This window comes from Nitrosomonas sp. Nm58 (assembly GCF_900107335.1).
GTDB lineage: Bacteria > Pseudomonadota > Gammaproteobacteria > Burkholderiales > Nitrosomonadaceae > Nitrosomonas.
Genome location: NZ_FNPQ01000011.1, coordinates 1 through 57,671, shown reverse-complemented (window position 1 = coordinate 57,671; position 57,671 = coordinate 1). Strand labels below are relative to the sequence as shown.

The window sequence follows — 57,671 nt, the reverse complement described above, 5'->3', positions numbered from 1 at the left end:
TTCTTCCTCTCGCCCTTCGACAGACTCAGGGCGAACGGTACGAGAATGAGTCAGGTATTCACTTTATCGCATATGGCCATTCCCGCCATTCTCTGAGCATCGGGAAATACAGTCCTAACCGGATAGGTCGTTGTTCTCTCTGCTGCATCAAGTTCGCATAGCGTTCCAGTTGCGGGCGATAGCGCAGCTGTTCTCGATCGAGGAAGGCTTCGATATCGCTGCCCAGGTGGGTACCTGTTTTGTAATCGATAATCCAGCGTATGCCTGTTGCGTCGACAAAAGTTCGGTCCATGACGATATGATCGAGTCCTTCTTTGCGCATGCCGCTCAATGCCCATTCGCAATGGGCGTCGGCATGCTGTCCGCTTAGAATCCAACGGCCTCTTTCATCCTCCCACAGGGTCTTGAGTGCGGTGGATAGTTGCATCAACGCATGATCGAAATGAGTCTGCGCGACCCCATTTTGCATCAGCAAAACCCGGCCAGCCTGTTCAAAACGGAACAAATCCTGGTGGCCAAAACATTCGATGCCGGTTTTACCGATATGCTGCAACAAGCGATGTAGGACTGTGCCGACCTGCCGGGCGGTTTCGCCCGCCCAGTCAAATTCGATCGACTCTTCCGTAATCTGGCGCGAGGCTGCAATGGTCACCTTGACAGCTTCAGGCGGTGGAGGGGAAGCCCAGTCCGCCGCCAGACGAAATCGTTTAGCCGGAAGTAGGGGTAGCAACTGAGTAGTCAGTTCTTTCGAGGCATTTTCTGCCGATTCTTTATCGCTAACTTGAGCATTCAGCAAAGCCTGAAAATGCGCTTTTACTACTGGCCATAGCCGCGCCAGCAGGGAATTTTCAGGCGGGGGCTTAATTTCCATGATCTCTGCATCCGAGTGGTTCACATGGCCGAACAGATGCAGGCGATGTTTAGCGCGTGTGGCCGCAACGTATAGCAAGCGGCCATTTTCCCGATAGCTTTTTGATTTATCCAATTGCCGCAGAGAGGTCATAATCGGATTGGTGTCATCACCCATTGCACTGATCGGTGCAAGCAGTAATGCGGGGTAACCCGATTTGAGTTGATGTTTCATCCAATATAGTAACTTGGTTTCATCATGCTTGCCCGTCCGGCCAAGGCCCGGCAAGATCACTGTATCGAATTCCAGTCCTTTCGCCTTATGGATGGTCATGAGCTGCAGCGAGCCATCCGCCATCACGTCCGGCAAAGCGTAGAGTCGAGCAACACGTTCATCGAGTATCTGAATATCCGGAAGTTGACCGGCTTCGGTCAATTCTTCCAGCAACTGGAAGTAAACCTCCGCGTCGTCCAGATCCGTTTCATCCGTCACACAGGCTGGTCCGCCCAGGGCGATCCACGTGCCTTCCACATTCCTGCGCAAGGAACGTGCTGCCTGCTGAATGATCGCGCTTTCAACGATGGGCAGTACGCGGGCAAGCCGCTGCTGGCCATCCTCACTGAGTTGCGCAAGCTGAGTTGAATCCCGCAGCAAATCAATGATCGTTTTTTGAAAATCGCCACCCGCCAAGGCGTACAGATCCTGAAGTGTCAATCCACACCAGGGTGCACGCAGTAACGCCAGCCAGGCGATACGATCGCCATGGTGCAGCAAGGCGCGGGTCAGGGCAAGCAAATCCTGGATTATGGATCGGTGCGTGAGTCGTTCGATTTCGACTGCCTGAAAACGCAGCCCGGCCTGCTTCAGTTGCGCGATGATCTGCACGAGGTGGGAGCGGTTCCGAACCAGGATGGCGGTCGTGCTACTCGAATGGGCCATTTTAGCCTGCTGCACAATCGATGCGATTTGTTGCGCCTCGGCTTGATCATCTCGTTGCAGCGAAGGATAAAGGGTGACCGCTTCAGGGTGAGTGGCTGCATGAAAATCGACGGACGGTGCATAGGACACGGCGCTTGAGGCTATCTCGTCCTTTGCGGGCAAAATGGCAGGGAAATGCTGATTGATCCAGTCGATGATTCCCTGCTGGGAACGAAAATTGACCGATAAGCGCAGAAATTCAAGTGGAATCTGGCCAAATACTCCATGATCGCGGATCTCAAGGAATAATCCTACTTCAGCTTGCCGGAAGCGGTAAATGGATTGCATAGGATCGCCCACCAGAAAAAGCGTGCGGCCATCATCCGGTTGCCAGCCCGCGGTCAATCGCGCCAGCAGCTCGGCCTGATTGAACGAGGTATCTTGAAATTCATCGACCAGCAAGTGCTGGATACGGTAGTCCAATGCCAATGCCAGATCGGTGGGCGCATCAGGTTCTCCAAGCGCCTGAATCGCAGCCAGTGTCAGCGCTGGAAAGTCGACCTGCCCCATTTGAAGAAATGTGACTTCCAGATACCCCGCCGCTACTGTGAGCAGTTTGAATAATGCTTGCAGCGTCTCCCATTCATCCTCTCTGTATTGATGCGGGGGTAATGTCCGGATCAAGGCCAGTTGCTGGACAAATTCATTTTCAGTCACCAATGCTTGCAGCAAGTCCTCCATTCGCTGCTTCATCTCGCGATAGTGCGCCTTTTCTTCTGGATGACTTCCCTGAGAAGCAGGAGGAAACCCTTCATTTTTGCTCACTCTCTTTCGCAACTCGCCCTTGCTGGTCAACAACAAGGTGGCGAGTCCTTCCCATTGCGGCCGGTCGGTGATTTGCCAGCCTGGTAAATCCTGCAGGGTTTGGCAATGCGCAATGACAGAATCGCCCGTTTCAGGCTGGTTTGCGGCAAACTTTGCCAAAGCGACGATCTCCGCGCGATTAACGGCAGGAGCCTGATCAACGAGCGTTCGTAACGCATCGGTCACCCATTCAGTCAATCCGGCTTCCAGTTTGTCACGCATGAGCACTTCATGATGGGGCCCCGCCAGATAAGCGAGCCATTGATCACGCCGCGCGAGCATGCTCGCGATCAACTGCTGGAGCTTGTCCAGCCGGTTATCCAGATGCGCGATCAAATGCGCAATGGCATCCGACCATTCACCCTCCGACTCGACTACCTCGATCGTTTGCCGGGCCGCTTCCTGATAGAGATCGGATGCTTCCTCCGCGATCGATGGCAGCACACCGAACTCAGAAAGAATGGGCATTTGGCTGACCAGTCCAGCGCACAAGGAATCGATCGTCTGAATGCGCAAGCGGGCAGGATTCTCGAGCAATTGCCAGCCTTTGGCCTGATCGTGCGCCAGCACACGCTGGGCTAGCTGCCAGGTTTGGCGTGCGTATTCTTCTTGCGGAGGGGAAGTATTCTGAGCAGTTGTCAATGCCTGCAGAATCCGTTGGCGCATTTCGCTTGCGGCCTTACGGGTAAAAGTGATCGCTACGATTTCCTCGGGTGAATCGACTCTCGCCAGGAGTATCAGAAACCGCTGGGTCAGCAGGCCAGTTTTGCCTGATCCAGCAGGCGCCTGAACGATAAAAGACTGCTGTGGATCGAGCGCTCGCAGCCGCTCGGCCTGGTCGGCGACTTCCGGTCGTATCGTCATGATTCATTCCCCTTATCCCCTGCCTCGGCATCGGCTTCATCCAGCAAGGTCAATTCATTGATGCGGCACAGCGGTTGCAGCGTGCAGTAAGTACACGTGGCAGGATATTGCTTAGGATCGACCGCCGCTTCGCCACGGCAGAAGCTGTCACCAAGCCTTTCCAAGATCGCTCGCCAATGCGCCAGCACTTGCGGCCAGTCGCCTATCTCACGAGTCTGCGGCAGCTTTTCATGGGATTTCACTCCAGGCAAAATCCCCTCCTCTATCGTGACGCCACTGAATGCCATCTGACCCGCTCGCACCTGGGCAAAGGCCATGCCGGCAAGATTCTCGGTGGAAATCAGGCTGTAGAGCGGCAATTGCGGCTCATCGGGACGGTCTCCAAACCATTGGCTGGCTTTGGCTTCACCTGTTTTGTAATCAATGATCAATCGACACCCGTCTGCGATTTCATCGATGCGATCGACTTTGAGCTGAATGTTGAGCGTGCCCACAACCCATTCATATTTTTTTTCTTTCTCAATGACCCGGAAAGGCAAACGATTTTTTTCCAGATCCAGCCATGACAGCACTTGGCGATGCAACCTATCAGCCTCCATGGCCCGGAAGCGTCGGGTAAATGTTTGCGGATAATGCGGCGCTATTTCAGTGATAGCTGCATTGATTTGATCCAGCACCAGTGTGCTGAGTTGGGTATCTGGCAATGCGACCAATTGTTCGTGCGAGTCTAGCCTATCCCAGACTTTTTCCATGATGCGATGCAGAAGATTACCTCGCGCCATGGCATTCAAGCCGATCTGGATTCCCCCCAGCGGCCCGGCACCCAGACGTAACTCCGCAAATGCCCGGAAGGGACATGCCGCCTGCAACTTGAAAATGCGACTGCCGCCGCTGGTCGTCGTCTGCGCCAGCGATGGCGCTGGATCATGAAGCCACTCACTCAACTGGGCGCTACGATGCACAGTATCACGCCATGAAACGATCTTACTCACTAACAGCGACTCCACTGCCAGAGAGGGGAAATCCTTGATCATAGGGCTAGGACGCAAAGCTTCCTCGCCATTCCGCTGCGGATAACTGACAATCACCTCATCGGCGCTCGTTATGATGCGCTGGGTAAGCCTGCGCGTCACAGACAATTCACGTTGTTCGCTTGAATGCGGCAACTCATTTTTGCGCTGTAATGGCAGGGGAATGAAAGGATTAGGCTGGGGCGATGGCGGCCATACCCCATCATGCAGCCCCATGATCCATAGATGATCGAACTGCATACCATGCGCTTCGAGCGGGCCGAGCACCTGAACCGGTGCAACGCCTGTTTGCGGTTGAAAAATGCGCTCTCCGGTCATCTGCCCAAGCTGACTTAATGCAGCAGACCATGATATCTCTCCCGTTACCCAATCCAGCGTAGCCAATTCCGCCAATAAGGCATGCCACGCTTCAACTGTCTGATATTCATCACTCGATAAGCGGTATCCTTCCAGCCAGCCGACCGTCTTGAGTAGTTGGGCGAAATGTTGCACCCATTGCCCTGGATGATCCTTGCGTGGGCAGGTTTGCAGCCACGTTCTCAGCATATCAAATTTCTTTTCCAGTACGGCGCAGGCATAGCTGCGATTTGTTTTTGACGCATGATAATGCAAGGTATCAAGGGATACCCTGGGCTCACCCGTTTCGCGCAACCGCACATCCAGCAAGGCGCGTGCGCTCGACTCCTGCTCCCAGCCCGCAATAAAGGGCGAGTGAAGCAACAGGCTCACGTCCTGGAGGCTGATCGTAGGCTTGAACAATTCAAGCAGCTTTAATGTCACCGTGATCAGCGGAAAGGCACCCAATGACTTACCGAGAGACACGTTGTAAGGGCGCTCCTGATTCGAATGCCCGGGATGAAAAATTTGCGGAATCAGGATTTCATCCAATGCATGCGTAACGACTTCACGGTGAGAAGACAGCTCTGGCACTACAATCCCTATTTGCGCCTCAGGATGATGCTCCAGCTTCTGCCGCACCCAGCGCGCCATCAAGATCGCCTCCTGACGGTTGTCGGCGCTCGTAATCCGGGCAATTTGACTGTTTTTTGGCTTTAATTGCAGCCACTGCACTTTGCAACCCAATCGATCCAGCGTTTCCAGCAAAACAGATTGCTGAGGCGTGAGCTCATCAAAGCCGGTTAACACCAACTCATTGGGTGCCTGCAATGCTTCCCGCGCAAAGCAATGTCTGAGCTGATCCGGTAGGCAGGCGATCGATAACCAGCCTTTTTGCCGGCAAATACGCTGAAAGAATGACTGCCATTTCCAGAATAATCGGCTGTCATCGTTGTACTGAAAAATCGACTCATTTTGCGGTAAGCACCATTCCTGCAGCAACTGCCAGGCTTTCTGCACCTGGAACGCAGTCCTGCTCATCGGCTGGAATGACAAATCCGAAGCGATCATCTCCTGCCAAATAGCACGCTCCTGATAAGGCGTAAGCAGTCGTCCAAATTCAGAAAATGCACCTGATATCAGGGCTTCCTCCCATAACCGTTGCAGCCAGCTATTCCACGGCAAAATATCCGGTGTCAGCCAGGGTTTCGCATCCCCAGCAACTGCCGCCTGGTCAAAATGTTGATGAAGCACGTGGGCCAGGCGCTGATTTCCGGTAATTACCGTGATGCCTTGGTTTAATTTAGCGAGAATATCCCCGCTATCAGCCAGCAGTGGACCAAGCCGGTAAGCTTTCATGAATTCCAGATTGCCCTCACAAGCAAAAACTTACCATTATGCATTGACTGTTCATATCATGTTGAAATAGGTAGAATTGCGAACCAGAAGTACCTTTATTTAGTTTAAAAGAGAAGAATATCAGGAGAACGAATGAATAAAAAATTGATCGGCAGTATGTTTCTTGCAGTTACATTGTTATGGTCCGCTCAGGCGCTATCTGAGGAAGCAGGATCAGTAGAGCCTTCACAAGAGGCTCCCGCTTCAGAAGCTTCCTCTCCCGAAGCAAAAGAGCCCTCTCCAGAAGCTTCCTCTCCAGAAGCAAAAGAGCCCTCTCAAGAAGCCTCCTCTCCGGAAGCAGCCGAATCATTACCAAGCGGCCAGGGTTGGCGACTTGTTCGCACTGTGGAAATAGCGAAGACCGGTAAATTTGTGCAGATGGTACTGGTAGATTTCAAAAGAGAAATGGATCAAACGGTCTATAGCGCTGCAATTCAACGACTCTGTGGTAAAGAAACGGAGTTCTGCCGCATAAGATTCTGGACTCAGGAACGATTCATCCCCGAGAAAGTGACCCTCACACACGAGCAGCTCAAAGCTCAGAAAGCTGAATTCATATTAAATAAGTCAGCTAGTATCCGCAAAACAACCTGGTCTTGCGATGCTAATCCCGATAAAACGCATTGTGTGAAATACTAATCACCAGATACTCCCCACATTCTTGTTCTACACAAATGTGGGGTAAATATCACTCCATCAGGATAAGCAGCGGAATTAAACGGCCATCAGATATGCAACGCTCGCTTATCCACAGCCAAAGCCGCTTCATGTAATACCTCCGATAACGAAGGATGCGCATGGATGATCCGCGCAAGATCCTCGCTGCTGGCAGCAAATTCCATTGCAACAACAGCTTCCGCAATCATTTCGGAAACATAGGGGCCAATCATATGCACGCCCAGGATACGATCCGTATCAGCGTCGGCGAGCACTTTCACAAAGCCGCTGGTTTCTCCCAAGGCACGTGCGCGCCCATTGGCCATGAAGGGGAATTGTCCTGCGCGATAAGCAATACCGGCTGCTTTAAGTTCCTGCTCGGTTTTTCCTACCCAGGCTATTTCCGGCGAGGTATAAATCACCCAAGGGATGATATTCAGATTAACTTTGACAGACTCATTGGCATGACCTTGCTTTTCGGATGCAATCATTTCTGCGACAGCCACCCCTTCTTCAGAAGCTTTGTGCGCCAGCATCGGACCTCGCACCACATCGCCGACGGCATATACTTTAGGCAGGTTGGTGCGACAGTATTCATCGACTTCAATATAACCACGTTCATTTGTGCTTAAATCCATCTCGTCTGCACCCAGACCTGCTGTATTGGGTATTCTGCCCACGGCAACGATCAGTTTATCGACCTCCAGTTTTTGGGATTCCGCTTTAGCATCAGCATAATCAACCACTACCTGCTCCTTTTCAACCTGGATCGACTTGATCTCGACACCGGTCTGGATCACTAATCCTGACTCACGCGTAAAGATTTTTTGCGCTTCCTTTGCAATCTGCTCATCAGCGGCCATCAGAAAATTTGACTGCGCCTCCAGTATGGTTACTTCTGAACCAAGCCGACGCCATACGCTACCCATCTCCAGACCAATGACTCCTGCGCCAATCACCCCCAGACGTTTAGGCACCTCCGTGATAGCTAATGCTCCGCTATTATCCAATATGCGATCATTGTCAACGCTGATGAACGGCAATTGACGGGGCGTTGATCCGGTCGCAATGATGACGTATTCAGCCTGAATTTCTTCGATCTCGTCACCATTCTTTACCTGAATTTTCCAGATACTATTTTCTTCTTCATGCTTAAACAGTGTTCCTCTGCCATGCAAAGAGGTGACCTTGTTTTTCTTGAATAGCATGGCAATCCCGCCCGTGAAAGCCTTCACAATTTTATTTTTGCGCGTAATCATCACGGGCACATCCATGGATAGACCTTCCAGCTTGATGCCATGATCGATAAATTTATGCGCAGCACGTGCATAATTCTCAGAAGATTCCAGTAACGCCTTAGATGGAATACAGCCCACATTGAGACAAGTGCCTCCCAGACTCGCTACGCCTTGATCATTCTTCCATTCATCAATACATACTGTATTAAGACCTAACTGAGCACAACGAATAGCTGCCACATAGCCGCCCGGACCTGCACCAATAACAGCCACATCGAAAGATTTAGTCATGAATCACCTTATAAAAATGAGTGGTTACAAACGAAGGAGAATTCGTCACTAGCCCGAATATTTTATAAATTCACGTGATGATCACGCAGGATTTTGATTAATAGGGAAGTTTTGTAAGAGAGTGGTGTAGTAATTCATACACCCGACTGAACAAAATCTTTCCTATTAATTAAAGGACAAGTGAGGACACGTGTCAATTTATAAAATATTCGGGCTAAAATAGATCCTTTCAGCAACAACGCCTTCCAAACAAGTAATCTATCAGGGATAGTATTTCAGGTTGATTCAATTAAAATGACAGTTCCTGATTGCCTACCCCGATTTCACTGATTTCCCTGACAGCCTGAACGAAATATGCAGCTTCGTGTAGCTTTATCATTGATTGCGCATGGCGCCGTCCACGCATATGCGCTAGCCGCGCAAGACTCACAGCGGGAATCTCCCATTGCAATGTTTCCAGCAATTGGTCGGCAGATTGGAAATCATTGCATACCAATACCATGTCACAACCTGCTTGTAATGCTGCCCGGGCACGCTCAGTGATGTTGCCATAGCCAGCGGTACCTTGCATGCTCAAATCATCACTAAAGATACAACCATCAAATCCCAATTCATTTCGTAAAATATTTTTCAGCCAGAAGCTGGAGAATCCGGCAGGATACCCATCCATTTTAGGATAAATCACATGTGCCGCCATAATGCCTGCCAAGCCAAAATTGATCATCTGACGAAATGGAATCAGATCATCCATCTCGATATCGGCATAAGTGCGATCATCCATGGCTATTTCAAAATGCGTATCTGCCTGAATATGCCCATGCCCGGGAAAATGCTTGCCTACTGCAGCCATTCCGCCTGATTTCAAGCCCAGCATTAAACTATGCGCTAGTTCTGCAATCGCCTGGGGGGTGCGATGGAAAGCACGGTCACCAATCACACTACTTTGCCCATAATCGATATCAAGCACGGGAGTAAAGCTCAAATCAACACCGCAAGTGGACAACTCCGCCGCCAATACATAACCGGTTTGCTTGGCCAGATGGCGTGCCTGGTGAGGATGCCTGTCCCATATCTTACCTAATTCGCGCATCGCCGGTAATGGCGTAAAATCTTTACGAAAACGTTGCACCCTGCCACCTTCATGATCCACGGCAACGAGTAAAGGTGGATTTCTGAGTGCGTGGATCTCAGCAGTCAATGCTGTCAACTGTTCACACGACTCATAATTGCGGGTAAACAAGATGACGCCTCCTGTAAGGGGATGGCGTAACCTTGCTTTATCTTCGACTGATAACTGGGTACTCACGATATCGAGCATTACCGGACCCAGCGACATCACGCCTTCTCCAGAATCACAAAAGCACTGGCTAGATTGAGTTCATCGCTAAGGGAAAGATGGTGGCTAATAATTCCCTCACGCCTGATCAACTCGGCTAAATCAGGATGAAACTGGAAATACGGTTTACCGAGAGAAGTATGAGCAACAGTGATATTGTTTAACGTTACAGGAGAGCGTAGGCCAGTACCCATTGCTTTGGAAAGAGCCTCTTTGGCCGCAAAGCGCTTAGCTAAAAATATAGCTGGTTTAGCATCCTTGATGTAATCAGACCATTCGTGCTCTGCTAACAATCTACGCGCGAAACGTTCGCCATATTTTTCAAGTGACTGCGCAATACGGGAAAGATCGACGATATCTGTGCCGATTCCATAAATCATTGACTCGCTTCCAGCATGAGTTGCTTCATCTCTCTAACCGCTTGCGCTAATCCAACGAATAATGCATGTGACACAATAGCATGTCCGATATTGAGTTCAGAAAGACCTTGTATCGCTGCAATGGGCCGGGTATTTTGGTAATGCAGTCCATGACCAGCGTTAACTTTTAATCCTTGACTGATACCACAGGTAACGGCTGTGCAAATTTTTTCCAGCTCGCATTGTTGCGCATTGTCATCTTTGGCATCTGCATAATGGCCTGTATGAATCTCAATGACTGGTGCGCCTGCTCTGGCTGCCGCATCTATTTGCCGGCGTTCGGCATCAATGAACAACGATACGCGGATACCGGCGTCTGCCAACTTGCTACAAGCCTGTTTTACTTGTTCGAAATGCCGCACCACGTCCAGTCCTCCTTCCGTAGTCAATTCCTCACGACGCTCTGGAACGAGACATACATCATGAGGTTTGATGCGACACGCAAAGGCAATCATCTCTTCAGTCACTGCGCTTTCCAGATTCATCCGGGTTTGAAGTCGCTCGCGCAAAATTTCCACATCCCGGTCCTGGATATGCCTGCGATCCTCACGCAAGTGGAGCGTGATGGCATCTGCGCCAGCAGACTCAGCAATTAATGCTGCTTCAACTGGATCCGGATAAGTCGTTCCCCGTGCCTGGCGCAGTGTCGCGACATGATCAATATTGACACCCAAAGCAATCATGATGGTTATCTACCTTTAAGCAAAATCAAAGAAACTCTTCATCCACTTTAACCCGAATATTTCATAAATTCGCGTGATCATCACGCAGGATTTTGATTAATAGGGAAGTTTTAAGAAAAAGGGGTGTAGTGACTCATACACCCGACTGAGCAAAATCTTTCCTATTAATCAAAAGACAAGTGAGGGCACGTGCCAATTTATGAAATATTCGGGTTAAGCCGGACTCATGAGTGCATTGTTCTATTATTAAACATTTAGATTCTTCAATCTCATTCATATCCCAAGTTCTTTAAAGTACTGACATCATCTGCCCAGCCACTTTTCACCTTGACCCAGACTTCGAGATATACTTTGCTACCAAACAATTTTTCCATATCTTTACGCGCTTGGGTAGCAACTATTTTAATTTTTTCGCCATTTTTACCTATCACGATAGCTTTCTGACTTGCCTTCTCGACTAGAATACAGGCAAAAATTCGCCGTAGATTTCCTTCTACTGTAAATTGGTCTATGAGTACACTGGTTGAGTAAGGAATCTCCTCGCCCATCAAACGAAATAATTTCTCACGGATCATCTCAGCAGCAAGAAAACGCTCACTTCGATCACTAATCTCATCTTTGTCAAACAAAGGCGGGCTTTCTGGCAAATAAGGCCGGACCACATCGATTAATTCAGTCAGTTGTACTTCCTTCGCCGCGCTGACGGGAACGATGCCAGCAAAGCTAAATTTTTTAGCCATACTCTCCATGAATGGGAGTAGTTGGGTTTTATTCTCTAATTGATCAATTTTGTTAATTACAAGAATAACGGGTCTGTCAATAGGCACCAGCTCTAGTATCTTCTCATCACGTTCATCAAAACGTATCGCTTCGATCACGAACAGCACGATATCGACTTCCCGCATGCTTTGAATGACTGTCCGGTTCATCATATGATTAAGCTGGTTACTATAGCGAGTTTGAAAACCTGGTGTATCAACGAAAATAAATTGAGATTGCTCATCCGTCAAAATACCATTGATACGATGCCGTGTTGTCTGCGCCTTTTTAGAGGTAATACTGATTTTTTGTTGGATCAAATGGTTAAGTAAAGTAGATTTACCGACATTAGGGCGTCCAACAATGGCAACATAACCCGTTCTGAAATGAGGGGAATCCATAAAATGGGATATTTCTGCTCTTATTTAGTGTTATTTTGATATAGCTTGGAATCGTACATTATTATCCCTTCAAAATATTAAGTTTATAAATACACAGGTAATTTAAAGGTATAAGTACGAATAAAATGAATCAAACTAGCGAAGGGCCAAAAAAGAAGTGATGGGTGTTCCCAGTAATCAAGGAATTTTGATGAATTAGCTATGCATGACTAATTCATATGCCTGCTTTGCAGCTTCCTGCTCAGCCCTGCGGCGACTGGTTCCCTCACCTATCGTTCGAATATTAAGCTTTGGAATGACGCATTCTACTCTAAATTTCTGCCGATGCGCTTCCCCGCTCGTAGTGATGATAGTATATTCCGGCAGGGCAACCCTGCGACCCTGCAAATATTCCTGCAGCATCGTCTTAGGATCCTTACCTAAGGTTTCGAGATCCAAATTTTGTAATAATGGTTTATAAAGATTGTTAACAAAATTTTCAACTTCAAGGAATCCACCTTCCAGGTAAATAGCACCTATCACTGCTTCCAGTGCATTAGCAAGAATAGAGGGGCGGTGATGTCCTCCGCTTTTTCGTTCTCCCTCGCCTAGCCTGATTAAATCACCTAAACTCAGTGCCGATGCAAGCTCAAATAATGCGTGTTGATTAACAAGATTAGCACGGAGTCTTGATAAATTTCCTTCCGGTAGGTGCGGGAGCTGTTTGAACAGTAACGCAGACACAGCACAATTCAATGCACTGTCCCCAAGAAACTCAAGGCGCTCGTTATGCGGGGAACCAAAGCTTCGATGTGTCAACGCCTCCTGCAACAATTCCGGCTGCTTAAAAACATAGCCAATTTTGTGAAAGAAATCGTTAGGACCTGTAATTGAAAAGCTTTGTAAGTGACGTGTATCCAAGCCAGATGAGCTCATTGATTACTTGCAGCAGTAAAATCAATATCTAAAGAAACATTAGCAAATAAAGGCTTTTTAACCGAATAGCTTACGCTAAGAACGGTTTGCTCGCCTACTTTACTAATTTCAATATCGCGACTATTCACAGTTGCAATATTATCGATAGTTACGCGTTTGTCGAAAGATTGGCGTATTTCCCTGGGATGAGCATTCTGCAAGCTTGGGTCACTGGCTATGGCAACTAATGCACGCTTGATTGCAGCATATTCTATATACGATGGAATTAATTTCATTCCCAGAATAGCGATCATAACGACAACTGCTGACCAAATTAACAACCCAGAAAGACCGATACCTTGCTGTTTTTTTCTCATCACATGACGCATATTTTCTCTATCCCAAATCCCATTCCTGAATTCATTATTCTATCGACAACCCGATTCGACCCAAGTCACTAAAATTCCACCAAATCATAAAAGCTTTTCCAACAATATTTTCCTCTGGAACAAACCCCCAATAACGACTATCGCTACTGCCATCACGGTTATCACCCAACATAAAATAATTTCCATCAGGTACTTTACAAGTAAATCCTGTCCTGTCGAATACACAATTCTCTCTGAAAGGAAAATAATGCACACTCGATAACATTATATTAGGTATCTCTTGATTGATAAGAATGTTGTAACTTTTCTCTCCTACAAATTCCTTGAAGCGCTGGGTATAAATATAAGCAAGCCCTGATTCAATATATTTATAATCTCCATCTAATTTCATTTCTATTGGTACACCATTAATGCTCAGTTTCTTATTACGGTAAGCAACGATATCTCCAGGCAAACCAATCACTCGTTTAATATAATCTATCGAAGGATCTTCCGGATAACGGAATACCATGACCTCCCCTCGTTTGGGTTGATTCATATCAATTATCTTATGATTGATAACTGGCAACCGGATTCCATAGGTATATTTGTTTACCAGTATAAAATCTCCTACCAGTAATGTGGGTATCATCGATCCTGAAGGGATCTTGAATGGTTCTACCAAAAAAGAACGAAGACAGAAAACGATCAAGATGATAGGAAAAAAACTTTTGGGATACTCCACCCACCATGGTTCTGCAATATCGTTCTCGCGCTTATGTTTCAAAAAAAGAAAATCGAGCAGCCAGATACTGCCGGTCACGATCAATAAGATGAGTAACACTAAAGGAAAATTCATTTCATTTTCCTTAATGATAAATCAAGCTTATAACATAATAGAAAGGGCAAATATTCATGGTTATCACTCAGTTAATTTGATCTTATAGCAACCTATTATTTGCCAACCTGCAGAATGGCCAGAAATGCTGCCTGGGGAATCTCTACATTACCGACTCGTTTCATACGTTTTTTCCCCGCTTTCTGCTTCTCAAGCAACTTACGTTTGCGCGTTATATCCCCACCATAGCATTTGGCCAAAACATTCTTACGTAATGCTTTAACATTTTCTCTTGCCACGACATGCGCACCAATTGCTGCTTGCACTGCGATATCAAACATTTGACGCGGAATAAGCTCGCGCATCTTTTGCGCTAATTCACGACCTCTTTGCTGGCTACTGGCACGATGCACGATTAACGACAACGCATCCACTTTTTCGCTATTAATCAGTATATCGAGTCTAACCAGATCGGATGCGCGGAACTCTTTGAATTCATAATCCAGCGAAGCATACCCACGACTCACCGATTTTAGCTTATCAAAAAAATCCATGACCACTTCATTTAGCGGCATTTCATAAACCAGCATGACTTGCCTGCCCATATATTGCATATTTCTTTGGGTACCACGCTTTCCGGTACACAGGGACATAACCGTTCCTACATATTCTTCTGGAACTAATATCGTGGTGGTAATAATGGGTTCTCGAATCTCTTCAATTTTGGAGAGCTCGGGCATTTTTGATGGATTCTCAATTTCAGCAACCGTACCATCACGCAGCGCAACCTGATAAACCACTGTTGGCGCGGTGGTGATAAGATCCATATCATATTCCCGCTCCAGCCTCTCCTGAACAATGTCCAAATGGAGCAAACCTAGAAAGCCGCAACGGAAACCAAACCCGAGTGCTTGCGATGTTTCTGGCTCAAACTGCAACGATGCATCATTAAGCTGCAACTTTTCTAAGGCAGCACGTAATGCATCATATTGATTGGACTCGACCGGATAAAGCCCGGCAAATACCTGCGACTTGATTTCTTTAAACCCGACCAAAGGTTCAGCTGCAGGATTATCAGCCAATGTGACAGTATCGCCTACCTTGGCTGACTTCAATTCCTTGATGCCAGAGATAACGAAGCCTACTTCGCCCGCGCTCAGTAAATCACGATTTTCGGCTTTAGGCAAAAATACACCGACTTGTTCACATAAATGCGTGGCTCGACTGGCCATCAACATGATCTTATTTCCGGCTTTCAAGGTACCATCTACTACTCGCACCAATATCACTACACCGACATAATTATCAAACCACGAGTCGATGATGAGTGCTTTTAATGGTGCGCCAACATCTCCTTTAGGTACGGGGATACGCTTAACGACTGCCTCGAGCACATCCTGTATGCCTTCACCCGTTTTAGCGCTAACACGCAAGGCATCCTCAGCATCTATTCCGATGATATCTTCTATTTCTGCAATCACTCGATCCGGGTCAGCAGCAGGCAAATCAATCTTATTCAATACCGGTATCACCTCGACACCCTGCTCGATAGCGGTATAGCAGTTAGCCACTGTCTGAGCTTCTACTCCCTGGGAAGCATCCACCACCAATAAAGCACCTTCACAGGCAGCTAAGGACCGCGACACTTCATAAGAGAAATCGACATGGCCAGGTGTATCAATCAAGTTCAGCAGAAAAGTCTGACCATTACGTGCCTGGTATCTCAATGCAACAGTCTGAGCTTTGATCGTGATGCCACGTTCACGCTCCAAGTCCATAGAGTCAAGCACTTGCTCTTCCATCTCTCGATCAGATAAGCCACCACAAAACTGTATGATACGATCAGCTAATGTGGATTTACCATGATCGATATGCGCGATAATAGAAAAATTGCGAATGTGTAGCATTCGGTTGGAGTTTTAAATATCAGGAATCTTTTTGTTAGTGTGTAATAACGGTCTGATTTACTTTCGAATAAAAAAATGTCGACCTTGGTTAGCCGACAGCATTCTATCGAACTTTAGCAAAATACGCATCTAACGCAGCATCATCGAGATAATAATGGCAGATTTCGTCTTGTTTTCCCGTTGCCGATACCAATACGGGAATTCGCTCATTATACTGACTAACCAGCTCAGGATCACTGTCAATATCAATCACTTCAAATTCAAACTGGATTTGCTTCTGTAATTTCTGCAATGATGCAATCATTTCCTGGCACAGATGACAATCTCTTCGGCCATACACAATCAGCTTTTTCATAGAATCAGGCATCATATGTATTTTTAATTATCGAGCTTCATTGTAATGAAAGTAGTCATATCGCCCCTTTTTATCAACAATGCAATATTCCGTCCTTTCTCAACCTTGTTAAGTAGTTGATTAAATTGTTTAATCGTTTTGACATCCCGGTTATTGAATCCGAGAATAATATCACCTTCACGTATGCCGGCACGGCTCGCAACACCAGCTTGCGCTTCTTCGACCAACAATCCGTTCTCTACACCGAGCTGTTTCTTCTGTCTGTCAGAGAGCTCGCTCAGGGCCAATCCAAGACGGTTAGAAGTATCAGGTGTTTTGCTTTGTTTTCGACCGTGCTCACTTTCATCTGATGGCATTTCCCCAACGGAAACAGTGAGATTCTTGGTGGCACCATTACGCCAGACCTGCACCGATACTTTGGATTTGGGTTTAGTATTCCCCACGATACGCGGCAAATCGCTGGAAATAGCGATATCCTTACCGTCAAATTTCAAAATGACATCTCTCACCTCGACTCCTGCTTTGTCTGCCGGGCCATCTTTTTCTACAGAAACAACCAGTGCGCCACGTGATTGAGATAAGCCAAAGGATTCAGCCAGTTCCTCGGTCATCTCCTGAATCATGACACCAAGTTTCCCGCGTGAAACCTTCCCATGTGCCTTAAGTTGATCAGCAATCTCCGTTGCCACATTGATTGGAATAGCGAAAGACAATCCCATAAAGCCACCTGTCCGGCTATAAATCTGCGAATTGATACCGACCACTTCTCCCTTCATGTTAAAAAGGGGGCCACCGGAATTTCCAGGATTGATCGCCACATCTGTCTGGATGAAAGGAACATAGCTTTCCTGAGCAAGCGAGCGACCTTTGGCACTTACTATCCCTGCTGTCACGCTATTTTCGAAACCAAAGGGAGAGCCAATTGCAATAACCCACTCCCCTACCTTAAGTTTATCCGGATCACCTTGGGTCACCACCGGCAGGTCTTTTGCATCGATCCTGATGAGGGCCACGTCAGTTTTATGATCCGTACCAATGACCTGTGCATTAAACTCTCTTTTATCATTCAGTTTTACTGTAATCTCATTGGCAGATTCAACCACATGCGCATTAGTCAGGATATAGCCATCCTTACTAATAATGAAACCAGAGCCTAGTGATCTGGATTCATACTTCCTAGGACCTGAAAATGGTTGCATATACCTGCGAAAAAACTCAAAAAAAGGAGAATCTTCAGGAAGATTAGGAATTTCTGGAAAAATCTGACTCCCAGCAATCTGCTGTGTTTGTACTGTACTTATATTTACAACCGCTTCTCCATATTGCTCAACTAAGCCGGTAAAATCAGGCAGTTCCTTTGAATGAATGGAACTGATTGAAGAAATTATTAAGAGGCACAGTAAAACAAATTTTTGCATATTTTTTCTTGATAAAAGAATTAGTAAAATACTGGAAATATAATAATCAAATAGAAATGTGGCTAAATCTTACAAAGAATGATAGCAGCTATTTACTTGATCAAAAATCCTTGTTGATGCCGATCTAGCAAACCATGACACTTCAACCTTAGAAGCTCATCAAGAACAATTCACTCGAAATTTATGAAGTCCTACCTAGATTTTTCTTCCTTTTCTTCAACCTGATATTCGCCCGTTACCGGCACATGCATCATCGTATTAGGTAGAAACCCTCTATGAGTCAATGAATAATCACCAACATGCTGAGGAACAAATGGAAGTGTAAGGGCTGAGGAAGGTAGAAAAACATTAGGATGATCAACTTGAACAATGGTGTTACTATTCACCTTTTCAGCAATAAGCACTTCCTGCTGAATGCCCGTTGCTTGCATTATTAACCATCCACTTACCAAGGCAGCAAAGGAAGCAGCAGCTGAAAGAGCAATTAATTTCCGTTTATGCAATTGTGATACACGTGGCGTAAATAAGATCGGTTCGCTTATCAATCGATCACTGACTCGTCTTGCCACATCAATTGAAAGTGATGTAGTAGATTGCCGTAGCGCCTCACTGATCATATGATATGTTTCCCAATCACTTAATAAATCATTTTTCTTCTTCAATTCTGTGATTATCTCATCGGCATTCACCGTATCAAGTTCACCATCCATCAGCTCTGATATTTTACTTTTCATATAACCACCCCTTCATTACCATTACCACCTTTTGTCTTTTCCTGTTCCCAATAAAGGCCGCAGTTTCTCAGCTATGGCCTCTCGTGCACGAAATATGCGAGAACGAACTGTACCTATGGGGCAATTCATAATGCTCGCAATCTCTTCATAACTTAAACCTTCAATTTCCCTTAGAACAATCGCAGTCCTTAATTCTTCAGGTAACGCGTCTAATGTTTGATTAACCGTTTGAGCAATTTGTTTACTCATCAGTTCACTTTCAGGAGTACTTACTTCCCGTAATTTACCTGCCTCTTCAAAATTCTCTGCATCTTCATTATCAAACTCATTAACGGTCGTGGGTACCTTTCTTCCTTGGGATACAAGAAAGTTTTTTGCTGTATTGATGCCGATACGATATAACCAAGTATAAAAGGCACTCTCACCACGAAATGACGGTAAAGCGCGATAAGCCTTAATAAAAGTTTCTTGAGAAATATCTTCAACCTCCGCAGCATCACGAATAAACTGTGATAATAGACGTGCCAATTTTCTCTGATATTTGATCACTAGCAAATCAAAAGCACGCTTATCACCATGCTGCACACGTTCAACCAATTGTTGATCGATTTCACGATCACCCATGCCATCAGTTCCCCGAAATTAAAAAATAGATAACTTTTGATGCAGCCACTCAAATTTTAAATTGAGCAGTCAGCAAAGTATACCTGTTTATGCCCGTTCGGAGATCCGTTGTGAGCTATTACAAATCGGATTAGAGACAATAAATCATTCAGATTAGTTCACTATTTTTACTCAATAAGAGTTTCAACGAAACTTTAGTTATTGAGTTATGATTGATAGACAATCTTGACAACTTTAGTTTACAAATAAATTAAGACTATTCGATGCAACAATATCATTTTGATACGCTGATTATCGGCAGTGGCCTAGCTGGGCTTACGCTTGCACTCAATCTAGCACAAACTCAGAAAGTAGCTATTGTCACTAAACGAACATTACATGATAGCTCCAGTACCTGGGCTCAAGGGGGAATTGCCGCAGTGCTTTCAATGGAGGACTCTTCTGATTCTCATATCCGCGACACATTGGTTGCCGGCGCCGGATTATGTGATGAAACAATTACAGGCTACGTAGTTGAAAATGGACCTCAGGCTGTCAGATGGCTGATTTCTCAGGGAGTCAACTTTACACGCGATAACAATAATGAAACAGGGTATCACCTTACACAAGAAGGTGGGCATAGTGTGCGTCGAGTTATTCACACCAATGACGCCACTGGTAAAGCTGTGCAACTTACGCTAAGTAAGCAAATTTGTACACATCCCAATATTGTCATCCTCGAGCATCATATCGCAGTTGATCTGATCACAAGCTCTAAATTACCTCATCATCCCGGCAAACAGAATGCTCGATGCTATGGCGCTTATGTATTGGATATTAAAGCAGATAAAATTCACACCATTGCTGCCCACAGCACGGTATTAGCGACAGGAGGGGCTGGTAAAGTCTATCTTTATACAACTAATCCCGATACTGCCACGGGTGACGGTATCGCCATGGGATGGCGTGCAGGTTGCAGGATCGCCAACATGGAATTTATTCAATTTCACCCTACCTGCCTTTATCACCCGCATGCTAAATCTTTCCTAATTAGTGAAGCCGTTAGAGGTGAAGGGGGATTATTAAAACTTCCCAATGGCGAGCGCTTTATGCCTAGACATGATGTGCGCGCGGAACTTGCGCCACGAGATATTGTCGCACGTGCTATTGATTTTGAAATGAAAAAAAGAGGTCTTGACTGTGTTTATCTGGATATTTCTCATAAATCGCCCGGTTTCCTCAAGCAGCACTTCCCCACTATTTATGCTCGATGCCACGAATTAGGGATTGATATCACCCGCCAACCCATCCCAGTCGTTCCCGCTGCACATTACACATGCGGCGGTATTGTTACTGATCGAAATGGCAAAACTGATCTAGACAACTTATATGCCATTGGCGAGACCGCTCATACTGGATTACATGGTGCCAACCGATTAGCCAGCAATTCTTTACTAGAGTGTTTGGTATTCGGCCAAGCTGCAGCCAAGGATATCCTCAATCAATCACCAGTACCTCCTATATCACTACCAAAATGGGATGAAAGCCGTGTAACAGACGCAGACGAGGAAATCGTGATTTCGCATAACTGGGATGAATTACGCCGCTTCATGTGGAGTTACGTAGGAATCGTACGAACCAATAAACGCTTGCAGCGTGCTCAAAACCGCATAAATCTGCTACATGAGGAAATCAACGAGTACTATACTAATTTCCGCGTAACAGGTGATTTGTTAGAGCTACGCAACCTGGTTACGACTGCTGATTTAATTGTGCAAAGTGCAAAGTTACGCCATGAAAGCCGTGGATTGCACTATAGCCTTGATTATCCAGACACTTCACCACAAGCCCAGAATACTATCTTGAAACGAAAAGAATTCGAATTGATTTCCTAGAATACGGCAGTAATATAGGCGCGACAAATCCAGCATTTGTCGCTTGTTTCACATACATCAGAAAGCTCTCTCATCCTCAATATAATAAGTTGTAATTTAGAAAAACCGCTTAAAGTCTTTATTTTTATAAAAAAAACATGGCTGGGTGATAGAAAACAAAAAGGACAGATGTAATGAGAATTGCGATAGATTATGTCACATCAAATACAGATGATAAATCGGATACTATCCGCCAAACAGAACTACGCCATAATCCCAGGTCATTTTTAAAATTAATTTTGCTTGGCTTCTCAATAATAGGCTTACCATTGATCGCCGCGCTAATCTATAGTGCGACACGTATTGATCAGCTTGCCGAACAAAGCCGCAAAACTGTTTATCAAGCAACACAAATTACACATGGCAGCAGTATACTCATTGATGAAATCATTGACATGGAGCGAAGTGTACAGCACGCACATATCTTGGAAGATTTATCCTTACTCAAAGGTTATTTTCAGGCACACGTCAATTTTGAGAAAACAGCGATAAAGCTGCTTGAAGTTTCTCCCCATCTCAAACAACAGCTTTTATTGGAAAAATTACGATTATTTGAGACAACGATTTTTCGCGAAATACTGGCTTCATATGACACACCTCAGAATTTGCGAGATTTGCTCGATCAATTTGCCTCTCTGCTTATCCTTGCTCAGGATTTTTCTACAGAAAATTATCAGTTAATTGGGCAGAACGTAAACGAAATGAGTGAAATGGCCGCACATGCCCGTACTTTGGTAGAATGGGAATTAGTCATTCTGATTCCATTTGTTATCTCGCTGGCACTTACTTTCTCGGTGTTCATGGCTCGTCCACTTCGCCAGCTTGATGAAGCAATTTATAATATGGGACAGGGTAAGTTATCCAGCGCGGTACGAATCAATGGGCCGGAAAATTTAAAATACTTAGGCTCTCGCCTGGACTGGATGCGCCGCCGCTTGCTTAAATTAGAAGAACAGAAAATTCTGTTCTTGCGGCATGTCTCTCATGAACTTAAAACACCCCTCACCGCCATTCGTGAAGGTGCTAATCTCCTTGCAGAAGGAATAACCGGTAATCTTAATAAGAAACAGCAACAAATAGCGGATATTCTCCATACTAGCAGTATTCAATTGCAGAAACGCATTGAAGATTTATTGAGCTTTAGTGCACTTCAAGCAGACAAAACTGCACTCATTAAACAGCGCACAAATCTAGCTCACATCATCACCAATATATTGAAAGATCAGAATCTTTCCATTATGAGCAGAAAAATAAAGATTGAGTTGACTTCCCCAGATCTGCTACTTGAATGCGACAAGCAGAAAATTGGCATTATTATTGATAACCTTTTATCAAATGCCATAAAATTCTCCCCACAGGGAGGCAGCATCAAAATCTCTACGATACAAATCGGTCAAATCATCCAACTCGACATCATTGACAATGGCATTGGTATTGATATCACCGACGAGGATAAAATATTTGAACCCTTTTATCAGGGGCGCAGTATACCTAATAGCCATATCAGAGGAACTGGGCTTGGATTATCCATTGCCCGAGAATATGCGCTCGCACACGGTGGAGATATTGAACTCATTAAACATATTGGACAAGGAGCCCATCTCCGTCTGATTTTGCCTATCCATGACCCTGAAGCACAACCATGAGTGTCACTTTCAAGTCCATATTACTTTTCATATTTTCTGCTACATTAATCGGATGCACAGTAACGCCTGCTCAACAATCAGCAGTCATTTTTACCGAACAAACTCTTCAGCAAGATAAATCTGACCAATACAACAGCCTCGATAAATTGATGTTGTATCATGATCTGCTACAGGAAAAGAATACTTTCCAATTAGCTTGGGAATACAATTATGCTAAAAATCACTTCAAAAATAATACCGATCCCGAAAGCCGTCTTAAATATATCTTACTTATTAGCTTACCCAATACGGTTTTCACAGATACCCACACTGCTCTTGATTTATTGAATAACTGGCCACAGGATATAACGCTACCGCCTAATTTGGCTAGTTTCAAGAAATTATTAGTTTTACTGCTTACAGAACAACAAATTGCAAAAACTCATACAAAAAATTTATTGCAAAGATTAAAAGTATCGGAAGAACATGCTCAAACTCTGCAAAATAGAATAGACGCAATAAAAAGTATGGAAAAAAACCCAATTAAAAATATGGAAAAGAACCCAATCCGAAGAATAACACCTTGAGTAAAAATATATGGTACAGCCTAAAAAAATCTTACTTGTCGATGACGACTCAGATCTTCTTGAATTACTCTCAATACGTTTAACCGCTGCGGGATTTGAAACTATCGTAGCAACCAGTGCTGAAACAGCGCTGAATTGCTTGGACATCATACGCCCCCATCTTGTCATTAGTGACATGCAAATGAGTGGGATGGACGGTATGACATTATTTGAACATATTCATCACGCTATTCCAACGCTACCGGTCATCATCCTGACAGCATATGGCACTATCCCGGATGCTGTCGCCGCAGTTCAGCGTGGTATTTTTGGTTACCTCACTAAACCTTATGATCCCAAAACCTTACTCGATCAAATTAATCGGGCATTCAGACTTACGTGCAACAACGGAAATAGCGAATCCAGTGAAGTATCACAAGTCGCATGGCGCAAAAACATCATTACCCAAAATGCTGAAATGGAAGATATTCTCACTAAAGTAGAACGGGTTGCAGAAGGAAACGCCAGTGTTCTACTTTCAGGGGAAAGTGGCGTTGGCAAAGAATTATTTGCACGCGCTATTCATCAAGCATCCAAACGTTGTTGCCAGCCCTTTGTAACCATCAATTGCGCAGCCATTCCTGAACAATTACTGGAATCCGAGCTATTTGGGCATGTCAAAGGCGCTTTTACAGGCGCTATCCGAGACCATAAAGGTTTGTTTCAATTAGCTGAAGGTGGCACGTTGTTTCTTGATGAGATTGGTGACATGCCTTTGCTACTGCAAGTAAAGTTACTGCATGCACTACAAGAGAGGGTAATCAGACCCGTCGGATCTACACAAGCAGTCCCAATTGATGTCCGGATCATTTCAGCTACCCACCGTAATCTCAAAGAGGAGATCATTGCAGGAAATTTTCGGGAGGATCTGTATTATCGGCTCTATGTAGTTGGTTTAACTATTCCCTCACTCGCTCAACGCCGTGAAGATATTCCCTTACTGGCAAATCATTTTCTTCGCGCATTTGCTGAGAAATACGAAAAAGAAATCAATGGGTTCTCTCCGGAGACAATCAATCTTCTGCTAAGTGCCTCCTGGCCAGGTAATATCCGGCAATTGATGAATGTAATAGAACAAAGCGTCGTCCTGAGTGCGAATCCTCTCATTTCATATCAACTGGTTTATGATGCGATGCATAAGGAAGAAACACAGCTCGTATCGTTCGAAGAAGCACGCAAACAGTTTGAAAGAGATTACCTGGTACGTCTGCTGAAAATGACTTCGGGTAATGTCACGCAAGCTGCCAGGTTAGCCAAGCGCAATCGGACAGAATTCTATAAACTTCTTCAAAGACATCAACTTGATTTTACCCTTTATAAACAACAAGAAAAAAACAAAGAATTGTGTTAAGAACCTTCTGCCAAGGTATAACAAAATCAACAGAGAAAATCAGGTCGGCGACCTTGTAATTTAGTAGCCAGTGTATAGGCAATCTCAAGGTCATCAGAACCCTCTGCCAGCAGGATGTTTTTTATTGCCTGATTTATAAACCATCACCTCGCGTAATATGGGCGGCGCTTCCTTCTCGGTTAACTACCAGAACACGCAAATGATAAATAGGTGTTGACTGTTCCAGAGTCAAATTAAACAGATCTCCAGAATCTGATACGCTCTGCTTTACCTCGGCTATTCGTATGGCCGGTGCGCCTGATCGGGTAAGTCATTGCGTAAAAAATAATGGGATCAATCGTGACGGTAATATCATTATCTACCCCAAGGTGATCCTCTGCTACCACTCCGCACGAGCTGACAATCAGCGCAATGCCGAAAAATTATCTCACTCAAACACTTTGTGTAGTATGCGAGCTGGATTGTGATAGCGTCTTCATTTCACCAGCGCAGGAAATTTGGCAACGATCTCGATTTCGTCATTCCCTCGCTTAACTCTGAGCGGTAACCAGGTACCCGGTGCCTGATGCTTGATCACAGCGATGATATCACCCAGTTCCTTTACCGACAGTCCAGCAATTTCCATAATAATATCGCCTTCACGCATATTGGCTGCTTCAGCTATGCTGCCTTCTTCAACCTGCAAAATACGTGCCCCCCCATCTTCCAAGGCAATCTCGTAGCGGATGCCCAATCGCTGGCGCAAAGGTGTTGTTTCTGCAGCAAAGGGGGCAATGCCAAAAACCGCACTTGCATAACCTGCAACCAGCTGATCACACGATTTGCTCTCATCCCATGGTAACAGTGAGGTAATTCTCGTGACACCCAGATCTTTCAATTGATGGGGCACACCAAAACCACGCAAAATATGCCCTGATCCCATGATACCAACAACTAGTGGGCTTTTTCCTCGACTATGCATGCCGAGCGCTGCAAGAATCTCTTGAGCCATTGCCCGATCCCATAATTGCTGGCCAACGACAAATCGTAAGAAATCGGGATCATAACGACTATCTCCTTCCTTTTTCTTGCCCTTGCGGTCATGTGACTCGTATATCGGCAACAGGAAATCGAGATATTCAGGGCTAGGAGGCGCCGGACGCGTCACCCCCTCGCGTTCATTCTCCGGAACGCCATCAAAACCTTTCTCGGATACCTGTTTCCTTAGGCGTGTATCGATATTAAGCGCTCGCATCGGGATACGATTCATGCGTGCAAAATGAAATAATGGTAGATAAAGACTCGCATCAGTTCTCCATACCGTATCCCACTCTGAAGCTTTTAGAAAGGCAGACTCAGACAGTTCGCCTGCGACCCACTGGTCGAGTACTTTCTGGATGCGGCGTGGAAACATTTCAAAACCAATCACCATATCGGGACGAGCAGCATAAAGCGCCGCCAGCATTTGCAACTGCCAACGGTGATGCTCCTGATTAACGTGTGTTTCACCCAGTAAAATGACTGATTGATCTGCTGCATGCGTCATGATCTCGGGCAAGGTAGTTGCGCCCTTGCCAGGGATAATCCAATTCGCTGCCGACACACATTCCCGCGCAGAGTTACCGATCCGGACTTCAGGTTTATGGGCCGGGATAACTTGTGCTAGCAAATTGTCGGGATATACCCCCCATGCTAATAACATTATGCTTACTAATCCGCTTCGGACACTCACTTTCAAATTAGTCATTTTTATTGATTATTCTTGAGAATATTAATGGTTTAGATTGCCACGCAGAAATACCTTCGGAAAGACAAATCCGGTTCCTAATTGATTCCAGACACCTACCCTACCCATTTACGCGCATTTCTGAACATCCTCATCCATGGAGAATCTTCTAGCCAGGTATCCACATGCCAGGAATGCTGTACAGTACGAAAAACCCGTTCCGGATGGGGCATCAGAATGGTAAACCGGCCATCCATCGAGGTCAGCCCGGTTATCCCTTGTGGCGACCCATTAGGGTTGAATGGATACCGCTCAGTTGGCGCACCTCGGTGATCAACAAAGCGTAATGCGACATAAGATAACGCCGACTCCAGTTGCTGATCACTACTGAATGCTGTATATCCTTCTCCATGGGCTACCGTGATAGGCAAGCGGCTTCCCGCCATGTCATCGAAAAAGAGTGAGGGACTGCATGGTATCTCAACCATAACAAAGCGTGCTTCGAATTGCTCGGAGAGATTACGCTCGAAATGCGGCCAGTGACCAGTACCGGGAATGATTTCATGCAAATTGCTCATCATCTGGCAACCATTGCATACACCCAACGCGAACGTATCCCTACGCTCAAAAAAAGACTGAAACTCATGATGAGCACGTGCGTTAAACAGGATAGATTTGGCCCACCCTTCACCGGCCCCCAGCACATCCCCGTAAGAAAAGCCACCACATGCAGCAAACCCCTTATAGTCACCTAAGGAAACGCGTCCAGCCATAATATCGCTCATATGCACATCAATGGCATCAAACCCGGCGCGATCAAAGGCAGCCGCCATTTCAACATGGCCATTTACACCTTGCTCGCGCAGAATAGCCATCTTGGGTCGGATGCCAGTGTGAATAAAGGGCGCAGCAATATCTTCATCGATAGCAAAAGTCAGCGCAGCACTCAGACCAGGGTCTGAGGTATCGAGAATACGATCGAATTCTTGTTGCGCACATGCTGGATTATCACGCAATTTTTGCATCTGGTATGTGGTTTCCGACCAAGCGCGCTGCAAATTAACCCGTTTCTCCTGAAAAACGATTTTATTGTTACGTAAGAAACGGATCTCATCTTGCTCATTAAGGTTTCCCAGAACAAAACTATCTTGACCTAATCCGGCTTGGGACAATGTACGTAGCACTGCCTCATGATGTTGTACTTCGGTCTGAATCACTATCCCCAATTCTTCACTGAACAAAACCGCCATCAGGCGTTCGAGAAATCTCCCATGCAGTACTTCCGGCTTGATTTCATAACCATCGACATCATTGGCCAGCGGATCAAAACACAACTGATCCAGATTGACCGTCACGCCTACATGTCCCGCGAAAGCCATCTCGCATAAGGTCACAAATAATCCACCATCTGAACGATCATGGTAAGCGACAATCTGATCCGCATCATTCAATTCCTGTATGGCTGAAAACAAACGCTTAAGCTTATCTATTTCAGCCGCACTCGATAGATCGGGTGCAATATTCCCTAACTGCCCATAAACTTGTGCCAATGCTGAGCCACCCAGGCGATTTCTCCCCCCTCCCAGATCAATCAGAATAAGTTCGGTTTCTCCACAATCAGTACGCAATTGCGGGGTGAGTGTCTTGCGTACATCGCTCACTCTTGCAAAGGCAGAAATAATCAACGATAGCGGCGCAATCACTTCTTTCTGTTCCTTGTCTTTATCTCCATTTGACTCCTGCCATGCAGTTTTCATGGACATGGAATCTTTGCCAACCGGGATGCTGATCCCGAGTTGAGGGCACAATTCCATCGCGACGGCGTGAACGGCGTCATAGAGTGCCGCATCCTCACCGGCATGTCCGGCTGCGGCCATCCAGTTGGCAGAGAGCTTGATCTCGCTAAGATGACCTATCGCAGCAGCAGCGATATTGGTAATGGCTTCCCCCACTGCCATGCGCGCTGACGCTGCCGGATCGATCAGTGCCAGGGGCGCGCGTTCACCAAGCGCAAATGCCTCGCCGAGATAGGTTTGATAACCCATGGTTGTCACTGCGACATCTGCCACCGGTATCTGCCAGGGCCCCACCATTTGATCACGCGCAGTCATTCCACCCACACTCCGATCTCCGATGGCGATCAGAAAAGTTTTATCTGCAACAGCAGGCAATCTCAGAACCCGATAGGCCGCTTCCTGCAAAGACAATCCTATCAGATCAAGAGGAACAAGCGTCTTGGAGATATGCGCTACCTTCCGCGTCATTTTGGGCGGCTTACCCAGTAATACCGAAAGCGGCATATCTATCGGTTTAGCGCTCGGTTTTTCATCAGAAACGATAAGCTGCTGCTGAACAATCGTTTCACCCACTACGGCATAGGGGCATCGCTCCCGCTCACAAATCCCCTGAAACAACGCCAAGGATTCACGCCGGATAGCGAGTACATACCGCTCCTGGGCTTCGTTACACCAGATCTGCATCGGTGACATCCCCGATTCTTCCGAAGGAATCGCACGCAAATCAAACCGTCCCCCGCACCCTGCGCCATGAACAAGCTCCGGCAATGCGTTAGACAGCCCTCCTGCACCGACATCGTGGATTGAAAGAATGAGATTGGGTTGCCCGCTCCGCTCCAGCTGCCAGCAACGATCGATCACTTCCTGCGCACGGCGCTGCATTTCTGCATTACCGCGTTGTACCGAATCGAAATCCAGCTCTTCCGTGTTAGTCCCAGTATCCATGCTGGAAGCTGCCCCACCACCCAACCCGATCAGCATGCCCGGTCCGCCCAGTTGAATCAGCAAGGCATCTGTCGAGAAACTCTGCTTCGCAGTATGCCGGTGGGAAATCTGACCGACCCCTCCTGCCAGCATGATAGGCTTGTGATAGCCGCGTATTTCCCCCGCAACGTGCGCTTCAAATGTTCGGAAATAACCTGCAAGATTAGGTCGGCCAAATTCATTATTAAACGCAGCCCCACCGATCGGTCCCACCAGCATGATTTCCAGGGCTGAAGCAATACGGGCCGGCTTGCCATAGCACTCTTGCTCATAGCCATGCCATGCCTCCCAAGGCTGAATAAAATCTGGAATACGTAGATTGGAAACAGAAAACCCGGCTAATCCTGCCTTGGGCTTGGCGCCCCGACCGGTCGCCCCTTCATCACGAATTTCTCCTCCTACTCCTGTTGCGGCGCCAGGGAAAGGAGAAATGGCCGTGGGATGATTATGAGTTTCCACTTTTATGAGCAAATGGGTAGGCTCCATTGCATAGCCATAAGCATGATGCTTCCCGGGATAAAATCGATTGATCGTTGCCCCTTCGATAATAGCGGCATTATCCGCATACGCCACAATCGTACCCTGTGGACACTGTTGATGGGTATGACGTATCATCGAAAATAGCGATTGATTCTTTGGCTCGCTATCGATAATCCAGTCCGCGTTAAAAATCTTATGTCGACAATGCTCTGAATTCGCTTGAGCAAACATCATCAACTCGACATCAGTAGGATTACGCTTAATTTCAAGAAAATAATTTATGAGATAGTCAATTTCATCAGGAGACAAGGCTAATCCCATCTCTTGATTAGCTTTGTTTAAAGCTTCAATCCCACCTTTCAGGATATCCACTTCTTTGAGAGCTGCTGGCTCAAAGTGGCGAAACAAAATCGTTGCTTCAGACAATGAATGAAAAACCGCTTCAGTCATGCGATCATGGATAACCGCTTCGATTGCACGCTTATTCTCATGAGAAAGGGCCGTTTCATGCTGAATATAAAATGCAATACCCCGCTCTACTCTTTCAGTTATATCAAGTCCGCAATGATGAGCAATGTCCGTTGCTTTGGATGACCAAGGTGAAATGGTGCCGGGGCGCGGTAACACCAGTAAAAGCTCACCCTTTGGCACATGTGATTGACGAGCTGGCTCAATGTTGAGTAACTTCTGCAGAATGTTTAATTCATCCTGATCCAAATCGCGGCTGGTTTCACAAAAATACCAGTATTCGGCGTCAATAGCCGAAAATTGCGGTACGATGGCTTTGATCAGATCAGATAATTTTTGTAACCGAAATTGGGATAGTGCCTTATGGCCTCGAAATTGGAGCATCAAAAAAATAGTCCGTTGAATTGAGAATAATAATTTTACACGAGAAGGCGCACAATCAGATGAATAACCCGACCCCTGTCTATTCCACCCCTGAAATTCGTGAAATCGAGCAGCTCGCTGCCGCCCTGCCTAATTCTCCTAGTTTAATGGAAAAAGCCGGCTTAGCTGCTGCGTATATCGTCAAGGATAGATTACTGGTTAACGATAAAAACAAAGTGCTGGTGCTAGCCGGGCCAGGTAATAACGGGGGAGATGCCTTTGTCGCAGCACGCCATCTGCATGCATGGGGTTTTCAGGTTACTACGGTTTTCACTGGAGCATCCTCCCATTTATCTCAGGACGCTGGCCGGGCGTTAGAAAACTGGCTGCGTGCAGGAGGCAAATTGCATAGTGAAATCCCGTCTTCGGGGCTATGGCATGTCGTCATCGATGGCCTATTTGGCATTGGCCTAAACCCTGCAAAACATCCATTGGGTGAAAAATACCAGCATCTGATCAAAGCCGTCAATAACATGAATTTACCGGTGCTTGCGCTCGATATTCCAAGTGGTCTTAGCGCAGATAGCGGAGTTGCCCCTAATGCTGCCGTCAAAGCAACGATCACGGTTACTTTTATCGGTCTGAAGCCAGGTCTTCTGACACATGAGGGCTGCGAATATTCTGGGGAAATCATTCTGTGCAATCTGGATCTTGATGCAATTTCCATGCCCCCCCCCCGATCATGGTTGCTCGACGAAACCATGATAAAAAGATTATTGCCTGCCCCTCGCCCAATTAACAGCCACAAAGGAGTTTTTGGCAGTGTTGGCATTATTGGTGGATCATCGGGCATGGTAGGAGCAGCGCTATTAGCAGGGTCAGCTGCACTTAAATTAGGAGCCGGACGCGTCTACCTTGGCCTGATTGTCGATCAACCGATCAGTATTGATCCCACTCAACCAGAACTCATGCTGCGATCGGTTGATGATCTCTTCGAACTGAATCACTTAAATTGCCTGATCGTGGGTCCAGGATTGGGAAAGGAAATCGCTGCCTGTCTTTACCTGGAGAAGGCCTTACATACCTCCTTACCGCTGGTATTGGATGCAGATGCACTCAATCTCATTGCCTGCTATCCTGAACTTGCCAGCACGTTACGCATGCGCAAAGCTCCGTCTATCCTCACGCCTCATGCTGCTGAAACGGCGCGGCTGCTCAATACTGATATTGCTACTGTTCAGAGCCATCGTATGCAAGCAGCAGAGAATTTAGTCAAGGATTTTAACTGCTCACTTGTACTAAAAGGAGCAGGCAGCATTTGCATGCTGCCAAACGGTCATTGTTACTTCAATACCAGCGGCAATCCAGGTTTGAGCAGTGCAGGAACGGGCGATGTGCTGTCCGGTATGATAGGGGCCTTACTCGCACAGGGAGTATCTTCAGAGAATGCACTGTTACTGGCAGTTTATCTGCATGGTGCAGCAGCAGATAATTTACTTGAAACGCTGCATGGCCCGATAGGAATGACAGCATCAGAAATTATTCATTCAGCCCGTCATTTGCTCAACCAGTGGATCTATGGTCATGACGCCCAGCTCAGATATTCCCACACTCATAGCATTTATTGATTATTCCTTCCCAGCGTCAACTGAGAAACTGGAATCTCATTGCTTTCAGTTAGAAAGCATTACTGACGGCGCCAGGTTGTACCCTGCGCGCCATCTTCCAGAATAATGCCTACGTCCAAAAGCTGTTTACGAATATTGTCAGCCTGAACAAAATTTCGCTTTCTTCGCGCTTCCAAACGCTGCTGAATCATTCGTTCGATATCTTCTTGCGAAAACAGGCTTTTTTCCGTTGAAAAATCATATTGTAGATATTTTTGTGGATTTTGCTGCAACAACCCCAATATCCCGCCCAATGTTTTAAGCAGTGTTGCATGCTGGAAACTACTTGTTCTATTAATCTCCCCTGCGAGATCAAACAGGACAGCGATGACTTCAGGAGTATTGAAATCGTCATTCATCGCAGCCATAAAACGTTTAGCATAAGGATCATCCCAGCTTATTTCAGTAGTGACTGGCACGTCATACTCTTTTAACGCGATATAAAGCCGATCAAGTGCATTCTTGGCATCGTTCAGATGTTCATCTGAGTAATTCAACGGACTACGATAATGTGCACGCAAAATAAAAAAACGCACGACTTCTGGTTGATAGCGTGTCAGAACTTCCCGTACTGTGAAAAAATTTCCCAATGATTTCGACATCTTCTCGTTATCAACACGCACAAAGCCATTATGCATCCAATAATTAACATAAGGATGATCATGTGCGCCCTCGCTTTGTGCTATTTCATTCTCGTGATGAGGAAATTGCAGATCCTGGCCACCACCATGAATGTCAAAATGCTCACCCAGATAATGCTCACTCATCGCTGAACATTCAATATGCCAACCCGGGCGCCCCTTTCCCCATGGGGAATCCCAGCAGGGCTCATCTGGTTTAGTCGCTTTCCATAGAACAAAATCCAATGGATCTTTTTTATTGAGATCGATCTCCACCCGCTCGCCCGCACGCAGATCTTCGAGTGATTTCCCAGAAAGCTTTCCGTAATCAGGGAATTGGTGGACAGCATAAAATACATCCCCATTATCTGCGGCGTATGCAAATCCCTTTTGAATAAGGATACGAATCATGGTGATCATACTTTCAACACATTGTGTTGCACGCGGTTCGTGCGTAGGTTGCGCAACACCCAGCATTGCCGCATCTACATGCATGGCCTCGATAAAACGTTTGGTCAGGGTATCGATTGATTCACCATTTTCATGAGCACGCTTAATGATTTTGTCATCAATATCCGTGATATTACGCACATAAGTCACTTTAAAGCCAACCATTTTTAGCCAGCGCACAACCGTATCAAAGACTACCATAACACGCGCATGGCCCAGATGACAGAAATCATACACGGTCATACCGCACACATACATTTTGACTTCACCAGGTATTAAAGGAATAAAATTCTGTTTTTTTCGAGTCAGGGTGTTATAAATTTTAAGCATCACAGCGAATGAATAATTGTGAGAGAAACGATCTTCTTGGTAAAATTCGCGAATCACAGAATTTTATATTTAATAAAAAGATAAAACTCCATCTTACCTCATAGCAAAACCGTGGGATTGTAACATAAGGAAGAGATTACTTTCTGACGCGGCGCATGCACTTACTGAACAGGAATTACCATGACCCGATTTCTCTCCGTCTTCTTACTGATGATCAGCACTACTCTTTTTGCTGCTCAGCCAGAAATCAGAATCAATACCAGTCTTGGCTCGATCACTTTGGAACTCTATGCTGATAAAGCACCTAAAACAGTAGAGAATTTCTTAAGTTACGTAAATGAAGGTTTTTATAATGGAACCATATTTCATCGTGTTATCGCAAACTTCATGATCCAAGGAGGAGGATTCGATCAGTCGCTCATCCAGAAACCAACTAAACAGCCTATCGAGAATGAGGCTGCTAATGGCCTAAGAAATGAGATTGGTACAATCGCCATGGCAAGAACCGGTGATCCACACTCTGCAACAGCACAATTCTTTATCAACGTTGCGAATAATTCATTTCTCAATCACACTGCCCAGACTATACAGGGCTATGGCTATACGGTGTTTGGCAAAGTAACCAAAGGCATGGATGTCGTCAATAAAATAGCAGCAACACCCACTGGACCGAAGGGAATTTTTGCTAGCGACGTTCCCAAAAATATGATAGTAATTGAATCAATCGAGCTTCTCGCAACCCCATCTGATCATTAACTTAGGAATAAATATGATAAAGCTGCATACAAATTATGGCATCATCGCGATAGAGCTGGATAATGACAAAGCGCCTGTGACTGCACAAAATTTTCTAAATTATGTTAATAGCGGGCATTATAACAACACTTTGTTTCATCGCGTCATAGACGGATTTATGATCCAAGGCGGTGGCTACGAGCCCGGCATGAGGCAGAAAAAGACACTGGCTCCTATCAAGAATGAAGCTGCCAATGGTCTCAAGAATGATACCTATACCATTGCCATGGCAAGAACATCCGATGTTGACTCAGCGACTTCACAGTTTTTTATTAATGTTAGCGATAATAATTTTCTCAACTATACAGCGCCTACCTCTCAGGGGTTTGGCTACTGCGTTTTTGGTAAGGTAGTAGAAGGAAAAGACGTAGTTGATAAGATTAAGAAGGTAAAAACTGGAGACCATGCTGGGCACCAGAATGTTCCGTTAGAAGATGTAGTGATCACAAAAACTGAGATCTGCTAAAGTAATCAAATTACGACGATAATCCCCGTGCCAGATCTGCTTTAATGTCTTGCGGGGATTCTAGACCTACTGCGATACGCAGTAAACCATCACTAATCCCTGCAGCATCACGCGCTTCTTGACTGATTCGACCATGAGTCGTAGTAGCTGGATGAGTAATCGTGCTCTTTGCATCCCCAAGATTTGCTGTGATTGAAATTAATCTTGTACCATCTATCACACGCCAAGCCACTTCTTTTCCACCTTTTACTTCAAAAGTGACGATACCTCCACCGGTTCTTTGTTGGCGCTTAGCAAGCTCATACTGCGGATGCGATGTTAAACCCGGATAAAAAACACGCGAAACACCCGGCTGCACTTCCAGCCAACGTGCGATCTCCATGGCATGCGCAGAGTGGGCATCCATCCTGATTTTAAGGGTCTCCAGTCCTTTCAGGATAACCCAGGCATTGAATGCACTCAATGTAGGGCCTGCTGTCCGCAAAAAACCGAAAATACCTCCGTCCATCAGTAAATCACGTTTACCCAATACTGCCCCACCGAGCACTCGCCCTTGTCCATCTAAATACTTGGTTGCAGAGTGGATCACTAGATCAGCGCCTAATTCTAAAGGTTTCTGCAATATAGGCGTGCAAAAGCAATTATCTACCACCAACCATGCATTTACTCCCTTTGCAATTGCTGCTAGAGCTGGAATATCAGAAATCTCAGTCAGTGGATTAGAAGGCGTTTCTAAAAATAGAAGTTTTGTATTAGTCCTGACTGCTGAATGCCATTCATTAATATCCGTAGCAGATACAAAAGTCGTTTCAATATTGAACCGATTGAGAATATTCGTAAAGAGACTAACCGTTGTACCGAATAAACTACGCGAGGCAATAATATGATCTCCCGCTGAGAGTAATCCCAGCACACAGGCAAGTATAGCTGACATCCCCGAAGAAGTTGCCACACACGCTTCCGCGCCCTCCAGCACGGCAAGTCGCTCTTGCATGGCCGTGACCGTGGGATTTGTAAAACGAGAGTAAATATTTCCAGGGTCCTTACCTGAAAACCGTACAGCTGCCTGGGCGGCACTCTCAAAGACAAAGCTTGAGGTAAGATACATTGCCTCAGAATGTTCATTGAATTGACTGCGATGAATACCCGTATGAAGCGCTAACGTTTCTGGCTCTAAATCATCCGACATATTGACTTTCCTCTAAATTAAGTCTGCTTACCTGTTACAGAAAACTGATGCAGTATTCTCCTTGATCAAACTGGTCTTGTCTTCTATTGATCTGCCAATACCAAACCCAAATCAAGTTGTGTGCTATGTCTACTAGATCGCGATATTTTTATACCCGAATTACGCTGCGTTTCAATTCTGGCTAGATATTCCTGAGTGACATCCTTGGTTATATAATTCCCATCAAAGCAGGAAGTTTCAAAATTCTTTACTTGTAAGTCAACCGATGATATTGCATTCTTGAGAGATTCGAGATCCTGGTAAACAAGACCATCTGCTCCGATCTCATGACAAATCTCGTCATCACCCCGATCAGTTGCAATCAACTCCTGACGAGTTGGCATATCAATCCCATAAACATTAGGAAAGCGAACGGGGGGTGCTGCAGATGCAAAATATATCTTATGTGCGCCTGCTTCTTGCGCCATTTGCACGATTTCTCGGCTGGTCGTTCCTCTAACGATCGAATCATCTACCAGCAATACATTCTTACCACGAAATTCTACACTGATTGCATTGAGCTTCTGTCGTACCGATCTGCGCCGATGCTGCTGACCTGGCATAATAAAAGTTCTACCAATGTAACGATTCTTAACAAATCCTTCACGAAAATTAATACCGAGATGATTAGCCAATTGTAAAGCACTTGGGCGACTTGACTCTGGAATAGGAATCACAACGTCAATATCAAGATGCTGCATCGTTTTATTTATTTTATCAGCTAGACTACTCCCCATATTGAGCCGAGTTTCATATACGGAGATACCATCCATAATTGAATCTGGACGTGCCAGATAAACATACTCAAAAATACATGGATTGAGACTAGGGCTGATTGAACACTGCTTGCTATAAAAACTGCCTTTCTCATCGATAAAAATTGCTTCACCTGGCGCAACATCACGAATCAATTTGAATCCCAGTGTATCAAGTGCCACACTTTCCGATGCCACCATATACTCAGTTCCATGATCTGTTTCTACCGCTCCAAAAACTAAAGGACGAATTCCATAAGGATCCCGAAAAGCTAGTAGACCATAACCTGCAATCATTGCTATCACTGAATAGGCACCCTGACAACGGCGATGTACTCCAGAAACTGCAGTAAAAATTGTTGCAGGATCCAACTGATAACTCGTTGTGCACTCCTGCAATTCATGCGCCAACACATTCAATAATACTTCTGAATCAGAATGAGTATTGACATGACGCCGATCAGACTGAAATAACTCTTTGTTAAGCTCATCAGCATTAGTCAAATTGCCGTTATGCCCCAATACAATCCCAAATGGAGAATTGACATAGAATGGCTGGGCTTCGGCTGGCGATTCTGCGGAACCAGCCGTAGGATAGCGCACATGACCTATCCCCATATTACCCAGCAGAGCGCGCATATTACGGGTGCGGAAAACATCCCTTACCATGCCCAACCCTTTATGCATATGGAAAGTATTTTCCTGAGCGGTAACAATGCCAGCCGCATCCTGTCCACGATGCTGCAACATTAACAATCCATCATAAAGCAACTGGCTGGCTGGCGATTGAGCAACTACACCGAGAATCCCACACATAATTACCCCCGGAATAAGCTTAGGTTACAGAGAAAATAAGTAAACTCTTGCATAATAAGTCTGGAAGGCTCAAATAGATACTATTTTATTTCTATACGACTAGTGGATTTAGCTAATCAATCTCAGAAATACGTCTTGATCATCGACTAAAACTAATATGCTCTTTGAGATCCTGTGGCAACCAGGGAATAGCTTGTGTCGCCATCATTTCTAGTGGTTCCCTCAATAAGGCCTGCTGCCAGAAAGATTGTTGCGGCAAACTGGTAAAACCAGCAGTCAATATCATAAATAGAACAATTAACAATCCACGTGAAAAACCAAATACAGCACCTAGAGCCCTATCAATAAGACCGAGGCCAACGCTTCTGACCAATTTAGACAACAGCATTGACCCCACCATAACTACTACTAAAGCCACAAAAAAAGTCATCACAAACACAATCAACATACGTAATGACTCATCTTCAATGGTTTGCGGTAATAACGACTCAAAATTTACCGCATAGTGACTTGCCACAAAGAAAGCAATGATCCAACCAAGCAGCGATACTACTTCACGTACGACACCACGGGTGATACTAAGAAGGACAGAAACAAAAATTATACCTAGAACAATATAATCAAAAATAGTCATTACCGTCACTTAGAAATAAGATGAGTATGAATAGGCTCAAATTACCTACTTGTCACAACACCACTCAATCCTATTTTCTTTAGTTGCTCATACCCTTCTTCCGCTGCCTTCCGTGTTGGAAAAGGACCAACACGCACGCGGACCATTTCATTATTGCCTACTTTTATGGTCTCAATGTAAGCATTAACGCCGCTAGCTGCAAGATTTTGTTGTTGTTGCTTTGCTTTAGTCGCATCAGCAAATGCGCCCAACTGGATTACAAACGCTCCCTCAGCTTTTGGAGAACTCATTTTTGCAGAATCGCCTTTCGGAGAATCAGTTCTAGTAACTTGAGTTGTAGGTTTGGTATATTGGGGTTTGGAAGAAGGTATGGGGATACGTGAAGTATTATACAATTCAGCCGATTCCTCATCTGTCTGGGAAAACTCTGGCGTACTGAATGGCAATGGCTCTTCTGATCTCGTATTTGCATTGATATCATGATCAAGTGATTCGCCAGGCATCATCCAAGGAGAGGATTCACTCGCCAAATCCTCAGACGGAATAAGAATATCAACTTCTTGCTGCTCCTGTTTAGGTTCACTGTCAAGAATCATTGGTAAAAATACAACCGATAAGATGACTAATGTAACAGCCCCCACTACACGTCTTCGCGCACGTTTCCTCAGCAGCGCTTCTTCTTCACTAATATTTCTGACCATTTGAGTTACCTTTTGATCATTTATAACTTAGCTCCTCTATAATACCGCTAATACAGCACTTACTGTATAAAACGAACCAAAGACGCATATTCTATCATTTTCAGTAGCATGCTCACGAGCAAATACATAAGCTGTCATGGCATTTGGAAAAGCACGGATCTTATCCTCATTTGTTATTCCGATTTTTTTTAATGCCTGAATGATTTCATCAGATGAAGCGCCACGAGCTATATCAGTACTTGCTACCAACCATGTGTCCACATACTTTTTCAAAGCCTGCACAACAGAAGCAATATCCTTGTCCTTCAACATTCCAATAACCCCATAAGTATACTGATGAAAGCCTAAAGCGCCAAGATTATCAGCCAGTACCCGTGCAGCCGCAGGATTATGCGCTACATCTAGAATCGTTGCTGGTTTTCCTGGTAAAACCTGAAATCTACCTGGCAAGGATATTTCCAGCAGACCTCGCCGCACATCACTTGCAGTAACTGGCAGTTTGTCTCTGAGCACACTCAATGCAGTTAAACAGATACTGGCATTTTTTAATTGATAAATTCCACGTAAGGCAGGGTGGGGCAAGGAAGAATAGCCACCTACTGGCCCCTTATAATCCCACTGAATCTTGTCAACTTTATAATTAAAATCATCACCAATACAAAAAAATTTTGCATCTATTGCATTTATCTGTTTACGTACGACTTCCGGAAGATTTGGCTCACCACAGATAGCAATTTTATTTTTCCTAAAAATACCTATCTTTTCAATTCCGATTTCTTCCCGTGTACTACCGAGATAATCCATATGATCTAAATCAATATTAGTCAGGATGGCACAGTCTGCATCAAACACATTGACAGCATCTAGACGCCCGCCTAATCCTACCTCTAAAATCGCGACATCCACTTTGGACTGAGTGAACAAATGCATTGCCGCCAAAGTCCCAAATTCAAAATAGGTCAAAGAGGTATCACAACGAAGCCTTGCTGATTCTATGACATCAAAAGCGTAACAAAGCTCCTCGTCTGAGACTGCTTTTTGTTCAATACGAACGCGCTCGTTATATTTCAGCAGATGAGGAGAGGTATAACATCCCACGCGATATCCAGCACAACTGAGAATTGATTCAAGCATGGCACAGGTTGAACCTTTTCCATTGGTACCTCCGACCGCAATAAGTGGAAATGTGGGAATAAGACCCACAGTGTCTTTCACCTGCCTTACCCGAACCAACCCCATATCAATGACTTTGGGATGAAGATGTTCAAGGTACAACAACCAATCAGTTAACGAAGTGAGTTTTGCGGTTTTTTCCGCCATCGAGATATCTCAACGAGGCTAAAGATTCTTGAATAGCTATAGGGTTATGCTATCCACCAATCAGATCTAGCATTAATATAATTACGTATCAAATTTATCTCTAATCAAGAGAGGGCGTTACCGTTTGCTGAGATACGGGAACCGGTGTACGCATTAACAATGTACATAAATTAACTAACTTCTCACGCATTCCTCTACGATCGACAATTAAATCCACTGCACCATGCTCTAGCAAAAATTCAGCTCTCTGAAAACCATTGGGAAGTGTCTGACGCACCGTTTGTTCAATTACACGCGGTCCTGCAAAACCAATTAACGCCCCCGGCTCGGCAATAACGATATCTCCAATAAAAGCAAAGCTCGCTGATACACCACCCATGGTCGGATCAGTCAATATCGAAATAAAAGGTAATTTCTCTTTACTCAGCCGGGTAAGCGCCGCCGATGTTTTTGCCATCTGCATCAGGGAGAACAGTCCTTCCTGCATGCGCGCACCTCCACTCGCTGCAAAGCACACAAAAGGCAAATGTTGCTCGATACACACTTGTACAGCACGGACAAAGCGTTCACCCACGACAGATCCCATGGACCCTCCCATGAAACCAAACTCGAAAGCTGCCACAACCACTGGTATCGCCTTGATATTACCCTGCATGACTACCAGGGCATCATCTTCATTCGTACTCTGATTGGCTTGTGTCAATCGATCGGTATAACGCTTACTGTCTTTAAATTTGAGTGGATCTTGAGGCGCTACTTCCGCTCCGATTTCTTTACGCCCTTCCGGATCCAGTAATATATCAATTCGTTTTCTGGCAGAAATACGATTATGATAAGCGCACTTAGGACAAACATCTAAGTTTTTAACCAGATCGGTGCAATACAATACTGCCTCACAAGAAGCGCATTTACTCCATAATCCTCCTGGCACTGCCTTCTTTTCACCATTTTCTTTACGCTTGATTTTAGGGGGAATAATGCGTTGGAACCAACTCATAGCTTTCTAACACTCATCATTTGAGATACTCGTATTGTTAATTTCATTAAGCGCAGCACGCAGAGATCTCACTAAGTTACTAACATTATCCAACAAAGCAGAGCGAGTGGAATTTTCGATTTCTTCAATAATGCGACTTCCCACAACCACTGCATCAGCCAGCTCCGCCACTGTCTTTGCTGCGGCTCTATCCCGGATCCCGAAACCCACTCCAATAGGAATAGAGATGCATGCACGCACCTCTGCCAGTTTATCGCGCACATCACCTAAATCAAGATGTGAGGCTCCTGTGACACCTTTCAATGACACATAGTAAACAAAACCTTTTGCCAATTTCGCTACTTTCTCTACTCGAGCTTTAGGTGTGGTCGGCGACAATAAAAAAATAGGATCAATCTCTTGATCTTTAAGTTGCTGCACCCATTCCTCACATTCCTCCGGCGGATAATCAACAATTAAAATACCATCCACCCCGGCTTCCTTTGCCGCCACTGCAAAATTGCCACGTCCCATCGCCTCGACTGGATTAGCATAACCCATTAATACCACAGGAGTTGCCGTATTTGTTTTTCTAAATTCAGCTACCATCGCCAACACATCTTTTAAACCAACATGATGCTGCAACGCCCTTTCGGATGAACGCTGAATAGTCGGACCATCTGCCATAGGATCAGAAAATGGTACTCCTAGCTCAATAATATCAGCCCCTGCTTGCACCAGATCATGCATCAGCATAACTGTCATTACCGGTTCTGGATCACCCGCAGTAATAAATGGAATCAGCGCTTTTTTATTTTGGGCTTTGAATGCAGAGAAAGTCGATGCAATACGATTCATCTTCAAATAAGTATTATCTAGTGGACGCAAAATTAGGATTGCTTTTGGATTCAGGAATAATTGTCATTGATGAATCTTTCTTAAAGAAAATTCAATTTAGAATACTATCCCGGACTGTTGTGCTACGGTAACCATATCCTTATCCCCCCGCCCCGACAGATTAACCAGCAGCAATTTGTCTTTGCCGAGAGAAGGAGCAAATTTAGCCGCATAAGCTAGAGCGTGGCTGGATTCAAGCGCCGGAATGATTCCTTCAAAACGACACAAGGCATGAAAGGCTGACAGAGCTTCATCATCCGTTATTGCCACATATTCGGCCCGACCACAATCTTTGAGCCACGAATGCTCAGGCCCCACACCAGGATAGTCCAGTCCGGCAGAAATAGAGTGCGTTTCGATAATCTGACCATTATCATCCTGAATCAGGTAAGTACGGTTACCATGCAAGACTCCCGGCCTGCCTGTCACCAAGGTGGCAGCATGTTGATGAGTATTGATTCCCTTACCCGCAGCTTCTACACCAATCATGCGAACATTGTTATCCGCTATGTAAGGATAAAATAAACCAATAGCATTTGACCCACCTCCTACACAGGCAATCAATGCATCGGGCTGGCGTCCATACTCCTCTTCCATTTGCACTCTGGCTTCCCGTCCAATAACGGCTTGAAAATCCCGTACCATCATTGGATAGGGATGCGGACCGGCAACCGTTCCAATAATGTAATAGGTATTTTCAACGTTAGTCACCCAATCTCGCATCGCTTCATTTAGTGCATCCTTAAGTGTACGAGAACCAGATTCAACTGGTATCACCGTAGCACCAAGCAACTTCATTCGATAAACATTAGTTGCCTGACGCTTCACATCTTCCGAACCCATATAAACGACGCATTCCATGCCATAGCGCGCAGCAACGGTCGCACTGGCAACACCGTGCTGGCCCGCACCCGTTTCAGCAATCACTCGCGTTTTGCCCATGCGTTTTGCCAGTAATGCTTGTCCCACGGTATTGTTTATCTTATGAGCCCCTGTGTGATTCAGATCTTCTCGCTTGAGCAAGATCTGAGCGCCACCAAGATGCGCTGACCAGCGCTTGGCATGATAAATTGGACTAGGTCGCCCGACGTAATGCTTGAGCTCTTGATTAAATTCTGCCTGGAAATCGGCATCATCCCGAAAGTGCCGATACTGAGCAAGTAATTCATCAAGTGCTGCAATCAGTGTTTCTGCTACAAATGTTCCACCATATGGGCCAAAATGCCCTTGCTTGTCAGGAAGATCATAAATCTTCACAATTCTTGACTCCTTGCATAAAAGCAGAAATTTTGTTCACGTCCTTAATACCCTTCGCGACTTCTACGCCACTGGATACATCCACGGCCCATGGCCGAACTTGTCTAATCGCATTTACCACATTATCAGGATTAAGCCCCCCTGAAAGCACAAGTGGCAGAGGAAAATCTGATGGAATCAAATTCCAGTCAAATACCTGACCGGTACCACCTGGCATTCCTGCCGCATAGGTATCTAATAGTAATCCTTTGGCATTTTGGTAAAGCTTTCCGTATTGTAACAAATCCATCCCCTCCCTGACACGCAAAGCTTTAATATATGGCAACATAAATTGGTCACAAAATTCGGGTGATTCCTCTCCATGAAACTGCAGCAGATTCACGCCAGTTATGGTGGAAGTTTCTTCTACCCATTCTGGAGAAGGATCAACATAAACGCCCACCGCACTCACAAAAGGTGGCAACCGCAATACTATCTCGCGTGCCTGGATGGGCGAAACAAAACGCGCACTCTGCGGCCAGAATACAAATCCAATTGCGTCTGCTCCATGCTGTACTGCTACCAATGCATCTTCAACTCGGGTTATACCACAAACCTTGACACGAACCGATACAAAATTCTTCTCCATCTTTTTTATATAATTACGTAAATTTACCCGCTGAGTTTCCTGCTCTCCTCTATCTCCCCACCTGACCGATTGGCGCCCAGCATAATAGTCGCAAATGGAGATGGATTAAAAGTGGGCAAATTCCATTTAGTATCATAAGTAATCCCTGCTAGATACAACCCGTGAGGAGAGAATGTCGGCGCAGCAAGTGTTCGATCATGACTTTGCAGTAACATCTGTATCCATACGGGGGAATATTTACCTTGACCAATATAAACTAAGCTACCGACAATATTACGAACCATATGATGCAAGAAGCCATTAGCACGAAATTCAAAAATGAAAAGGTGGTCATATTGCGCAATCTCTAGCATGGTTAAATTTCGTACCGGATTCCTCGCTTGACACTCGGCTGTGCGGAAGGCACTAAAATCATGCTCACCCAACAACATGCCTGCTGCCTGTTGCATTTTTTCAAGATCCAACGGCTTATGAAACCACCCGACTTTTCTTTGATAGATCCCAGGGCGGATGGGATGATTCAGCAAGCAATAAAGATAACGCCGCTCAATAGCGCAAAAACGTGCATGAAACCCTTCACCAACTTCTGATGCCCACAATACAGCAATATCATCAGACAATAGCGCATTAGTCCCTCGCACCCATGCGCTCAAAGGCCGTCGTACGGTCGTTTCAAAATGAATCACTTGGTACAATGCATGAACGCCCGCATCTGTTCGACCTGCTGCAACGACTCCAACTCTATGGCAAGCAATTTTGGATAATGCAGCCTCCAGCTCACTTTGAATCGAGATGCAAGTAGGTTGACTTTGCCAGCCATGATACCGCTCTCCGTTATATTCTAGAACTAAGGCTATTCTCACAAAAATATAACAACCAAAATGCTCATCTGTTTCCAGATATCGTAATCAGAGTGCTTTGAAATTCCAATAAATTACTATTTTAGATTTTCCAGCATTGATCTTGCGACAACTTGTTGCTCTTCATCTCCCTCATGGATAACTTCCTCCAGGATCTCTTTGGCGCCTTCCCTATCATCCATCTCAAGATAAGCCTTCGCCAGATTAATTTTTACAGCAATCTCATTCCAGGGCGTACCTTCATCTTTGGCATGGATGACATCTTTATTTATCTTTTCAGGTTCGTCATCTAAGTCCAGTTTAATATCGGCAAAATTAAATTTAGTTAATTTTGCATCATCGCGTGGTGATAAAGATTCCACCTCATCCATCGCTGTCACTGATCCGGAAGATGCTTTTAAAGCGCCTGGAAAGTCTATACTGAATGGTATATTTCTCTCCTCTAAAGAAACCTCCTTATCCGTTTGATCAGTTTCAAGATTCAAAGCAAATTCATGACTGGATATAGGCTCCCCTTCCCCTTTTGTTACCAGTATTTCGGACTCATTCGTATCTTGAGCGCGGCCTGCCGGGACAATCGATAAATCATTGTCAATATTTGCCATATCAAATTTGATTTCATGATTTGGCCCAGTAGAAATATCTTCCACCTGGTCAAATTCAATTTTGGCATGATCACGATCCGAATCGGCATTTCGATCATTGACAAAACTTTCATTTATGTTTTTGCCAAAAAAGAACCTGGAAGAAGATTCGGATAGATTACTTTTTGACTCTTCAGCACTCGATCTAGAATTTTCAAAAAATTTAGATACTGAATCTTTTTTCCCATCCTGCACATTATCCAAACCCTTCGCTGGCGCCGGTGTTAATTCTGCCATGCATGAGGCAGCCATATTGTCTTTCGTAACTGCTCCAGCATACTCAAAAGCATCATCCATATCGTCACTTCTCTCTCTTCTTCGGCGAAGAATGGATATACCCAGCCAACTCATGAGCAGAACCACAAGCAACCCTCCCACTAATTCCAAATTATCTGTAATAAAACCCATAATTTGATCAGGCAAAGCAATCTCTATCGCTTCGGAAGAAGCAGGGGGTTGAACTTGGTCTGCCGTCCGCTCTGGAATAACAGGTGGCGTCGGCATGATCTTCTCAGAGCGCTCAACATGATCTATTTCATGTATTGGCGCTGAATCTATTAAATCTCCGGAAGCTGCTTCAACTGGCGGAAGCGGCGCTGGCGTTATCGCTGGCTCCGCTTGCGCGACAGATTGCTCTGCCTGGATTTGAGCTTCCGTCATGCCTGTGCCCTTAATCTCGATCAGGCGCTGTAATCTTTCAATATTTTGCTCCAATAAAGTAACCCGTTCATTGGCCTCTTTCAGAGCACGATCTTTAGCGATGGTATCCTCTTCCATCATTTGTAGATAGTCTTGCGCAGCGTCGGCTTTTTCCCCATCAAGATTCCCAATAGCTTGAGCGCTTTCAAGCTGCTCACCTTTTGAAACGATCAATACTTCTTCAGGTGATTTATTTTTTACTGCAGGGCCTTCTTCCGCAAGAGCCGTGGATATCTTTCCTGCTGCAGATCGCCTCAATTCTGCCTTTGATGAGAAACCCATTGCCGCATCAGCCATTCTTTGTCGATAAGCATGCCAGTCAGCAGTTTGCATCTTAATCTCACGACTTGCTTCTATTCGACTAATAGCAGAAATTTCATTTTGATCGGGAACACGCAGAACTACCCCGGCCTTCAGCAAATTCATATTTTTTTCGAAAAAAGCATCTCGATTTGCTTGATAAAGCGCAACCAGCATTTGATTAAGATCAACTCCCTGGGGCGTAATTTGCTTAGCGATTTTAATCAACGTATCGCCTCGCGCAACAGGACCATAAGCACTCATTCCCTGTTTATATGAAGTCACCTCTCTAGCTACTGATCTCTGATCGGTACTACTTTGTGGTTGAATAGCCTCACTCGATGCCAGGGTCGTCTGGGGCAGATCAGGCGTTCGCTGGATTATCGGTTTAGCTGACGAGACTGTTTGTGTATCGGCTGGATCAAGCAGAACGGTATACTCGCGCAATAAACGCCCCGATGACCAGTTTAGCTCTATCAGTAAATTTACGAATGGCTCATCGACTGTTTGCGGTGAAGTAACTCTAATATAAGGTTGACCATTAACGCGCTTCTCCACCGAAACATTCAACGAGGCATGATAAGGCGCATAAGTCACGCCCGCCTGACGAAAAGCTTCAGGTGAGGCCACACGCGCCGTCAAAGACGGTATCTCATCTTCGACTACAGAAACGAGCTCTATCTCTGCTTTAAGCGGTTGTCCTAGAGACGAACCTAAAGTTAATTTTCCTAGCCCAGCTGCATAAGCCAGCCAAGGCAACATGAGCAAAATTATTAACCAACACGCTCTAAAATAAATCTTATTCACAGAGATATCCTCACATTTCTTGGAATAGGATGCATGCTACCACCGACTTTACTTACAAAAATAAGAATTATCCTGTATCACAGGCCAATCCAGGTAATTCCAATGATCAGGGAAGATAAAAAACAACATCTCTCCCCTTCATTTCTTGAGAAAGAATTATTTTAATTCTCGATCAGTATCCGTAGCATTCTACGTAACGGCTCTGCTGCTCCCCACAGTAGCTGATCGCCCACTGTAAATGCGGAAAGATACTCACCACCCATATTAAGCTTACGCAATCGGCCAACATGAACATCCAGCTTGCCGTTAACAGCAACTGGCGTCAGTTCTTTTGTTGTCCTTTCCCGCTCATTAGGAATGACTCGCACCCAATCATTTGACTGAGCGATGATATCCTCGATTTCATCCAACGGAATATCATGCTTAAGTTTGATCGTCAATGCTTGACTATGACAACGCATTGCACCAACCCGGACACAGATACCATCAACTGGCACAGGTTCATTGATATGCCCCAGGATTTTATTTGTCTCTGCCTGACCTTTCCACTCTTCACGACTCTGCCCATGAGCAACCTCCTTGTCAATCCAAGGAATCAAGCTTCCCGCCAGAGGTACGCCAAAATTCTCAATAGGAAATTTTTTGTCACGCAGTTTTTCTGCAACTTCACGGTCGATATCCAGAATATTTGAAGCTGGATCACTCAACAGATTCTCTGCCACACGGTGGGTTTCGCCCATTTGCTGAAGCAACTCCCGCATATTCTGGGCGCCTGCACCCGAGGCTGCTTGATAAGTCATCGCGCTCATCCATTCGACCATGTTTTTTTCGAATAAACCACCCACTGCCATCAGCATCAAGCTCACGGTACAATTACCACCTATGTAATTCTTCACGCCATCATGCAAGGCTTGTTTGATAACAGGCATGTTGACGGGATCAAGAATGATGACAGCATCATCTTTCATTCTAAGTGTCGATGCAGCATCGATCCAATGACCTTTCCATCCAGACTCGCGTAACCTACCAAAAATCTCATTGGTATAATCACCTCCCTGGCAGGATATGATGATATTCATCTTCTTGAGTTCTGCTATATCATATGCATCCTTAAGGGAGGGTGTTTCTTTACCGATATCTGGTCCCCTCCCACCTTTCTGGGAAGTTGTGAAAAAAACTGGTTCTACCAATGAGAAATCATCTTCTTCACGCATGCGCTGCATAAGAACGGATCCCACCATACCACGCCAACCTACAAAACCTACTTGTTTCATTTAGTTTTCTATAACCCTTACGCTGAATGATCTTGTCTATTTAATCTTGGGTAGTTCTTGACTATTAATGCTGATCAACGAGATGAATTACAAGTTGTAAAAGCCTAAATCCAAATTAAAAATGGGCAGATAAATCTGTAATCGCTTCCGTGACTTATTTGCCTACCTGTAGCATATCTATAAATTTGCCAGTACAGCATCACCCATTTCTATCGTACCAACTTTTTTCATGCCAGGCTCGTAAATATCATTGGTACGAAAACCCTGCGCCAACACTTTTCTAACTGCGTTCTCAATCCGTAAAGCAACGTCTTCCTGAGCAAAAGAGTAACGTAACATCATCGCTACTGATAGTATCGTTGCTAACGGATTGGCTATGTCTTTCCCTGCAATATCCGGCGCAGATCCATGAATCGGCTCATACAATCCCTTATTTCGATCATCTAACGATGCAGATGGCAGCATACCGATTGAGCCAGTCAGCATGGAAGCTTCATCGGATAAAATATCGCCAAACATGTTACCCGTCACGATTACATCAAACTGCCTGGGATCACGCACCAACTGCATTGCGGCATTATCGACCAGCATATGGGAAAGGTTTACATCCGGGTACACCGCAGCCGTTTCAGTAACCACATCACGCCATAATTGGGTACACTCCAGCACATTCATTTTATCCACAGAGCATAGCTGACCTTTTCGTTTGCGTGCTGCTTGAAAAGCGACATGCGCAATTCGGCGTATCTCAGCCTCGCTATAAATCATGGTGTTAAAACCTACACGCTGACCATCTCGTTGCTCAATCCCTCTGGGTTGACCAAAATAAATATCACCTGTCAATTCACGGACAATCAGGATGTCCAGCCCAGAGACAATTTCAGGTTTTAACGTCGAAGCACTGGCTAATTCAGGATATAAGATAGCTGGCCGTAGATTAGCAAATAGGTTAAGCTCCTTACGAATAGCAAGCAGCCCTTGTTCGGGACGTTTCTCACGAGGCAAGCTATCATATTTTGGGCCACCCACAGCGCCCAGCAGCACAGCATCTGCTTCGGTAGCAAGCCTACGGGTTACTTCCGGAAACGGCTCACCAGCGGCATCCACTGCGCACCCACCCAGTAAACCAGGCTCGAGCTCAAGCTTTAGTCCATCACTTCTAAGCGCCATCAATACTCGCTCAGCTTGGGTAGTAATTTCCGGACCAATCCCGTCACCAGCCAAAACAGCAATTTTCATATTATTCTTCTCCGAAACGGAAATTTCATCTCAGGCAAACAACCATGGCTGTTCTTTCCGTCGCTTTTCTTCAAACTGTTTAATTTCATCGGCATGCTGCAAGGTCAAACCGATCTCGTCCAATCCGTTGATTAGACAATATTTTCGGAATGGATCGATATCAAAATTGTAGGTTTCATTACCCGGCGTCGTCACCGTCTGGGTCGCCAAATCTACAAAGAGGCAATAGCTATTCGTAGCTACGACTTCATCAATCAGCTTATTCACGATGTTTGAATCAAGCACGATGGGTAATAAACCTATCTTAAAACAGTTATTGAAAAAGATATCCGCAAAACTCGGCGCAATGATCACCTGGAAGCCATAATCCTGAAGTGCCCAGGGTGCATGCTCCCGACTTGATCCACAACCGAAATTATCGCGTGTAATCAGAATTTGCGCACCCTGATAGCGAAGCTGATTAAGTATAAAATCAGGGTTGATTTTACGCTGCGATACGTCCATTCCCGGTTCGCCCCGATCAAGATAGCGCCATTCATCAAATAAATTCTGACCAAAACCAGAACGCTTGATCGACTTCAGGAATTGTTTGGGAATAATGGCATCCGTATCTACATTAGCACGGTCAAGTGGGACCGCCAGTCCTCTACAATGTTCAAATTTCTTCATCTTTTGTTTACTGAGCAGACCTCTCGATTACCTCGCCACCCCGCTGAATATCCTTACCAACCCCCTGCAGTGTATGACAACCAGACAACTGCAGAACAGTCATCAGCAATGCAATCGATACAGACAACACCCTCATTCATGTCTCCTTAAATAAAAAATAGAGCCTTTAACTATTCATTCATTGTGCGAACATCGACGAAATGACCAGCCACTGCCGCTGCCGCTGCCATTGCGGGGCTGACCAAATGCGTTCTTCCCCCCGGTCCCTGTCTTCCCTCAAAATTACGATTCGATGTAGAAGCACAGCGCTCGCCAGGCATAAGTCTGTCATCGTTCATGGCCAAGCACATGGAACAGCCCGGTTCGCGCCATTCAAACCCTGCCTCCCGGAAAATTCTATCGATCCCCTCCTGCTCAGCTTGAGATTTTACCAAACCAGAACCCGGAACCACGAGCGCCAGCTTGATATTAGGAGCAATGTGCTTACCTTTCAATATCATTGCAGCTTCCCGCAGATCTTCTATTCGTGAATTGGTACATGAGCCAATAAAAATCTTGTCAAGAAGAATTTCACGAACCGGCGTATTGGGTAAAAGCCCCATGTATTTCAAAGCATTCTCAGTATCGTGGCGCTTGATTGGATCAACTATCAAAGCAGGATCAGGCACGCGCCCTTCAATTGAAGTCACCATTTCAGGAGAGGTTCCCCACGTCACCTGAGGTTTAATTTGCTCTGCCTCCAGTTTTACTACACGATCGAATATCGCTCCTTCATCACTTTTCAAGGTGCGCCAATAGGAAGCTGCTTGTTCCAACATTGCACCCTTCGGTGCAAAAGGACGTCCTTTAATGTATTCAATCGTAGTTTCATCCACCGCGATCATACCTGCACGCGCACCAGCCTCTATGGCCATATTGCAAAGCGTCATTCTCCCTTCCATACTCAGCGCCCGTATAGCGCTACCAGCAAATTCAATCGCGTAACCTGTACCCCCTGCCGTACCGATCTCGCCAATAATCGCCAGCGCAATATCTTTAGCCGTTACGCCACATCCCAACTTGCCTTCGACCAATATCTGCATCGACTTGGATTTTTTAGTCAACAGACACTGAGTGGCCAGCACGTGCTCTACTTCGGAAGTCCCGATGCCAAAGGCAAGGCAACCAAAGGCACCATGGGTACTGGTATGTGAATCTCCACATACTACCGTCATTCCTGGTAACGTCGCACCCTGCTCCGGACCAATGACATGCACGATACCTTGCCGTTGATCGCTCATTCTGAACTCGGTAATACCTAATTCCTCGCAATTCTGATCCAGCGTTTCCACTTGCAGGCGCGATGTAGGATCTTTAATACCTCTGCTTCTGTCGGTCGTGGGCACATTGTGATCGGCTACAGCCAGAATCGAATTCACTCGCCAGGGTTTGCGCCTGGCCAATTTCAATCCCTCGAACGCCTGAGGGCTGGTTACTTCGTGCACCAGATGGCGATCAATATAAAGAATAACCATGCCGTCCGGCTTGTCTGATTCCGCATGCACCACATGGCTTTCCCAAAGTTTGTCATATAAAGTCTTCATGTTACGATATTCCAAAAGAACAAGTTCATTATCCCATAAAGCAGAATTAAGCAGTAGATTGTCATTCAAGCGTAATAAATATAGCCATATAGTTAAGAGCAACTTCCTTCAAGCTCCATGAATGGTACAATTTTCTTGTTCATCATTCGTCCCAAAAATAATGAAATAAAGGATTGCCTTATGTCTACCATCGAATCCGTACTACATGAAACACGCATCTTTCCTCCTTCCTCGGAATTTGTTGAACAGACTAATCTGGCTGGTATGGCAGCTTATCAAGCACTGTGTACTGAGGCTGAGAAAGATTACCCAGGTTTCTGGAGCAAACTGGCACAAAAGCATATCCTATGGCATAAATCTTTTACACAAACTCTGAATGATTCAGACCCTCCTTTCTTTAAATGGTTTGAGGACGGTCAACTTAATATTTCGTATAACTGCCTTGATCGGCACCTTGCTAGTCAACCGGACAAAGTAGCTATTATTTTTGAGGCTGATGATGGCAGTGTGAGTCATTGCACCTACCGTGAGCTGTATCAGCGTGTTTGTCAGTTTGCTAACGGTTTGAAAGCGCTTAATGTTAAAAAAGGCGATCGTATTATCATTTACATGCCCATGCGTATTGAAGCCGTTGTCGCCATGCAAGCATGCGCACGCATCGGCGCTATTCACTCAGTCGTATTTGGTGGTTTTTCTGCTAAAAGCTTACACGAACGTATCGTTGACGCCAGTGCGGTAGCCGTTATTACCGCTGATGAGCAAACGCGTGGTGGCAAAAATCACCCCCTCAAAGCGATTGTCGATGAGGCTATCAATATGGGTGGTACAGATTCAGTCAAATCAGTCATCGTTTATAAACATGCGGGTGTTGACACGTCATGGCAGACCGGTCGCGATATCTGGTGGCATGACCTCATCCAGGATAAACAGACCGACTGCACGCCAGAATGGGTCGGCGCCGAGCATCCTCTGTTTACACTCTACACTTCCGGTTCCACGGGCAAGCCAAAAGGCGTACAACATTCGTCAGCCGGTTATCTCCTAGGTGTGATGATCAGCATGCAATGGGTTTTCGACTATAAACCAACGGATATTTTTTGGTGTACTGCCGATGTCGGCTGGATTACCGGTCATAGTTATGTAGCGTATGGTCCTCTGGCCATGGGAGCAACCCAAGTCATCTTTGAAGGCGTGCCTACTTATCCCGATGCTGGACGCTTTTGGAAAATCATACAAAATCACAAAGTCACCACCTTCTATACTGCCCCCACTGCAATTCGCTCATTGATAAAGCTAGGAGCAGATCTACCCAGTCAATATGATTTATCTTCGCTGCGTCTGCTTGGATCCGTGGGTGAACCAATTAATCCTGAAGCCTGGATGTGGTATTACACTGTAGTCGGTCAATCCCGCTGTCCGATCGTAGATACCTGGTGGCAAACCGAAACCGGCTGCCATATGATCGCACCGCTCCCTGGTGCAATATCCCTCAAGCCTGGTTCATGCACATTCCCTTTACCTGGAATTAGCACTGCAGTAGTCGATGAAGCAGGTCATGACGTTGAACAGGGAAAAGGAGGATTCTTGGTCATCAAACGACCGTTTCCTTCACAGATCCGCACACTATGGGGAGACCCTGAGCGTTTCAAGAAAACTTACTTTCCCCAAGATATTGGCGGTGGTCAATATTATCTGGCAGGTGACTCAGCCCATCGTGATAAAGATGGCTATTTCTGGATCATGGGGCGCATTGACGATGTCCTGAATGTATCCGGCCATCGTCTGGGAACCATGGAAATTGAATCAGCCCTTGTAGCTAATCCGCTGGTTGCTGAAGCGGCCGTCGTAGGAAAGCCGCATGAAATCAAGGGAGAAATCGTAGTTGCATTTGTCGTACTGAGAGGTAAATGCCCCCATGGCGATCAGGCTTCTGAAATAGCCAACTCTCTTAGGGAGTGGGTAGCACACGAAATTGGACCCATTGCCAAGCCTGAAGAAATCCGCTTTGGTGATAATCTACCTAAAACACGTTCAGGTAAAATCATGCGGCGACTGCTCCGCTCTCTTGCCAAAGGAGGAGAAATTACTCAAGATATATCCACTCTCGAGAATCCTGCCATTCTTGACCAACTCAAACAATCCATCAGTTGAGCTGAAAGAGCTCTTTTTTAGTTTAATACAGCTCCAAGCATTCCATCGAAATAAACATGAATCTACCCAATATAATCGACTACGATTTCGGAATCAGCGCTATCGATGCGGAGTACCATCGCTCTGGCCGCGCAGCGATTCACCTGATTACTGAGAACGGTGTTGCCGCTTTAGTTGATACGGGCACTCAATTTTCCGTGCCAGGTGTCATGCAGGTGCTACAAAATAAACAGCTTGCTCCCGAGAAAGTGGCTTATGTATTCCTCACACACATCCATCTGGATCATGCCGGTGGTGCAAGCGAGTTCATGCGACTGCTGCCCAATGCCAAGCTGGTCGTGCATCCGCGCGGCGCAAAATATATGGTTAACCCTGCCAAACTGATTGCCGGTGTAATGGCTGTTTATGGGGAAGCTGAATTCAGGCGTCTCTATGGTGAAATTTCTCCCATTGACGAAAACCGCGTTATTGAAGCGCCTGATGAAACCCGTATCGACCTGAATGGTCGATCATTATTGTTGCTCGATACCCCTGGCCATGCCCGTCATCACTATTGCATTTTCGATGAACGGAGTCAGTCTTTTTTTACTGGAGACACCTTTGGCGTTTCTTATCGAGAGCTTGATGTAGATGGTCTTGAATTCGTTTTTCCAACTACGACACCGGTACAATTTGACCCTAATGCTGCTCATGCTTCTTTGAATCGGATCATGAGCTATCAGCCACAATACGCTTTTTTGACACACTATAGCCGTATTGGTCATTTACCACACCATGCAACGCAAATGCACGAACTGATCGATGCATTTGTCAACATAGCCAATCAAGCAATTAACAAAACCTCAGATCGGCGCGAGTTTATTGTACAGGCCTTGAAAACATTATTATGTCAGCGACTTGCAATACACGGCTGCACCTGGTCACCCACAGCGATTTATGAATTATTGCGCCTCGATATTGAACTCAACGCCATGGGATTGGAAACATGGCTGGATCAATCTGAGAAATCAAATAAGCAGTAATGATCAAACACGGTTATAACTCTTCTACATATTTCATGACATCCCTATTCGATCTGATTATCGTCAGACTCAAGAATTGATAGCCTATATCATCAAAGTTATTTACAGTTATAGATTATCGGCGGATACCTTACAGATAAGAAAAATATCAAAAAGCATTTCTTGTTATTAATTTTTATGGTCTTACAGGGAGTAATCAATGGATAAGTTGAATGAGTCTATCGCTGGATGGATAAATGGTTTTTCCTTAAGCATGATCACAGACAGAAGCTGGTTTGAAATCGCATCAATTCTGACACCATCGATTATTCTGATTCTTGTCCTGTTCGGCTTCAGTTTCACTCTACAAAATAGAAAGTGGAAAATCGTAACCTACACTGTTTGCCTGTTGCTCACCTTGCTGTTCCTGCCTTATGAATTATTCCGCCAATCTGCCGCCCTATCCAAGGCACAGACAAACATTAGCGAAATGCAAACCCGCTTGAAAGGATTGCTGAATGCTTCAGAACTTAACCACATTGAGAATCTAGCCGATAAAGAAGTGGCTTCTAGCATGCTGGAAGAAACGATTGACAATCTCGAGCAAAAAGAGAAGAAAGAACTGATACTCATTTCATGGTTAATTGCTGAAAATGAAAAGCAATCATTGCGCCTTCATGAAGATAAGCAAAAATTGTTTTTTGATGAAATCAAATCGAGCCTTAATGAAGCAAAAGGAGAAATCATCAATACAAGAGAGCCTGTCGATAAGATTTCTGATGATATTCTGAAACGAATTGATAGCGATATCAGTCATCTCATTGGAAATAAAATGCAATCCCTCAATCAAGCATTTGATCATTCTTTAAAAACATTCCAGCAAGAAATCAACTTTTTTGTTCAGAATGAATTCAAAACATACGAAGAAAGATTGGCTACCCTTACTCAGAGGAGCATTGATGAGCTGAGAAATTACACTAGCAAAGCAGGGCAAGAACTTGATAATAAAATTAGAGATATAGACAGAGAATCATCACATAAACTCGATGAAACTCAAAAAAGTATCGATCATCTAGAAGGTGCTGTCGAGAATATCAATATGGACAAAATTGTTGCGCACATCAAACAACTCTCGGGTTCAATTGATTTGATTCAGAAGCAAAGCGACGTACAGTTCGAATATAACGAATGTATCAGAACTGTGGGATGGATCGATTTGATAGGCAGAGAAGAAGAGTGCAAAAAGAAATTGTATATGAACATGAATGATTTAATTAATCAGTAAACTCCATTGATCCTGCCAGATTATATTCAAAGTTTATCGTGTTAAGTTGATTTATGAATCAATGACTTATGAGAATACTGGCTACAATCCGGCCAATACCTAACACAGCCTGATCAATAAGTAATTTAACTTACCTGCATCCTGAAGAATGTTTAAACGTTCTATCAATCATACATTGAAGGACATCAAATATGATGAAACACTTTGTTTTAATGCTATTTACAGGAGGAATCATTTATTTGACCCTTGGATCAAGCGTTACACTAGCTAAAACAGGTTATGCTGTTCATTACAGTGACAAGTATCAAGGCAGGAAAACAGCTAATGGCGAAGTTTTCGATCAAAGTAATCTTACGGCAGCGCATAATGAATTCCCTTACGGAACGCTTGTGAAAGTTACTAATCTTGAAAACAATCGCAGTATAGTCGTCAAAATAAATGATCGTATGGCTCCTCACAACAACAATATCATCGATGTTACCAAACGTGCGGCAGCGGAGCTGGGCTTTATAAAAAAAGGGCGAGTTCATGTTAACCTTGAAACAGTTAAGTAAAACAAGACCATATATTCATATGGTCATTCAATTCAAACGAATGCAGCACTATGGCGGCATCTGTCAGTAGTCCTAGCACTCGACCGAGAATCACATCCTAATGTTGAAATAATCTTACTAAACAATCAGCGCACAAGATACTGTACAGCCGAATGAGTCCAGATAGATAAGATTGCTCTAAAGATGGACTAAAAAGTAACTTGGGGAGTTACGGGAATCACTCACCGAATTAAAAAAATATGAGAGTATTAACCAAAATTGCGGAACTCTAGTATCTTTTTGAAGCACCTGAAATAATCATTTTCTCTCCTCAATATAAAGTAGTTACTCACAGCCTTATTCGCGGAAATTGTGAATAAGAGGGTTTAATAAAAGTTAGAAGCGTCGCCATAAGAGATTGACCTGGTCAAGTAAAACCGGACAACCCGGTTAAGCGACTTCTTTCAATTTTTCTGTTTCCACTTCATATTGATTGGGGCTTTTGTACTCCAAGTATGAATGCAGTCGATGGCTGTTATAGAACATGGAAATATACTGCAGCACATCTTGCTGTGCTGCATGACGGGTTTGG

At 45.1% G+C, this 57,671-nt stretch carries 47 protein-coding genes; 12 read left to right on the top strand and 35 right to left on the bottom strand.

Translation table 11 applies throughout. The features are described from left to right. Positions 1 to 58: 58 nt before the first annotated feature. The gene (locus BLW34_RS06300; protein ID WP_090577102.1) at positions 59 to 3,496 is read right to left on the bottom strand and encodes a UvrD-helicase domain-containing protein; all 3,438 of its coding nucleotides are present in this window, start codon (positions 3,494 to 3,496) and stop codon (positions 59 to 61) included. After that, positions 3,493 to 6,222: a PD-(D/E)XK nuclease family protein gene (locus BLW34_RS06295; protein ID WP_090577099.1), complete on the bottom strand. Its 2,730-nt coding sequence runs from the start codon at positions 6,220 to 6,222 to the stop codon at positions 3,493 to 3,495. The genes BLW34_RS06300 and BLW34_RS06295 overlap by 4 nt, the downstream gene beginning before the upstream one ends. Before the next feature lie 132 nt (positions 6,223 to 6,354). Here BLW34_RS06295 and BLW34_RS06290 point away from each other — a divergent pair, with 132 nt between their 5' ends. Beyond that, positions 6,355 to 6,900 (top strand): hypothetical protein, encoded by a 546-nt coding sequence (locus BLW34_RS06290; RefSeq protein ID WP_090577096.1) that lies wholly within the window; start codon positions 6,355 to 6,357, stop codon positions 6,898 to 6,900. A gap of 86 nt (positions 6,901 to 6,986) precedes the next feature. Here the strand turns inward: BLW34_RS06290 and lpdA are convergent, their stop codons facing one another. The 13 genes from lpdA to rpoE form a co-directional block, all read right to left on the bottom strand. Next, positions 6,987 to 8,447: a dihydrolipoyl dehydrogenase gene (gene lpdA / locus BLW34_RS06285; protein WP_090577093.1), complete on the bottom strand. Its 1,461-nt coding sequence runs from the start codon at positions 8,445 to 8,447 to the stop codon at positions 6,987 to 6,989. A 289-nt stretch (positions 8,448 to 8,736) separates the two neighbouring features. Continuing rightward, positions 8,737 to 9,783: a beta-N-acetylhexosaminidase gene (gene nagZ, locus BLW34_RS06280; protein ID WP_090577090.1), complete on the bottom strand. Its 1,047-nt coding sequence runs from the start codon at positions 9,781 to 9,783 to the stop codon at positions 8,737 to 8,739. After that, on the bottom strand, positions 9,783 to 10,163 hold the full coding sequence (gene acpS / locus BLW34_RS06275) for a holo-ACP synthase (RefSeq protein ID WP_090539639.1): 381 nt from the start codon (positions 10,161 to 10,163) through the stop codon (positions 9,783 to 9,785). Before acpS ends, nagZ begins: the two co-directional genes overlap by 1 nt. Beyond that, positions 10,160 to 10,885, bottom strand: coding sequence for a pyridoxine 5'-phosphate synthase (pdxJ, locus tag BLW34_RS06270; RefSeq protein WP_090539641.1), 726 nt, complete (start codon positions 10,883 to 10,885; stop codon positions 10,160 to 10,162). Before pdxJ ends, acpS begins: the two co-directional genes overlap by 4 nt. A gap of 269 nt (positions 10,886 to 11,154) precedes the next feature. Continuing rightward, the gene (gene era / locus BLW34_RS06265; protein WP_090577087.1) at positions 11,155 to 12,045 is read right to left on the bottom strand and encodes a GTPase Era; all 891 of its coding nucleotides are present in this window, start codon (positions 12,043 to 12,045) and stop codon (positions 11,155 to 11,157) included. A gap of 195 nt (positions 12,046 to 12,240) precedes the next feature. Continuing rightward, positions 12,241 to 12,960 carry a ribonuclease III gene (gene rnc, locus BLW34_RS06260; RefSeq protein ID WP_090577084.1) on the bottom strand — a complete coding sequence of 240 codons (720 nt, stop codon included), beginning with the start codon at positions 12,958 to 12,960 and terminating at the stop codon, positions 12,241 to 12,243. Continuing rightward, positions 12,957 to 13,328, bottom strand: coding sequence for a DUF4845 domain-containing protein (locus BLW34_RS06255; protein ID WP_090577081.1), 372 nt, complete (start codon positions 13,326 to 13,328; stop codon positions 12,957 to 12,959). The genes rnc and BLW34_RS06255 overlap by 4 nt, the downstream gene beginning before the upstream one ends. A 34-nt stretch (positions 13,329 to 13,362) precedes the next feature. Further along, the gene (gene lepB / locus BLW34_RS06250) at positions 13,363 to 14,166 is read right to left on the bottom strand and encodes a signal peptidase I (protein WP_090577078.1); all 804 of its coding nucleotides are present in this window, start codon (positions 14,164 to 14,166) and stop codon (positions 13,363 to 13,365) included. A 95-nt stretch (positions 14,167 to 14,261) separates the two neighbouring features. After that, the gene (lepA, locus tag BLW34_RS06245; RefSeq protein WP_090577075.1) at positions 14,262 to 16,052 is read right to left on the bottom strand and encodes a translation elongation factor 4; all 1,791 of its coding nucleotides are present in this window, start codon (positions 16,050 to 16,052) and stop codon (positions 14,262 to 14,264) included. 103 nt (positions 16,053 to 16,155) lie between these two features. Continuing rightward, complete coding sequence (locus BLW34_RS06240; protein ID WP_256203627.1) at positions 16,156 to 16,407, bottom strand: glutaredoxin family protein; 252 nt, start codon at positions 16,405 to 16,407, stop codon at positions 16,156 to 16,158. A gap of 23 nt (positions 16,408 to 16,430) precedes the next feature. Further along, positions 16,431 to 17,825 (bottom strand): DegQ family serine endoprotease, encoded by a 1,395-nt coding sequence (locus BLW34_RS06235; RefSeq protein WP_090577067.1) that lies wholly within the window; start codon positions 17,823 to 17,825, stop codon positions 16,431 to 16,433. A gap of 191 nt (positions 17,826 to 18,016) precedes the next feature. Beyond that, a complete protein-coding gene (locus BLW34_RS06230) occupies positions 18,017 to 18,559 on the bottom strand; it encodes a sigma-E factor negative regulatory protein (RefSeq protein WP_090577065.1) in 543 nt (180 codons plus the stop codon). Between the two features lie 21 nt (positions 18,560 to 18,580). Beyond that, positions 18,581 to 19,183, bottom strand: coding sequence for an RNA polymerase sigma factor RpoE (gene rpoE / locus BLW34_RS06225; protein ID WP_090577062.1), 603 nt, complete (start codon positions 19,181 to 19,183; stop codon positions 18,581 to 18,583). 263 nt (positions 19,184 to 19,446) lie between these two features. Here rpoE and nadB point away from each other — a divergent pair, with 263 nt between their 5' ends. The 4 genes from nadB (at position 19,447) to BLW34_RS06205 (ending at position 24,698) form a co-directional block, all read left to right on the top strand. Further along, positions 19,447 to 21,057, top strand: coding sequence for an L-aspartate oxidase (gene nadB, locus BLW34_RS06220; RefSeq protein WP_090577059.1), 1,611 nt, complete (start codon positions 19,447 to 19,449; stop codon positions 21,055 to 21,057). A 173-nt stretch (positions 21,058 to 21,230) separates the two neighbouring features. After that, entirely contained in the window at positions 21,231 to 22,742 is a 1,512-nt protein-coding gene (locus tag BLW34_RS06215; RefSeq protein WP_090577056.1) for a HAMP domain-containing sensor histidine kinase, read from the top strand. Continuing rightward, entirely contained in the window at positions 22,739 to 23,308 is a 570-nt protein-coding gene (locus BLW34_RS06210; RefSeq protein WP_090577053.1) for a hypothetical protein, read from the top strand. The genes BLW34_RS06215 and BLW34_RS06210 overlap by 4 nt, the downstream gene beginning before the upstream one ends. Before the next feature lie 10 nt (positions 23,309 to 23,318). Beyond that, on the top strand, positions 23,319 to 24,698 hold the full coding sequence (locus tag BLW34_RS06205; protein WP_090577050.1) for a sigma 54-interacting transcriptional regulator: 1,380 nt from the start codon (positions 23,319 to 23,321) through the stop codon (positions 24,696 to 24,698). 475 nt (positions 24,699 to 25,173) lie between these two features. On the opposite strand, the gene BLW34_RS06200 is transcribed toward BLW34_RS06205, so the two are convergent. Together BLW34_RS06200 and purL are read right to left on the bottom strand one after the other, a co-directional pair. Continuing rightward, complete coding sequence (locus BLW34_RS06200) at positions 25,174 to 26,379, bottom strand: ChaN family lipoprotein (protein WP_256203626.1); 1,206 nt, start codon at positions 26,377 to 26,379, stop codon at positions 25,174 to 25,176. A gap of 140 nt (positions 26,380 to 26,519) precedes the next feature. Further along, positions 26,520 to 30,515, bottom strand: a complete 3,996-nt coding sequence (gene purL / locus BLW34_RS06195; RefSeq protein ID WP_090577044.1) for a phosphoribosylformylglycinamidine synthase — start codon at positions 30,513 to 30,515, stop codon at positions 26,520 to 26,522. Between the two features lie 59 nt (positions 30,516 to 30,574). Between purL and BLW34_RS06190 the strand changes: the two genes are divergently transcribed. Further along, positions 30,575 to 32,122 carry an NAD(P)H-hydrate dehydratase gene (locus tag BLW34_RS06190; RefSeq protein ID WP_090577041.1) on the top strand — a complete coding sequence of 516 codons (1,548 nt, stop codon included), beginning with the start codon at positions 30,575 to 30,577 and terminating at the stop codon, positions 32,120 to 32,122. Positions 32,123 to 32,181: 59 nt separating this feature from the next. On the opposite strand, the gene cysS is transcribed toward BLW34_RS06190, so the two are convergent. Next, complete coding sequence (gene cysS / locus BLW34_RS06185; protein ID WP_090577151.1) at positions 32,182 to 33,561, bottom strand: cysteine--tRNA ligase; 1,380 nt, start codon at positions 33,559 to 33,561, stop codon at positions 32,182 to 32,184. Positions 33,562 to 33,741: 180 nt separating this feature from the next. Here cysS and BLW34_RS06180 point away from each other — a divergent pair, with 180 nt between their 5' ends. After that, positions 33,742 to 34,317: a peptidylprolyl isomerase gene (locus tag BLW34_RS06180; protein WP_090539672.1), complete on the top strand. Its 576-nt coding sequence runs from the start codon at positions 33,742 to 33,744 to the stop codon at positions 34,315 to 34,317. Between the two features lie 13 nt (positions 34,318 to 34,330). Beyond that, a complete protein-coding gene (locus tag BLW34_RS06175) occupies positions 34,331 to 34,822 on the top strand; it encodes a peptidylprolyl isomerase (protein ID WP_090577038.1) in 492 nt (163 codons plus the stop codon). Between the two features lie 10 nt (positions 34,823 to 34,832). On the opposite strand, the gene BLW34_RS06170 is transcribed toward BLW34_RS06175, so the two are convergent. From BLW34_RS06170 to leuC, 16 genes are all read right to left on the bottom strand, one after another. After that, the gene (locus tag BLW34_RS06170; protein ID WP_090577035.1) at positions 34,833 to 36,011 is read right to left on the bottom strand and encodes an O-succinylhomoserine sulfhydrylase; all 1,179 of its coding nucleotides are present in this window, start codon (positions 36,009 to 36,011) and stop codon (positions 34,833 to 34,835) included. A gap of 83 nt (positions 36,012 to 36,094) precedes the next feature. Next, positions 36,095 to 37,621 (bottom strand): amidophosphoribosyltransferase, encoded by a 1,527-nt coding sequence (purF, locus tag BLW34_RS06165; RefSeq protein WP_090577032.1) that lies wholly within the window; start codon positions 37,619 to 37,621, stop codon positions 36,095 to 36,097. A gap of 139 nt (positions 37,622 to 37,760) precedes the next feature. Beyond that, positions 37,761 to 38,255, bottom strand: a complete 495-nt coding sequence (locus BLW34_RS06160; protein ID WP_090577029.1) for a CvpA family protein — start codon at positions 38,253 to 38,255, stop codon at positions 37,761 to 37,763. A 41-nt stretch (positions 38,256 to 38,296) separates the two neighbouring features. Continuing rightward, positions 38,297 to 38,956: an SPOR domain-containing protein gene (locus tag BLW34_RS06155; RefSeq protein ID WP_090577025.1), complete on the bottom strand. Its 660-nt coding sequence runs from the start codon at positions 38,954 to 38,956 to the stop codon at positions 38,297 to 38,299. 36 nt (positions 38,957 to 38,992) lie between these two features. After that, positions 38,993 to 40,276: a bifunctional tetrahydrofolate synthase/dihydrofolate synthase gene (gene folC / locus BLW34_RS06150; protein WP_090577022.1), complete on the bottom strand. Its 1,284-nt coding sequence runs from the start codon at positions 40,274 to 40,276 to the stop codon at positions 38,993 to 38,995. Positions 40,277 to 40,376: 100 nt separating this feature from the next. Then, positions 40,377 to 41,273: an acetyl-CoA carboxylase, carboxyltransferase subunit beta gene (gene accD / locus BLW34_RS06145; RefSeq protein ID WP_090577019.1), complete on the bottom strand. Its 897-nt coding sequence runs from the start codon at positions 41,271 to 41,273 to the stop codon at positions 40,377 to 40,379. 6 nt (positions 41,274 to 41,279) lie between these two features. Then, complete coding sequence (trpA, locus tag BLW34_RS06140) at positions 41,280 to 42,110, bottom strand: tryptophan synthase subunit alpha (protein WP_090577016.1); 831 nt, start codon at positions 42,108 to 42,110, stop codon at positions 41,280 to 41,282. A 96-nt stretch (positions 42,111 to 42,206) separates the two neighbouring features. Continuing rightward, entirely contained in the window at positions 42,207 to 43,406 is a 1,200-nt protein-coding gene (trpB, locus tag BLW34_RS06135; protein ID WP_090577013.1) for a tryptophan synthase subunit beta, read from the bottom strand. Continuing rightward, the gene (locus BLW34_RS06130) at positions 43,393 to 44,034 is read right to left on the bottom strand and encodes a phosphoribosylanthranilate isomerase (RefSeq protein ID WP_090577010.1); all 642 of its coding nucleotides are present in this window, start codon (positions 44,032 to 44,034) and stop codon (positions 43,393 to 43,395) included. Before BLW34_RS06130 ends, trpB begins: the two co-directional genes overlap by 14 nt. A gap of 23 nt (positions 44,035 to 44,057) precedes the next feature. Beyond that, positions 44,058 to 44,897, bottom strand: a complete 840-nt coding sequence (truA, locus tag BLW34_RS06125; RefSeq protein ID WP_090577007.1) for a tRNA pseudouridine(38-40) synthase TruA — start codon at positions 44,895 to 44,897, stop codon at positions 44,058 to 44,060. A 74-nt stretch (positions 44,898 to 44,971) separates the two neighbouring features. Next, entirely contained in the window at positions 44,972 to 47,344 is a 2,373-nt protein-coding gene (locus BLW34_RS06120) for a motility hub landmark protein FimV (RefSeq protein WP_090577004.1), read from the bottom strand. 161 nt (positions 47,345 to 47,505) lie between these two features. Continuing rightward, complete coding sequence (gene asd / locus BLW34_RS06115) at positions 47,506 to 48,618, bottom strand: aspartate-semialdehyde dehydrogenase (RefSeq protein ID WP_090539695.1); 1,113 nt, start codon at positions 48,616 to 48,618, stop codon at positions 47,506 to 47,508. A gap of 177 nt (positions 48,619 to 48,795) precedes the next feature. Continuing rightward, positions 48,796 to 49,857, bottom strand: a complete 1,062-nt coding sequence (leuB, locus tag BLW34_RS06110; RefSeq protein WP_090577001.1) for a 3-isopropylmalate dehydrogenase — start codon at positions 49,855 to 49,857, stop codon at positions 48,796 to 48,798. 30 nt (positions 49,858 to 49,887) lie between these two features. Continuing rightward, entirely contained in the window at positions 49,888 to 50,526 is a 639-nt protein-coding gene (leuD, locus tag BLW34_RS06105; protein ID WP_090539699.1) for a 3-isopropylmalate dehydratase small subunit, read from the bottom strand. 7 nt (positions 50,527 to 50,533) lie between these two features. Beyond that, entirely contained in the window at positions 50,534 to 50,662 is a 129-nt protein-coding gene (locus tag BLW34_RS06100) for an entericidin A/B family lipoprotein (protein WP_143002206.1), read from the bottom strand. A gap of 34 nt (positions 50,663 to 50,696) precedes the next feature. Then, positions 50,697 to 52,109 carry a 3-isopropylmalate dehydratase large subunit gene (leuC, locus tag BLW34_RS06095; protein WP_090577148.1) on the bottom strand — a complete coding sequence of 471 codons (1,413 nt, stop codon included), beginning with the start codon at positions 52,107 to 52,109 and terminating at the stop codon, positions 50,697 to 50,699. 180 nt (positions 52,110 to 52,289) lie between these two features. On the opposite strand from leuC, the gene acs reads away from it, so the two are divergent. The 4 genes from acs (at position 52,290) to BLW34_RS06075 (ending at position 57,100) form a co-directional block, all read left to right on the top strand. Beyond that, positions 52,290 to 54,260 (top strand): acetate--CoA ligase, encoded by a 1,971-nt coding sequence (gene acs, locus BLW34_RS06090; RefSeq protein ID WP_090577146.1) that lies wholly within the window; start codon positions 52,290 to 52,292, stop codon positions 54,258 to 54,260. A gap of 56 nt (positions 54,261 to 54,316) precedes the next feature. Continuing rightward, positions 54,317 to 55,282 (top strand): MBL fold metallo-hydrolase, encoded by a 966-nt coding sequence (locus tag BLW34_RS06085; RefSeq protein ID WP_090576999.1) that lies wholly within the window; start codon positions 54,317 to 54,319, stop codon positions 55,280 to 55,282. Positions 55,283 to 55,481: 199 nt separating this feature from the next. Continuing rightward, positions 55,482 to 56,546 (top strand): hypothetical protein, encoded by a 1,065-nt coding sequence (locus tag BLW34_RS06080; protein ID WP_090576996.1) that lies wholly within the window; start codon positions 55,482 to 55,484, stop codon positions 56,544 to 56,546. 191 nt (positions 56,547 to 56,737) lie between these two features. Further along, positions 56,738 to 57,100 carry a septal ring lytic transglycosylase RlpA family protein gene (locus BLW34_RS06075; RefSeq protein WP_090576993.1) on the top strand — a complete coding sequence of 121 codons (363 nt, stop codon included), beginning with the start codon at positions 56,738 to 56,740 and terminating at the stop codon, positions 57,098 to 57,100. Positions 57,101 to 57,529: 429 nt separating this feature from the next. Here BLW34_RS06075 and BLW34_RS06070 read toward each other — a convergent pair. Continuing rightward, the coding region (locus tag BLW34_RS06070; RefSeq protein ID WP_143037874.1) for an IS3 family transposase at positions 57,530 to 57,671 on the bottom strand (142 nt) is incomplete at its 5' end.

What these genes read in the sequence shown, in the direction of transcription:
- BLW34_RS06300 (WP_090577102.1), bottom strand. Translation starts at nt 3,496, where the DNA reads ATGACGATACGACCGGAAGTCGCCGACCAGGCCGAGCGGCTGCGAGCG.
- BLW34_RS06295 (WP_090577099.1), bottom strand. Translation starts at nt 6,222, where the DNA reads ATGAAAGCTTACCGGCTTGGTCCACTGCTGGCTGATAGCGGGGATATT.
- BLW34_RS06290 (WP_090577096.1), top strand. Translation starts at nt 6,355, where the DNA reads ATGAATAAAAAATTGATCGGCAGTATGTTTCTTGCAGTTACATTGTTA.
- lpdA (WP_090577093.1), bottom strand. Translation starts at nt 8,447, where the DNA reads ATGACTAAATCTTTCGATGTGGCTGTTATTGGTGCAGGTCCGGGCGGC.
- nagZ (WP_090577090.1), bottom strand. Translation starts at nt 9,783, where the DNA reads ATGTCGCTGGGTCCGGTAATGCTCGATATCGTGAGTACCCAGTTATCA.
- acpS (WP_090539639.1), bottom strand. Translation starts at nt 10,163, where the DNA reads ATGATTTATGGAATCGGCACAGATATCGTCGATCTTTCCCGTATTGCG.
- pdxJ (WP_090539641.1), bottom strand. Translation starts at nt 10,885, where the DNA reads ATGATTGCTTTGGGTGTCAATATTGATCATGTCGCGACACTGCGCCAG.
- era (WP_090577087.1), bottom strand. Translation starts at nt 12,045, where the DNA reads ATGGATTCCCCTCATTTCAGAACGGGTTATGTTGCCATTGTTGGACGC.
- rnc (WP_090577084.1), bottom strand. Translation starts at nt 12,960, where the DNA reads ATGAGCTCATCTGGCTTGGATACACGTCACTTACAAAGCTTTTCAATT.
- BLW34_RS06255 (WP_090577081.1), bottom strand. Translation starts at nt 13,328, where the DNA reads ATGCGTCATGTGATGAGAAAAAAACAGCAAGGTATCGGTCTTTCTGGG.
- lepB (WP_090577078.1), bottom strand. Translation starts at nt 14,166, where the DNA reads ATGAATTTTCCTTTAGTGTTACTCATCTTATTGATCGTGACCGGCAGT.
- lepA (WP_090577075.1), bottom strand. Translation starts at nt 16,052, where the DNA reads ATGCTACACATTCGCAATTTTTCTATTATCGCGCATATCGATCATGGT.
- BLW34_RS06240 (WP_256203627.1), bottom strand. Translation starts at nt 16,407, where the DNA reads ATGAAAAAGCTGATTGTGTATGGCCGAAGAGATTGTCATCTGTGCCAG.
- BLW34_RS06235 (WP_090577067.1), bottom strand. Translation starts at nt 17,825, where the DNA reads ATGCAAAAATTTGTTTTACTGTGCCTCTTAATAATTTCTTCAATCAGT.
- BLW34_RS06230 (WP_090577065.1), bottom strand. Translation starts at nt 18,559, where the DNA reads ATGAAAAGTAAAATATCAGAGCTGATGGATGGTGAACTTGATACGGTG.
- rpoE (WP_090577062.1), bottom strand. Translation starts at nt 19,183, where the DNA reads ATGGGTGATCGTGAAATCGATCAACAATTGGTTGAACGTGTGCAGCAT.
- nadB (WP_090577059.1), top strand. Translation starts at nt 19,447, where the DNA reads ATGCAACAATATCATTTTGATACGCTGATTATCGGCAGTGGCCTAGCT.
- BLW34_RS06215 (WP_090577056.1), top strand. Translation starts at nt 21,231, where the DNA reads ATGAGAATTGCGATAGATTATGTCACATCAAATACAGATGATAAATCG.
- BLW34_RS06210 (WP_090577053.1), top strand. Translation starts at nt 22,739, where the DNA reads ATGAGTGTCACTTTCAAGTCCATATTACTTTTCATATTTTCTGCTACA.
- BLW34_RS06205 (WP_090577050.1), top strand. Translation starts at nt 23,319, where the DNA reads ATGGTACAGCCTAAAAAAATCTTACTTGTCGATGACGACTCAGATCTT.
- BLW34_RS06200 (WP_256203626.1), bottom strand. Translation starts at nt 26,379, where the DNA reads ATGTTATTAGCATGGGGGGTATATCCCGACAATTTGCTAGCACAAGTT.
- purL (WP_090577044.1), bottom strand. Translation starts at nt 30,515, where the DNA reads ATGCTCCAATTTCGAGGCCATAAGGCACTATCCCAATTTCGGTTACAA.
- BLW34_RS06190 (WP_090577041.1), top strand. Translation starts at nt 30,575, where the DNA reads ATGAATAACCCGACCCCTGTCTATTCCACCCCTGAAATTCGTGAAATC.
- cysS (WP_090577151.1), bottom strand. Translation starts at nt 33,561, where the DNA reads ATGCTTAAAATTTATAACACCCTGACTCGAAAAAAACAGAATTTTATT.
- BLW34_RS06180 (WP_090539672.1), top strand. Translation starts at nt 33,742, where the DNA reads ATGACCCGATTTCTCTCCGTCTTCTTACTGATGATCAGCACTACTCTT.
- BLW34_RS06175 (WP_090577038.1), top strand. Translation starts at nt 34,331, where the DNA reads ATGATAAAGCTGCATACAAATTATGGCATCATCGCGATAGAGCTGGAT.
- BLW34_RS06170 (WP_090577035.1), bottom strand. Translation starts at nt 36,011, where the DNA reads ATGTCGGATGATTTAGAGCCAGAAACGTTAGCGCTTCATACGGGTATT.
- purF (WP_090577032.1), bottom strand. Translation starts at nt 37,621, where the DNA reads ATGTGTGGGATTCTCGGTGTAGTTGCTCAATCGCCAGCCAGCCAGTTG.
- BLW34_RS06160 (WP_090577029.1), bottom strand. Translation starts at nt 38,255, where the DNA reads ATGACTATTTTTGATTATATTGTTCTAGGTATAATTTTTGTTTCTGTC.
- BLW34_RS06155 (WP_090577025.1), bottom strand. Translation starts at nt 38,956, where the DNA reads ATGGTCAGAAATATTAGTGAAGAAGAAGCGCTGCTGAGGAAACGTGCG.
- folC (WP_090577022.1), bottom strand. Translation starts at nt 40,276, where the DNA reads ATGGCGGAAAAAACCGCAAAACTCACTTCGTTAACTGATTGGTTGTTG.
- accD (WP_090577019.1), bottom strand. Translation starts at nt 41,273, where the DNA reads ATGAGTTGGTTCCAACGCATTATTCCCCCTAAAATCAAGCGTAAAGAA.
- trpA (WP_090577016.1), bottom strand. Translation starts at nt 42,110, where the DNA reads ATGAATCGTATTGCATCGACTTTCTCTGCATTCAAAGCCCAAAATAAA.
- BLW34_RS06130 (WP_090577010.1), bottom strand. Translation starts at nt 44,034, where the DNA reads ATGGAGAAGAATTTTGTATCGGTTCGTGTCAAGGTTTGTGGTATAACC.
- asd (WP_090539695.1), bottom strand. Translation starts at nt 48,618, where the DNA reads ATGAAACAAGTAGGTTTTGTAGGTTGGCGTGGTATGGTGGGATCCGTT.
- leuB (WP_090577001.1), bottom strand. Translation starts at nt 49,857, where the DNA reads ATGAAAATTGCTGTTTTGGCTGGTGACGGGATTGGTCCGGAAATTACT.
- leuD (WP_090539699.1), bottom strand. Translation starts at nt 50,526, where the DNA reads ATGAAGAAATTTGAACATTGTAGAGGACTGGCGGTCCCACTTGACCGT.
- BLW34_RS06100 (WP_143002206.1), bottom strand. Translation starts at nt 50,662, where the DNA reads ATGAGGGTGTTGTCTGTATCGATTGCATTGCTGATGACTGTTCTGCAG.
- leuC (WP_090577148.1), bottom strand. Translation starts at nt 52,109, where the DNA reads ATGAAGACTTTATATGACAAACTTTGGGAAAGCCATGTGGTGCATGCG.
- acs (WP_090577146.1), top strand. Translation starts at nt 52,290, where the DNA reads ATGTCTACCATCGAATCCGTACTACATGAAACACGCATCTTTCCTCCT.
- BLW34_RS06085 (WP_090576999.1), top strand. Translation starts at nt 54,317, where the DNA reads ATGAATCTACCCAATATAATCGACTACGATTTCGGAATCAGCGCTATC.
- BLW34_RS06080 (WP_090576996.1), top strand. Translation starts at nt 55,482, where the DNA reads ATGGATAAGTTGAATGAGTCTATCGCTGGATGGATAAATGGTTTTTCC.
- BLW34_RS06075 (WP_090576993.1), top strand. Translation starts at nt 56,738, where the DNA reads ATGATGAAACACTTTGTTTTAATGCTATTTACAGGAGGAATCATTTAT.